Here is a 56,049-nt window from a genome sequence, read left to right on the forward strand (position 1 = left end):
CCCCAGCCCGGACGCCCGCGTGCTGCTGCTGCGCCGCGACACCCCGCACGGCCCCATGCTCGGCGTGTACAACTTCAGCCCCGACCGCATCCCCCTGAACCCCGCCACGCTGCGCGAGCACCTGGGCGACCGCGCCGAGGACCGCCTGAACGGCGGCACCCTGGGCTTCACCCGCCCCGTGAACCTCGACCCCTACGCCGCCCTGTGGCTCACCCAGCCCTGACCGGGTAGGCCAGGTGGCGGAGGACCACCGTTTTTCACGTACCCTCGGGCAAATGTGACCGCACGTCCCACTGCGCAACCCCGGAACAGACCGTTCCGGGGCGGTCACCTGGAGGTCCCATGAACCACAACCACATGACCTGCCCCCCATCCGCCCGCCTCCCGGTCACCGGTCCCTGCCCGGTGACCCGCCCCACGAGGTCACCCCTTGAACCACGAATTCACCGTCCGGCCCGCCACCCTCGCCACTCTCCCTGACGTGCACGCCCTGCTGCCCGACCCGCAGGACCGTGAACGCCGCACCGCCGACACCCGCCAGCGCATCGAGGACGGCAGGCTCAGCCCGGAGCAATTCCTGATCCTCCGCACCGACCGTGGGGTGGAGGGCGTGGCCCTGATCAGCCATGCGCCGTATTTCCCCGCCTTTCCCCAGGTTCGCCCGGACACGACGGATACGGCCCTCAGCGGCTTTCTCACTGAGCTGTACGCCCGCACCCCGCCCGGGAAAACGCTGGTCCTGCAGGACGACCGCTTTCCCCTCCGGGCCGAACTGGCGCAGGCCGCAGGCTGGCAGCCGGACGGCGCAGGGGCGCACGTCATGTACCAGACGGACCTGACCGCCCGCCCGTACAGCCAGGACCCGCACATCACGGAGTACCCGCACGGCACCGAATGGCCCCAGGCGGTCCGCGACCTGATGACCCGCCTGGGCCGGGCCGACTGGGAATCCTCGGAAGGCTGGACCCTGGTCAGCGTGCCGGATGACGCCGGCCACCCTGCGGGGCTGGCCGCGTCCGGCCCAGGCGGGCGTCCCGGGGAGATCAGCGTGAACATGCTCGGCGTCCGGCCCGACCAGCGCGGCCGGGGGCTGGGGCGGCGCCTGGAGGAACACCTGTTTGCCCGCGCCCTTCCCGCGTTCACGCGCCATGCGGGCGGCACGGACGCCAGCAACCATCCCATGCGCCGGATTCTGGAAGGCCTGGGTAGTCAGCTCGTCGCCACGCAGCTGTACTTCACGCGACCTTGACCCTGGCTCGTCGGGTCGCGTAAACTCTTTTCTTGGTCAAGTGGGACCGGGCAACCAACGGCCTTGAGCATGCAGGCGGCCCGATACCCCAGACAGAAGCCCCCAGACCGGGGTGCGACTGGACTACGAAGGAGGGCCTCATGCCCAAGATGAAGACGCACAAGATGGCCAAGCGCCGCGTGAAGATCACCGGCACCGGCAAGGTCATGGCGTTCAAGAGTGGCAAGCGCCACCAGAACACCGGCAAGAGCGGCGACGAGATTCGCGGCAAAGGCAAGGGCTTCGTGCTCGCCAAGAGCGAGTGGGCCCGCATGAAGCTCATGCTCCCGAGGGGGAAATAAACCATGCCGCGCGCCAAGACTGGGATCATCCGCCGCCGCCGCCACAACAAGGTGCTCAAGCGCGCCAAGGGCTTCCGCGGCAGCCGCAGCAAGCAGTACCGCAACGCCTTCCAGACGCTGCTGAACGCCGCGACGTACGAGTACCGCGATCGCCGCAACAAGAAGCGTGACTTCCGCCGCCTGTGGATCCAGCGCATCAACGCCGGCGCCCGCCTGCACGGCATGAGCTACAGCACGTTCATCGGCGGCCTGAAGAAGGCCGGCGTGGACCTGAACCGCAAGGTGCTGGCCGACATCGCCGCGCGTGAACCCGAGGCCTTCAAGGCCCTCGTGGACGCCGCCAAGAACGGCAAGTAACCCCCGGGCTCACGCCCACCGAACCGCCCCCACGTGGGGCGGTTTTTGTTGGACATGGAGATGGGGCCGGGGCAGCGGGTAGAGACCTGTTGCCGTGGGACACCAGGAAAAAGGACCGCCCGGGCAGCGGGGCGGTCCTTCTGCTGGCGGAAGCTCAGGGTTCGAAGGTGTCTTGGAAGGCGTAACGGTCGCCGCGCACCCAGTAGTTCACGTAACTGGCGCGGGTCTGACCGCTGTACGTGGTGCGGCGCAGCAGGAAGGCGGCGGTGCCGACCGGGACGCGCAGCAGGTCAGCTTCCTCCTGACGGAGGTTCACGGCTTCCAGGTTCTGCTCCACGCGGGCGAGCGGCACGCCGAGAGCGACCATCGTCTCGTGGATGCTTTCGGCGCTGAGGTTGTGGTCCAGTAGGCTGGGGACCAGCGCGGCGTTGATGTAGCGCTTCTCGATGACCAGGGCCTCGTCGCCGGCGGTGCGCAGGCGGTGCACGAAGATCACCGGGTCGCCCGGCTGGATCTGCAGGACCACAGCGATTTCGGGGGTGGCTTCGATCTGCATGGCGCGCAGCACGGTGGTGCGGTGGTCGGGGTGGCGGGCCCATTCCTTGAAGGGCCGCACGCGGAACATGCCCTGCCGGAAGCGTTTGCCAGTGGGGAAGGTGCCGGCGCCCTGCACGCGGTACACGTAGCCTTCGCGTTCGAGTTCGTCGATGGCGCGGCGGGCGGTCATGCGGGAGACCTCGAATTCGCGGGCCAGTTGCGGTTCACTGGGCAGCGGCAGACCTTCCGTGTAGTGGCCGCCCAGCAGGCGGTCTTTCAGGGTGGTCTTGATGAGCGGGTACTTCGCCATGTTCCCTCCAGGTCAGGCCATGAATCGCGCGGAACCGGGTGGCGCGCCTGGGCACGCCTTGATCTGCCGTTCATCTTAGGCGTGTGTGACGCCGGGCACAACCACTGGACGGGCTGTCACGGCAGCGGGAACGCGGGTGGCCTCAGCCGCCGATGTGCGACATCTCGACTTTCGGGCGGGCGCGGGTGGCCTCGCCGCGCTCCTCGCTGTAACGGTCCCGCCGGCCGCTCCACACGCGCGTGAGCAGTGTGCGCAGGTCCTCGTCGGTCGCGCCGGCGCGCAGGGGCGCACGCAGGTCGGTGCCGGCGCCGGAGAACAGACAGGTGTACAGCACGCCCACCGCCGACACCCGCGCGCGCGTGCAGTCCCCGCAGAAGGGGGCCGTGACCGAGGAGATCATCCCCACCTCATGCCCGGCGCCGTCCGTGTACCGCGCGGCGACCTCGCCCGGGTGGGCCGGGTCCAGCGGCCGGAATTCCGTGCCCTGGCCGTCCGCGCTCAGGCGCGCCAGCACCTCTCGGGAGGGGACCACGCTGTCCAGGTTCCAGCCGTTGTGGTTGCCCACGTCCATGAACTCGATGAAGCGCACCACGGCCCTGTCCCGAAGCGCCAGCCAGAACTCGCGCAGGCCGGTGTCGTTCACGCCGCGCTGCACGACCGTGTTCAGCTTCACCCGCATCCCCGCCTGAAGGGCAGCGTCGATGCCGTCCAGCACCTTCTCCGGCGACACCCCCAGACCGTTCATGCGGCCGAACACCTCCGGGTCCAGGCTGTCCAGGCTGACGGTGACGCGCCGCAGGCCGGCCGCCGCGAGGTCGCGGCTCAGGCGGGGCAGCAGCAGGCCGTTGGTGGTCAGGGCGACGTCCTCCACCCCCGGAATCGCCGTGAGACGGCCGATGAGTTCGGGCAGGTCGCGGCGCAGCGTGGGTTCCCCGCCGGTGATGCGCAGCTTGCGCACGCCCAGGCTCACGAACGCGCGGGAGAGGCGCTCGATCTCCTCGAAGCTCAGCACTTCGCTGCGCGGCAGGAAGGCGTAGTCGGAGCCGAACACCTCGGCGGGCATGCAGTACGTGCAGCGCAGGTTGCAGCGGTCCGTGACACTGATCCGCAGGTCGCGGAGTGGTCGGCCCAGCTGGTCCAGGAGCATTCGCACAGCATAGCCATCCTGCGGCGGCCCGCAGAGACAAGGGTCCCTATTTGGGTTTGCTGGTGCCTGAATCGGGCGGCCCTGTCTGAAGCGAGGTATCTAGACATTTGAATCCCCGCATCCTTTCTCCCCCTTTCTTGTCTAGACGGATGGTAGACCGGATTCTGTTACTGCCCGGCGGACCTCTTGCCAGCCCGCGCGGCCAGCCCCTACCCTGCACGTGACCACAAAGCACAAGGATTGCTGCAGGCCCGCGTGTTTCCCGCAGGACGACACCCGCCTCACTGGACGCGCCGTTCAGTGCCCTCCCGGCCCACCCGGCCGCTCCCCAGGAGGTCCACCATGACAGCCCACTCCCCCACCCGGAACGCGGCCTACGCACGCCTGATCGCCGCCCGGAACAGCTTCACCGTCACCATGACGGTCACGTTCCTGGCGCTGTACCTGCTGCTGCCGCTGCTCGCCGGGTACAACCGCCCCCTGATGGCCACCAAGGTCATGGGCAACATCACCTTCGGGTACGTGCTTGCGTTCCTGGAATTCATCATGGGCTGGGCCATGGCCTGGATCTACGTCGTGAAGGCCCGCGAATTCGACCGGCTGGCCGAGGAGGCCCGCGCGTGACCTTCCTGCTCGCTGCGATCATCGTTGCCATCACCCTGGGCGTCACCTTCTGGGCCAGCAAACGCAACACCAGCGCCAGCGACTTCTACGTCGCGGGCGGCAAGATCAGCGCCACGCAGAACGGCATCGCCATCGCCGGGGACTACATGAGCGCCGCGTCCTTCCTGGGCATCACCGGCCTGATCGCCCTGAACGGCTACGACGGCTTCATGTACTCGGTCGGGTGGTTCATCGCGTACCTCACGGTGCTGTTCATCGTGGCCGAACCCCTGCGCAACCTGGGCAAGTACACCCTGGCCGACATGCTCGTGTACCGCCTGAAAGACCCCCGCGTGCGCTTCTACGCGGCCTTTTCCACCATCACCATCAGCACCTTCTACATGATCGCGCAGGTGGTCGGCGCCGGCAGCCTGATCAGCCTGCTGTCCGGCAACGCCATCCGTCCCGAACTCGCCATTCCGCTGGTGGGCGTGCTGATGATCGTGTACGTCGTGATCGGCGGGATGCTCGCCACCACCTGGGTGCAGATCATCAAGGCCATGCTGCTGATGTTCGCCACCATCGTCATGACCGTCCTGATCCTCGCCCGGTTCGGGTTCTCGTTCAGCAACCTGCTCGGGCAGGTCGAGGCGAGAAACGGCGCGGAATTCCTCGGCAGCGGCGTGAAGTACACCAAACCCCTGGAACTGATCAGCCTGTGCCTGGCGCTGGTGCTCGGCACCGCCGGCCTGCCGCACATCCTGGTGCGCTTCTTCACCGTGCCCACCGCGCAGGACGCCCGCAAGAGCGTCGTGTGGGCCATGGTCCTGATCGGTGCGTTCTACGTCATGACGGCGTTCATGGGCAACGCCGCCAACGTCCTGCTCGGTAAGGAGGCCATCACCGAGGCGAACGCCGCCGGCAACATGGCCGCGCCCATGCTCGCCCAGGCCCTCGGGGGCGGCGCCGGCACCGTCGGCGGGGAGTTCGGGCTGGCGTTCGTGACGGCCGTGGCCTTCGCAACCATCCTGGCGGTCGTCGCGGGGCTCACCATCAGCGCCAGCACCAGCTTCACGCACGACATCTACAACGGCGTCCTGAAAGGCGGGCAGGCCAGCGAAACGCAGCAGTTCAAGGTGGCGCGCATGGCGACCGTCGCCGTGGGCATCGCCGCGATCCTGCTGGGCCTGCTCGCCAAGAACCAGAACGTGGCGTTCCTGGTCGCGCTGGCCTTCGCCATCGCCGCCAGCGCCAACCTGCCCGTGATCCTGTACACGCTGTTCTGGCGGCGCTTCAACGCCAACGGCGCCATCTGGGGCATCGTGGGCGGCCTGGCCGTCACGCTGGCCCTGATCGCCGTGAGCCCCAACATCATGGGCGTGGACCCCCCGGAGAAGACCACCGGCCGCCACCCCATCCAGGCCCCGGCGATCTTCCCGCTGGAGAACCCCGGCATCGTCAGCATTCCCGCAGGCTTCGCGCTGGCCGCCCTGGGCGCCCTGATCGGCCGCCGCCGCGAGGACGACGACCGCGCCTTCGAGGAGATGCAGTACCGCGCCTACACCGGCGCCGGCGTGGACGGCAGCGTCGCCGCGCACGACTGAACCCCGCCACCCACCCGCGGCCCCCGGTCACCGGGGGCCGCGGCCCTGTTCAGAACAGGCCGAACAGCCCGCTCCGGAAGCCGCTCAGGTGCGTCAGGTCCCGCACGGTGCGCACCCGGCCCCGCGCCTCCAGTTCGTGCGCCAGCACCAGGAACACCTGCGCCGTGATCAGCGCGTCCGCCAGGGCGTCGTGCTCGCCGTACACCGGCACGCCCAGCCGAGCGGCCAGGGCGCTCAGGGTGTACTCGTCGCGCCGGGCGGTCTGCGTGGTGCGGCCGTCCAGCGCCAGGGCCAGCATCAGCGTGTCCACCGTCGCGGCCGGCCGCACGCCCCAGCGTTTCAGGAACCCCAGTTCCAGCGCGGCGTAATGCGCGACCAGCACCCGGCCGGTCAGGGCGGCGGCCAGCGCGCCCCGCAGGTCCGCTGTCGCCGGCGCCGCCTGCAGCAGGTCATGGCTCAGGCCGTGAATGGCGACCGCCTCGTCCCGGAAGGGCCGGGTGGGCCGCACCCACTGCGCGAACGCGCCGTGCAGGTCCAGCGTGTCGCCGTGCAGCGGGACCAGCCCCACCTGCACCACCTCGTCCCGGGCGGGGTTCATGCCGGTCGCCTCGAAATCCAGGGCGGTGAACGGCGCGGCCCGCCAGGGCACGTTCAGGTTCACGCAGCCCGCCCGGACGCGGACGCCCTCACAGGGGCCCGCCGGTCTGGGCGGCCAGGGTGGCCTGCACCCGGCCGATCAGCTTGAACACCTCCCGCAGGTGCACCTCCTGCGGCCCGCCCAGGTCGGCGAGCGGCACGCGGTTGCCGGGCGTCTCCCCGCGCTCCAGCTGCGCGGTCTGGTGCGCGAGGCGCAGGTCCAGCAGGTACGCGTAGGCGCCCAGCAGGTCCGCGCGGGTGTCCGGGTGCAGGAATCCCGCGCCGCTGCCCGGGCCGAGGCGCACGAAGGTGCTCGCCCCGGCCTCCCCGGCGTGCAGCGCCTGAAGCCGCGCCAGGTCGATGATTCGTGCCAGGCCCTGCACCTTGAGGTCCAGCGCGTGGTCCTGCCCGGTGTGCAGGCGCCCCAGGAAGCCCAGCGGGGGCCGCTGGCTCACCGCGAGGCGCGTGAGGTGGTCCATGAATGCCGGCTCATGGCGCGCCGACAGGCGCACGCGCAGGCCCTCGCTGACGTCCAGGTCCCCGGCCACCACCCGCGGATCGAAGTAGATGGTCACGTTCAGCAGCGCCTGCGGGTCCGGCACCCGGAACCACGCCCGCAGCTGCGCGGCGTACTCCTCACGGGTCCACAGGTGGTTCGAGGCCAGCACCCCGCCGTCGCACGGGGGCAGGCCCGCGTGGGCGAGCAGCGCCTCCACGCCCCGCGCCAGGGCCTGGAAGTACGGGCGGTGCTCGGGGGACTGAATCAGCAGGTGGTGGTCCTGGTCCGGGTTCAGGCCGCTCTCGCGCCGCGCCAGGCTGCCCAGCAGCACCCACGCGAAGGGCCCGGGCGCCGCGCCCCACTCGCCGCGCAGCTCCGCCTGCGTGAGCTCCAGGGCGCGGCGGTACAGGGCGTCGTAGGCGTAGCTGACCTGCCGGGCGATCGCCTCGGCCTTCTGTCCGCTGCGATACAGGTGCGACGCCCGCGCTGGCAGGCTCCGCGCGAGCCGCACGAGCGTCCCGGCGTCCGGGGCGTCCAGCAGGTCCGGGACCACGAACCCCAGCCCGCGCGTCTGCAGCCGCAGCAGGTCGGCGGTGCCGAGCATGCCCACCAGTTCCGCGCCGCGCACCAGCGGCAGGTGCCGGACGTTGTGCCGGAACATCAGGTTCAGCGCCGACACCGCCGTGATGTCCTCCGGGGCGGTGCGGGCCGGCGCGCTCATCACCTCGCGCACCGGGGTGGTGGGCGGCAGGCCGCCGGCCAGCACGCGGTTGCGCAGGTCCTTGTCGGTGATGATCCCGTACTGCCCCGGCCCGTGCGTGTCCTGAAGGTCCACCATCAGGCTGCTGACGCGCCGGTCGCGCATGCGCGTGGCGGCCTCCTGCACGCTGGCGTCCGGCGGGACCAGGACGGGCGGCTGCATGATCTCGCTGACCGGCACGCGGCTCAGGTCCGCGCCGGTGTCGGCGCCCAGGTCCGGGGCGCTCAGGCGCTCCGAGAGCTGCGCGCTGAGGAACGCGTGCAGGGCAGGGTGGTTCAGCCACTCGCCGGCCCGCTCCGGGGGCAGCACGTACAGCCAGGCGTCGGTGGTGGCCTGCGCCGTGCCGACCCGCACGCCGCCGCCCAGGGTGTCGCCCTGCGCGTAATGCTCGCCGTTCAGGTCCACCGCGCCGCGCCGGATCACGAACAGCCCGCCGGTCACGTCAAAGGCGCTGCCGCGGGGGCGGTACACGACCTGCAGGGCGCGCACCAGGCGGTCCAGGGTGGGGGTGTCCAGGGTGCGGAAGGGCGGGTAGCGTTTCAGGAAGCGTTCGTGGTCGTGCAGGCCGACCTGGGCGGCAGGACCGAGCATCGCGGGAACCTCCGGGGCAGGGGAGAGGGTGGGTGCAGCCTAGCCTGCCGGCGCACCCATAAGCAGACGTCTAGCCCACCCGGCCCGGGCGAGTGCGGTCCACACGGGAAAAAACTTTGACCCGAGTTCAGTACCCCGCTGGTGACGACAGCCGTGGGCAGAGGCACAGGCGTAAACTTTCAGCCTACACCTGACGCCCTTCCGGCCCGCCTGCCCCGCGCAGGCCGGCCCGCCGTTCCCAGCTTTGCCCCGCCGCCCCGGCACCCGCCCCCACCGGAGGACCCCATGGCGCAGACGCCCCAGCAGCCCAAACCCACCACCGCCCAGGACCACATCGACGCGATGCTGCACGAGAACCGCGTCATTCCGCCCAGCGACGCGTTCCGGGCCCGCGCCAAGGTCAGCCGCGAGGACTACGAGCGGATGTACCGCCAGAGCCTGGACGACCCGGACGGCTTCTGGTCCGGCGTGGCCGGCGAACTGCACTGGATGAAGGACTGGGATCAGGTGCTGGACTGGCAACTCCCCCACGCGCAGTGGTTCGTGGGCGGCCAGACGAACGTGGCCTACAACGCCCTGGACCGCAACGTGCAGCGCGGCTACGGCGACAAACGCGCCATCGTGTGGGAAGGCGAGGACGGCGAGGTCCGCACGTACACATACGCCGAACTGCTGCGCGAGGTGTGCAAGGCCGCCAACGCCCTGGAGGAACTCGGCGTGGTGGCCGGCGACCGCGTCACCCTGTACCTCCCGCTGATTCCCGAGGCGGCCATCGCCATGCTCGCCTGCGCCCGCATCGGCGCGGCCCACAGCGTGGTGTTCGGGGGCTTTTCCGTGGCCGCGCTGGCCGACCGCATCAACAACGCGCAGAGCAAACTGCTCATCACCGCCGACGCCGGGTACCGCCGCGGCAAACCCGTGACCCTGAAGGTGAACGCCGACGAGGCCGCCAAACTCGCCCCCAGCCTGGAAAAGATCCTGGTCGTGAAACGCACCGGCACGCCCGTGGACTGGTGGACCGAGGGCCGCGACCTGTGGTGGCACGACGTCGTGGACCGCCAGAGTGACCAGCACGAGGCCGCCGCGCTGGACAGCGAGCAGCCGCTGTTCCTGCTGTACACCTCCGGCAGCACCGGCACGCCCAAAGGCGTGGTGCACACCACCGGCGGGTACATGGTGGGCACCTACCTCACCACCAAGACCGTGTTCGACCTGCAGGACGACGACGTGTACTGGTGCACCGCCGACGTCGGCTGGGTCACCGGGCACAGCTACAGCGTGTACGGCCCGCTGCTGAACGCCGCCACCGTCGTCATGTACGAGGGCGCGCCCAACCACCCGGACTGGGGCCGCTTCTGGGACATCATCCAGCGGCACAAGGTCACCATCCTGTACACCGCGCCCACCGCCATCCGCGCGTTCATGCAGCACGGCGAGGAGATCCCCGGCCGCTACGACCTGAGCAGCCTGCGCCTGCTGGGGTCGGTCGGCGAACCCATCAACCCGGAAGCGTGGATGTGGTACTGGCGCGTGATCGGCGGGGAACGCTGCCCGGTCGTGGACACCTGGTGGCAGACCGAGACCGGCTCGATCATGCTCACCACCCTGCCCGGCGCGCACCCCAGCAAACCCGGCAGCGCGGGCGTGCCCATGTTCGGCATCGAACCCACCCTGATGACCCACGAGGGCGACGAACTCGGGCCCGGCGACGGCGGCCTGCTGGTCATCAAGCGGCCCTGGCCCAGCATGCTGCGCACCGTGTACGGCGACGACGAACGCTACCGCAAGAGCTACTGGGGCGAGATCGGCGGCGTGTACTTCGCCGGCGACGGCGCCCGCCGCGACAGCGACGGCTACTACACCATCGTCGGCCGCGTGGACGACGTCCTGAACGTCAGCGGGCACCGCCTGGGCACCATGGAGATCGAGTCCGCCCTGGTCTCCCACCCGGACGTGTCCGAGGCCGCGGTGGTGGGCCGCCCCGACCCCGTGAAGGGCGAGGCGGTCGTGGCCTTCGTGCTGCTCCAGGACGGCCACAGCGCCGACCCCGCCGACCTGCGCCGCCACGTCTCCCGCGAGATCGGCGCGCTGGCCCGCCCGGACGCCATCATCATCGCCGAGGCGCTGCCCAAGACCCGCAGCGGCAAGATCATGCGCCGCTTCCTGCGCCAGATCGCCGCCGGGAACGAGATCACCGGCGACACCAGCACGCTGGAAGACCCGGCCGTGCTGGACAAACTGGCCTCCACCCCCGCCGTGTAACGCGCCGCCCGCTGCCCGGGAACGCTACGCTGTGCGGATGCGCCTGCGCCGCGCCCTGCCCTGGACCCTCGCCTGGCTGCTGCTGGCCGCGCTGGGCGCCGCCGCCCTGATCCTGGACCGGCGCCAGACCCTCCAGGCAGCCTTCGACCTGGACACCCGCATCCTGCACCGCGTGCTGTCGCAGCGCATGGAGCAGCAGGAGGCCGTGCTGAACGCCGTGACGGCCCTGGCCGCGCAGGGCGTGACCGATGCCACCCTCGCCGGGTACGTGCAGGCCCTCACCCGCCCGTACCCGCAGATCACCGGCGTGCAGCTCTGCCTGCCGGCCGGGACCTGCCGCACGCTGCTCGCCCCGCCTGCCGGGCTGCCGGACCTCCCGGACGCGCCCGGGGGCGGCCCGCGGCTGCTGTGGCCCCCGGCCGGCCCGCAATACGCCCTGACCCGTGAAGGTGTGCGCGTGTGGGTGGACGCCGGGCGGCTCCTCCCGGCGCGGGACCGGCCCGCCACGCCGATCCGCGTGACCCTGGACCGCCCCGCGGCGGCCGGGGGCGCCCGGCTGGTCACCTTCGGCGCGCCGCCCGGCCCGGCCGCCCTGGCCCTGCGGGCCGCGAAGACGCTCGGCACGGCCCTGCAGCCCTTCCCAATCCGCTTCGAACGGACCTACGGCGCGGGCGCGCTGCCGTGGGCGGCGCTGCTCGTGTGGTGGACGTTGACCGGGCTGCTGCTCGCGGCCCTGGCGCGGCTGTGGTCGGCCCGCCGCGAGGCCGCCCGCGCCCTGGACGACGAGCGCGCCCGCGCGCAGGGCATCGTGCAGGCCAGCACCGACGGCATCGTCCTGACCGACCCGGACGGGCGGGTGGTGCACGCCAACCCCGCCGCGCACGGCATCCTGGGTTCCCTGGCGCTCGGGGAGCACCTGCCGGGCCGGGCGGCCTTCCAGGCCACGCTGTCTCAGGCCCCACTGGATACGGGCGCCTTCTGGCAGGCCACCGAAGCCCGCGCCCTGCCCGCCGGCACCGCCCTGCACCGCGACGGGCACGCGGTGCTCGTGGAAGGCAGCCTCGCGCCGTTGCGCGGCCCGCACGGGCGGCTGCTGGGCCGGGTCCTCACCGTGCGCGAGGTGGGGCCCCTGCAGCAGCGCATGCTGGCCCAGCTCGACGAGGGCGAACGCCGCGTGCGGGAACACGAGACCATGCTCGCCCACGCCGGTCGCCTGTCCACCCTGGGCGAGATGAGCGCCGGGCTGGCCCACGAACTCAACCAGCCGCTCACCGCCCTGCTCAGCTACGGGCAGGCGGCCCGGCGCCTGCTGGACGACGAGGACCCGGATCTGCCCCGCGCGGGGCAGGCGCTGGACGGCATGCTGGCGCAGGCGCGGCGGGCGGCGGACATCATCGCCCGGCTGCGCACCCTGGTGCGGCGCGAACCCGTCCGGCGGCAGCGCGTGGACCTCCCGCAGGCCGTGCAGAACGTCCTGACGTTGTGCCGTGCCGACCTCACGGCCCTGGACGTGACCGTGCAGGCCACGCTCCCCCCGGGCGCCGCCGTGCACGCCGACCCGGTGCAGGTCGAACAGATTGTGCTGAACCTGATCCGCAACGCCCTGGACGCCATGCACGGCACGCCGCCCGGGGAGCGGCGCCTCACGCTGACCCTCCGGCCTGAAGGCCCGGACTGGCAGCTCACCGTGCAGGACACCGGCCCCGGCCTGGACGACGCGGCCCGCGCCGCCCTGTTCCAGCCGTTCCAGACCACCAAATCCGGCGGGCTGGGCCTGGGCCTCACCCTCTCCCAGACGCTCGCGCAGGGCCTGGGCGGGCACCTCAGCGGCGGCGCCCCCCCAGCCGGCGAGACGCGGGGCGCGGCCTTCACCCTCACCCTGCCCGCCTGGACCGCCCCGGACCCCGAAGGAGCCCCCACGCCATGACCCCCGACCGCCGCGAACCCACCGTGTACCTCGTGGACGACGACGCTGCCGTGCGCGACGCGCTGGCGTTCCTGCTCGGCACCGTCGGCCTGCACGTCCGCGCCTTCCCGGACGGCCCGGCGCTCCTGCACGGCCTGGACCCAGGTGACCTGGGCTGCCTGCTGCTGGACATCCGCATGCCGCACGTGAGCGGCCTGCAGCTTCAGGCGGAACTGCGCGCCCGGGGCGTGGACCTGCCGGTCGTGATCATGACCGGGCACGGCAACGTGGACCTGTGCCGCCGCGCCTTCCAGCAGGGCGCCGTGGACTTCCTGGAAAAACCCATCGACGAGACCGCCCTGCTGGAAACCGTGCAGCGCGCCATTCACGCCCACCTGCGCCAGCGCGAGCGGCTGGCTGCCAGCGCCGACGCCCGCGCGCACCTCGCGCGGCTCACCGAGCGGGAACGTGAGGTCCTGCAGGGGCTCATGAACGGCCAGACCGGCAAGCAGAGCGCCCGGCAGCTCGGCATTAGCGTCCGCACCGTGGAAACCCACCGCGCCAGCATCTTCGAGAAGCTGGAGGTGGCGTCCCTGGCAGAACTGATGCGCACCTACCTGAACGTCACCGAACCGCCTGAAGGCCCGCCCGGCTGAGGCCCCCTCCGTAAAACTACGGAGGCCCCCCCGCAAACGCCCGAATGGCGCCCCGGCCCCCCGGCGCGCACCATACAGGCATGAAAAACCTTGCGCTGACCGCCGCCCTGATCGCCTCCACCACCCTCGCCCAGAGCACCCCCGCTCCCGTGCAGCTGGCCGGGTCGCCCACCGTGCAGGTCGCCACGCTGAGCCTGAAGACCGCCAGCGCCCTGGCCCTGCGCACCGTCGAGAACTGCGCCGCCGCCGGGTACAACGTGACCGCCACGGTCGTGGACCGCAGCGGCGTGACCCTGGCCGTCGCCCGCGCCGAGAACGCCGGGCCGCACACCGTGGACGCCAGCCTCCGCAAGGCGTACACCAGCGCCAGCGCCCGCAACCTCACCAGCGAGATGGCCAAGAGCCTCGCCACCACCCCCGCCCTGGCCGACATCCCCGGGTACCTGCTGCTGGCCGGCGGCGTGCCCGTCCGGGTGGGGAACGCCGTGGTCGGCGCGATCGGTGTGGGCGGAGCGCCCAGCGGCATGATCGACGAGAAGTGCGCCACCGACGCCATCAAGACCGTCCTGGGGGGCTGAGCCCCGCGCCCATGCCCGGCCTCCCCGCCCTCTTGCTGCTCGGCGGCCTGCTCCTCGGCGGGGGCAGGCCCACCGCGAGCCCCACCCCTTCCCCCGCACCCCGGACGACCCCCATGACCTCCCCCCTGAATGCCCAGCTGCTGACGGCCGCGCAGCACGGCCAGACCGCCCGCGTGACCGACCTGCTGCGCGCCGGCGCCAGCCCCGACGCGCGTGACGTGACCGGCCGCACCGCCCTGACCTGGGCGGCAGTGGGCGACCACGTGGGCGTGGCCCGCGCCCTGATCGCCGCCGGCGCCGACCCCGACCCGCAGGACCGCAACCGCAACAACGCCCTCCTGGTCACCGGGGAAACCGGAAGCGTGGCCATGCTGCGCGAGGTCCTGAAGGCCAGGCCCGAGCTGACGCGCACCAACCGCTTCGGCGGCACCGCCCTGATCCCCGCGGCGCATCGCGGGCACCTCGCGTACGTGCGCGAGCTCCTCTCCACCACCCGCATCGACGTGAACCACGTGAATGACCTCGGCTGGACCGCGCTCCTGGAGGCCGTGATTCTCGGGGACGGCGGCCCCACCCACACCGAGATCGTGCGGGAACTGCTCGCGCACGGCGCGGACCGCCGCATCGCCGACCGGGACGGCGTCACGCCCCTGCAGCACGCCCGGCAGCGCGGGTACGCCGCGATGGTCCGGCTGCTCGCCCTCTAGGCCGGCCCGGGCTCCTGGGCCGGGTCCTCCAGCATGAAGTCGACGGTGAGGGTCACGCGCAGGGTCCGGGTGGCGCTGTACTCCACACCCACGTCCAGCGGCGGCCCGCCCGCGGCGCGCAGGGCATACATCCGCCCCTCCGGCTGGAATTCCATGGTCGCGCCCGGCAGCTCCCAGGTGTCGGACGCGCGGTGCACGCCTTTCACCCGCTGCCCGGCCGCCCCGGCGATCACGTCCGCCTTGCGGCGGGCTTTTCGCATGGCCTGCGCGGCCAGGGGCAGGCTGGCCTCGAACTCGTCGAACTGCCAGTCCAGCCGCGTGAGCCTCGTATTCCGGCCCGCCGCGACCGCGCCCAGCACCGCCGGCAACTGCTCCGGGGTGGCCTCCGCGCTCAGCTGAAATTCGGCCTTCTGGTTCTTCGCCAGCAGGCCGCTGCTGCTGGCGATCCGCACGCCCTGCACGTGAAGGCGGCCCGCCGGCACGCCCGCGGCCTGCAGGGCCTGCGCGAACTCCCGGACCTCCCGCGCCCGTTCCAGCGCGGCGTTGCCCATCACGAACGTCTCGCCCTCCACCGTCACGAACAGCGTCGCCGCGTGGGCCGTGACCTCCGCCTGATCCTCCACCGTGACACGCAAGAGCCCCATGCGGGGGAGTACGCGCCCCGGCCTAGCGGGGTTGCGCTTCCCGGCCCGCCACGGCCACCCCGGCCAGCCGGCGGGCTGCCTCGCGCAGCACCTCCGGCGGCTGCACCAGCGCGAAGCGCACGAAGCCCTCCCCGCGCTCCCCGAAGGCCCGCCCCGGGCTGACGGCCACGCCCGTCTCCTCGGCCGCCCGCACCGCGAACGCCACACTGTCCGTCAGCCCCGGCACCCGCGCCCAGGCGTACATGCTCGCCTGCGGCGTCTGCACCTCCCAGCCGAGCTCCCGCAGCGCCGGAACCAGCGCGTCCCGCCGCGCCTCGAACGCCGCGGCGCCCACCCGCCCCACCGCGTCCGGCAGGCCCAGCGCCAGCGCCGCCGCCCGCTGAATGCCCAGGTACGGATGGAAGTCCACCGCGCCCTTCACCCGCGCCAGCGCCGCGATCACCCCCGCGTCCCCGACCGCGAAGCCCACCCGGAACCCGCCCATGTGATGCGTCTTGCTCAGCGAGTGCAGCTCGATGACGCCGTCCAGCCCGGCCTCCAGCGCGGACGGCGCGCGGTACTCCCCGAAGGTCAGTTCCGCGTACGGGTGGTCGTGCACCAGCAGCACGCCCCGCGCCCGGCACCACGCCGCCGCCCGGTGGAAGAACGCCACGTCCGCCACCGCCGAGGTCGGGTTGTTCGGGTAGTTCAGCAGCAGCACCCGCGGCCGCATCCCCTCCGGCACCGCGTCCAGGTCCGGCAGGAAGCCGCGTTCCGGCAGCAGCGGCAGCGGCACAGCCTGCGCCCCCGCCACCGCCACCGCCCCCAGGTACGGGGGGTAACACGGGTCCGGGAGCAGCACCGCGTCCCCCGGGTCCGTCACGGCCAGCAGCAGGTGCGCCAGGCCCTCCTGCGCCCCGATCAGCGGCAGCACCTCCGACGCAGCGTCCACCGTCACCCCGAACCGGCGGCCCAGGTACGCCGCGGCCGCCTCCCGCAGCGGCGCCGTATGACTGAACAGCGGGTACCGGTACGTCCCCGGATCCCGCGTCGCGTCCCGCAAGGCCTCCAGCACCGCGTCCGGCGGGTTCAGGTCGCTGCTGCCGATGCTCAGGTCGATGACCTCCAGCCCCCGCGCCCGCGCGCGCGACTTCGCGGCGTCCATCAGGGAGAACACGCTGCCAGGAACCGCTGCCGCCCGCCGGGAAACCCACATGCCGTCCAGGGTAGAGCACCCGCCACCCCGAAAGACTGAGGTACGCTCAGGGGCATGAGCCGCGAGGCCACCCGATGACCACCCTGCGAGGCCAGCTGCTGACCGGCGACGCCCTCACGCCCGGCGAGGTCCGCTTCGGTCCCACCCTGACCCGCCTCACCCACGCCCCGGACGCCCCGGCCGACCTGCTGATCCTGCCCGGTTTCATCGACACGCACGTGCACGGCGGCGGCGGCGGGGACACCATGGACGGCCCTGAGGGCATCCGCACACTGGCGCGACTGCACGCCCGGCACGGCACCACCACGCTGCTGCCCACCACCATCACCAACCCCTGGGCGAACGTGATGGCCGCGCTGAGCGCCGTGAAGGACGTCATGGCGGGCGGCGTGCCCGGCGGCGCCGACATCGTCGGCGCGCACCTGGAAGGGCCCTTCATCAGCCCCGGCCGGCTGGGCGCGCAACCCCCGAACACCGCCCTGCCCACCCCGGACCTCGTGGCGCAGGTGCTCGCCCTGAACGTGGTCCGCGCCGTTACCATCGCCCCGGAGATCGAGGGCGCCCTGAACGCCGCCCTCACCCTCGGCCGCGCCGGCGTGCGCGTCGGCGTCGGCCACACCCGCGCGGACGCCCCCACCGTCACCGCATTCCTGAACGCCCTGCACGCCGAGGGCATCCGCACCGCCGCCACCCACCTGTTCAACGCCATGGGCGGCATCGAGGGCCGCGACCCCGGCGTGCCCGGCGCGCTGCTCGCCGACCCCCACACCTACCCGGAAGTCATTCTCGACACCATTCACGTGCACCCCACGGGCTTCCGGCTGGCCCGCGCCGCCACGCCCGGACGCGTCATGCTCATCACGGACGCCATGCGCGCCGCCGGCCTGGGCGACGGCGAGAGCGAACTGGGCGGGCAGCGCGTCATCGTCAAGAACGGTGAGGCCCGCCTGGAGGGCGGCGCCCTGGCCGGCAGCGTTCTCACCATGGACGCCGCCCTGCGGCACGCCGTGCAGGCCGGCGTGCCGCTGCCCGAGGCGAGCCGCATGCTGAGCGACACGCCTGCCCGCTCCCTGAACCTCACCGACCGCGGCCGCCTGGAAGTGGGCCTGCGGGCCGACCTCGTGGTCCTGGACCGCGACCTCACCGTGAAAGCCGTCTACGTGGGCGGCCAGGAGATTCCCCGTGACTGATTCCACCACTGCCGCCCCTGTTGCCAACCCTGAGCCGTTGATGCTGGTGGAGGCGCGGGAAGCGCCTGAGGTGGTCAGGCGGCAACTGACTGCGAACCGGGAGGCGGTGCAGGCGCTGGTGACCGCCCTGCGGTCCCGCCCCCCCGCGTACGCCGTGACGATCGCGCGGGGCAGCAGCGACCACGCCTGCACCGTCCTGAAGTACGCCCTCGAAACCCAACTCGCCCTGCCGGTCGCGTCGCTGGGGCCCAGCGTGCACACCCTGTACGGCACCCGCCTGGACCTGCACGGCGCCCTGGTGATCGCCGTGTCCCAGAGCGGCGCCAGCCCCGACGTCGTGGAGTCCGTCCGCATGGCCCGCACTCAGGGCGCCCTGACGGTCGCCCTGGTCAACGTCGAGGACAGTGACCTCGCCCGCACCGCCGAGTTCGTGCTGCCGCTGCACTGCGGGGAGGAAAAGGCCGTGGCGGCCACGAAGAGTTACCTCGCGAGCCTCACCGCTTTCCTGCCCGTGCTCGCCGAACTCACGGACGATCAGGCCTTACGGGACGCCCTGCAGGGCCTGCCGGAGCAGCTGACACAGACCCTGGCGCTGGAGGACCAGGCCCGGGGGCTGGCGGAGCGGTACCGGTTCGCGCAGGACCTGCTGGTCCTGGCCCGCGGGTTGCCGTACGGGGTGGCACAGGAAGCGGCGCTGAAACTCAAGGAGACGAGCGGGATTCACGCGGAGGCGTACAGTGCCGCGGAGTTCAGTCACGGGCCGAAACGGTTGCTGGCGGAGGGGGTGCCGGTGCTGGGGGTGACGAGTGTGGACGCGGCGCGGGGGGCGGTGAATGCGGCGTACGCGGAACTGCGGGCGGGAGGGGCGGATGTGCGGACGTTGGGGCCGGACGCGCTGAGCACGCTCATCACGCCGGGGACGGGGCATGGGGTGACGGACGTGGTGCCGACGGCGCTGGGGTTCTACCTGTTCGCGGCACACCTGGCGCTGCACCGGGGCCTGGACCCGGACCGCCCCCCGCTGCTGAGCAAGGTCACCAAAACCCGCTAGGCATGGCCGACCCGACCACCAGCGTCCTGAGTGCCATGATCACGCCCGCCGTGCTCATCACCGGCGCCGCGTCCCTGCTGCTCTCCACCAGCAGCCGCCTGGGCCGCGCCACCGACCGGGTCCGCGCCCTCACCCGCCGCTTCGAGGAACTCGTCAATGTCGAGAACCCCAGCGCCGTGCCCCTCGCCCGCGCCGAGAAACGCCTGATCGTTCACCAGCTCCCACAGCTCACGCGCCGCACCCGGTACCTGCACCGCGCCATGACCGCCCTGTACCTCAGCATCGGCCTGCTGGTCCTCACCAGCCTCCTGATCGGCGGACTGGACCTCCTGCGCATCGGCGGCCTCACGGTACTCCCGGTCGTGACCGCCCTGCTGGGCGCGCTGGCCCTCGCGTACGGCGCCACCCTCCTCAGCTACGAGGCCGGCATCAGCGCCAGCACCACCCGCGAGGAAATGACCTTCCTCAGCGACCTCAGCCGCCACTACGCCGACCTCTACGACGAGAAGTAGGCCCGGCGAGGAGTGGACATGGAGCAGGGCGCCCCTCGCAGTCGCGTGGTGTTCATGTGCGGCCCGGCCGGATCAGGGAAGTCCACCTATGCCAGGGGTCTGGAAGCCCAGGGCCTGACCCGCCTGTCCTTCGATGTGGAAATGTGGCGGCGGGGGATCACGGACGTGCCCCTGCCTCTGGCGCTTCGGGATGAGATCGAGGCCGGACTGCGGGCGCGACTGTTGGAATTGGTCGCTCAGAGAAGGGACGTGGTGCTGGATTTCTCGTTCTGGTCCCGGCAGATGAGGGACGACTACCGCCAGCTCCTCAAGCCGACAGGTGTCATTCCTGAGACGATCTACCTTGCTACAGGGCGGGCTGAAGTGCTGTCGCGCCTGCGAAACAGGAAAGGCCAGCACTCCGATGACTACGTCGTCCCGGACGACCTCGCCGCCCAGTACTACGACGGATTCCAGATTCCTACCGCGGAGGAAGGCCCACTGACCGTCATTGGCGACGCCGATCAAACGTAGGGCCGACGCTTCGCCCGCAGCCCTCAATGAACCCCCCCCACCCGTTTCCAGGTGGGGGGTTCTCGTTGAGGCGCTCAGCCTTTCGGCTCTTCGCTCAGTTGGTGTAGGTGACGTCGGTGGTGAAGCCGGGGCGGGTGTCGTCGTAGCTGCGGTCCCCGGTGACGGCGTCGGTGCTGGTGCTGCCTTCGCCGTATTTTTCCAGGGTGCGGTCGTCGGCGACCTGCATGTCCCGCACGGTCTGGAGGCCGGTGCCGGCGGGGATGAGTTTCCCGAGGATGACGTTTTCCTTCAGGCCGATCAGGTCGTCCACCTGGCCGCGCATGCTGGCTTCGGTGAGCACGTGGGTGGTGTGCTGGAAGCTCGCGGCGGACAGCCAGGACTTGGTAATCAGGCTGCTCTTGGTGATGCCCAGCAGGACGGGTTTCCAGCTGGCCGGGGTCTGGCCCTCACTGAGGGCGTTGTTGGCTTCGTCGAGGTCGAAGCGTTCCACGGTCTGGCCTTCGAGCAGGTCGGTGTCGCCGCCGTCCACGATTTCCACGTAGCGGAGCATCTGGCGGATGATGACTTCGATGTGCTTGTCGTGGACCTTCACGCCCTGGCTGCGGTACACGCGCTGCACTTCGTCCACCAGGTACTTCTGGGCGGATTCGTTGTCCTTGTGTTCCAGCAGGTCGATGGGGTAGATGGCGCCGCGGGTGAGCTGCTGCCCGGCTTCGACGCGGGCGCCGTCCTTGATTTCGGGGAGGAGGCGGATGGCGCGGCTGACCTTGTGGAGCTTGCCGCTGTAGGCGGCGTCGTCGGCCTCGACCTTGATGAGGTAGCGTTCCTCTTCCTCGGTGATGTGGATGGTGCCGGTCGCGTCGGCGATCAGGGCGGGGACCTTGGGTTTGCGCGCTTCGAACAGTTCGATCACGCGGGGCAGACCCATGGTGATGTCGCCGCCGCCGGCGATCCCGCCGGTGTGGAAGGTGCGCATGGTGAGCTGCGTGCCGGGCTCGCCGATGGATTCGGCGGCGACGACGCCGACCGCTTCGCCCATGCTGACGGGTTTGGCCTGGGAGAGGTCGTAGCCGTAGCACTTCTGGCACACGCCGCTCTTGACGCGGCAGTTCAGGGGGGTGCGGACCATGACGTCACCGAGGGCCTTGGCGTCCTTGGTGATGGCCTTGACGTCTTCCAGGGACAGCATGCTGCCTTCCTTGAGGACGCTGCCGTCGCTGAAGGTCACGTCGGCGACCAGGGTGCGGCCGTAGATGCTGGTCTCGATCTCGCTGCCCTTGCGGGTGCGCCATTCGCCGGTGCGGTCGTCCACGGCGCCCAGGGCGATGGTGGTGTAGTCGGTGGTGCCGCAGTCCACGTCGCGGACGACGACTTCGTGCGCCACGTCCACCAGTTTGCGGGTGAGGTAGCCGGAGTCGGCGGTGCGGAGCGCGGTGTCGGCCCCGCCCTTACGCGCGCCGTGGGTGCTGATGAAGTATTCCAGCACGGTCAGGCCTTCGCGGAAGTTCGCGCGGATCGGCACTTCGATCGTGGAACCGTCGGGGCGGGCCATCAGGCCGCGCATCCCGGCCAGCTGACGGACCTGCTGGGGGTTACCACGGGCGCCGGACTGGCTCATGATCCATAGGGGGTTGAAGGGGTAGTTCTGGCTGAAGTTCTCGAACACCGCGGCCTTGACCTCGTCGGTGGTGTCGTTCCACAGCTGCACGACCTGCTTGTAGCGTTCCTCGTCCGTCATGAAGCCGAACTCGTAGTTCTGCTCGATGGCGCGCTGCTTCTCGTCGGCGGCGGCGAGGATCTCGCCCTTGTTGGGCGGGATGACGATGTCGTCGATGCCGATGGTGATGCCGGAGGTGGTGGAGAGCTTGAAGCCGCTGGCTTTCAGGGCGTCAAGCAGCCCGGCGGTCGCCTCGATGCCGAGTTCCTTGAAGCACGCCATGACCATGTCTTTCAGGGCGTCTTTTTCGTAGGCGGTGTCGAGGTTGACGAGGGTGTCCACGAGGTGCGCCTGGTTGCCCAGGGCTTCCTGCACCAGGCGGCGGAACATGACGCGGCCGGCGCTGGTGTTGTGGGTGGTTCCGTTCACGCGGATGCGCACGGCGTCCTGGTAGTCGATCTCGCCGCGTTCCACGGCCATGATCGCCTCGTCGGGGTTGCTGAAGTTGTACTTCAGCAGGCCGGGGGTGAGGTCCTCGCCGTTCAGGGTGATGTGGCTGTTCAGCGCGACCGTGCCGTCACGCAGGGCGGCCAGGACGTCCTGTTCGGCGGTGAAGGCGGTGCCGGCGCCCAGGTTGTCCTTGCGCAGCTGAGTCAGGGTGAAGATACCCAGGATGATGTCGCGGCTGGGTTTGACGTTCGGTTCGCCGTTCGCGGGGGACAGCAGGTTGTGCGAGGCGAGCATCTGGATGCGCGCTTCAGCCTGCGCCTGGGCGCTCAGGGGGACGTGGATGGCCATCTGGTCGCCGTCGAAGTCGGCGTTGAAGGCTTCACAGACCAGCGGGTGCAGCTGGATGCTCTGGCCTTCGACGAGCACGGGCTCGAAGGCCTGGATGCCGAGGCGGTGCAGGGTGGGCGCGCGGTTGAGCAGCACGACCTTGTCCTCGATGACCTCTTCCAGGGCGTCCCAGACGCTGTCGCGGGTGTCGCGGTAGCGTTCGAGCATCTTGCGGGCCTGCTTGATGTTGGTGACCTCGCCCTTCTCTTCGAGCACCTTGAACAGGAACGGCTTGAACAGTTCCAGGGCCATGCGCTTGGGCACGCCGCACTGGTGCAGTTTGAGCTGCGGGCCGACCACGATCACGCTGCGGCCGGAGTAGTCCACGCGCTTCCCGAGCAGGTTCTGGCGGAAGCGGCCCTGCTTCCCGCCGAGCAGGTCGGTCAGGCTGCGCAGGCTGCGGTCACTGCCGGGGTTGGTGACGGGGCTGCCGCGGCGGCCGTTGTCGATCAGGGCGTCCACCGCTTCCTGAAGCATGCGCTTCTCGTTGCGGATGATCATGTCCGGCGCGCCCTGGTTCATCAGCTTCTTCAGGCGGTTGTTGCGGTTGATCAGGCGGCGGTACAGGTCGTTCAGGTCGCTGGTGGCGAAGCGTCCGCCGTCCACCTGCACCATGGGGCGCAGGTCCGGCGGCATGACCGGCACGGTGTTCATGATCATCCAGCTGGGGTTGTTGCCGCTGCGCTTGAAGCTGCGGGTCACTTCCAGCCGCTTGCGGGCCTTGGCGCGCTTGTGGCGGGAGGAGTCCTTCATCTGCTCGCCCAGTTCGGCTTCCAGCTGGTCCAGGTCCAGTTCGTCCAGCAGTTCCTTGACGGCTTCGGCGCCCATCTTGGCTTCGAAGTCGTAGGACTCGATCACGCGGACCTGCTTGCGCACCAGGTCGATCTCCACGCGGCCGCTGATCTCGCTGCGGACGTTGCCGCTGTCGGCGAGTTCGTCACCGGGCTCGACGCGGTCGCCGATCACGACGAGGGGCTCGTCCTGGTAGGGGTAGACCTTGGCCTTGCTCACGATGATGCTCGCGGGCATGTGCAGGGTCATGACGCCGTCGGCCTCGGCGATGATTTCCTCTTCCTTGTCGATGGCGCCGACGACCTTCTGGCCTTTCTTGACCTGGCTTTCGTCGCCGACCAGGACGTGCATGGTGGGGTTGATGGGGTAGTCCACGCGGCGGGTCCAGTGGGCGGTGAGTTTCACGTCGCCCTTCTTGGGAATCTGGACTTCGCTCAGGCGGCTGTCGCGGCTGACGCGCAGGCGGGTGCCGCTCTGGGCGTCGGCAAGCACGGCGCCGGCCTCGATGATCTCGCCGTTGGCGACCTGCACGTTCATGCCGTGCGGGACGTACACGCGGCTCAGGACTTCGCCCTGGGCGGCGTCGGCGTCGTCACCCTCCGCCTCGACCGTCTCGCGGATCTCGACCATGACGCTGTCCTCGCCCATTTCGAGCAGGAAGGCGGTGCCGTCCACGGGGGCGGTGATGCTGACGTCCTCTTCCAGTTCGGCGAGGATCTCACCGGCGCGGAAGGCGTCCTGATCCACCAGGGCGCTGGCGGGCAGCGGCAGGGCGGCCTCGACGGCTTCGGCGTAGGCGATCTCGGCGCGGCGGGGGAAGCGGTACTGTGCCAGGCCGTCCATCTTCGCCACGACGTTGCCGCCCAGCACCTGGCCGCGGGTCACGTACTCGCCGTCACGGATGTTGGCGTCGGTGCCGTTGGGAAGGGCGTAGGTTTCCTGCCGGCCGAAGCGTAGTTCGCGGTACTCGTCGTCGCTGAGCAGCTCGCCGCGCTTGAGGGGACGGCCGTCTTTCTGGGCGTTCATGGGCTTGGTGACCAGGAAGCTGCTGAAGTACAGCACCTTTTCCAGCTGCCCGGCGCTGAGGTCCAGCAGCGTGCCGATCTTGCTGGGGGTGTCCTTGACGTACCAGATGTGCGCGGCCGGGGTCGCCAGGTCGATGTGACCCATGCGGTAGCGGCGGACCTTGCTGCTGGTGACTTCCACGCCGCAGCGTTCGCAGACCTTGCCCTCGTAGCGCTGGCGCTTGTACTTGCCGCAGGCGCACTCGTAGTCCTTGATCGGCCCGAAGATGCGCTCGTCGAACAGGCCCTCGCGTTCGGGTTTCAGAGTGCGGTAGTTGATGGTTTCCGGTTTTTCGACCTCGCCGAACGACCATTCCCGGATCTTCTCGGGGCTGGCGATGGCGATGCGGACTTTGCTGAAATCTTTCATTCAAAGCTCCTGTGAGTGGAGGCTTGTGGGGTGCAGCGTGCAGATGCGGGGAGGGGAGAGGCCCGGGGGGCCCGCTCCCCGGTCTCCCGGATCAGCGCTTGGGCATCATGCCTTCGAAGATGTCCACGGCGCGGTCGCCGTTGTCGAGCACCTCGACGTCCAGGCCCAGCGAGTGGAGTTCCTTGACGAGCACCTTGAACGACTCGGGGATGGTGCTGCCGGAGACTTCCTCGCCCTTGACGATGCTCTGGTACGCGGCGTCGCGGCCGTCGATGTCGTCGGACTTGATGGTCAGCATCTCCTGCAGGGTGTGCGCGGCGCCGTACGCCTCGAGCGCCCACACTTCCATCTCCCCGAAGCGCTGCCCGCCGAACTGCGCCTTCCCGCCCAGCGGCTGCTGGGTGATCAGGCTGTACGGGCCGGTGGAGCGCGCGTGGAGCTTGTCTTCCACCATGTGGTAGAGCTTCATCACGTACATGATCCCGACCACGACCGGGCCGCTGATGGGTTCGCCGGTGCGGCCGTCGTACAGGATGCTCTTGCCCACGCGGGCGAGCTGCATCTGGGCCTTCTCGTAGTCGCCGGCGGGCTGGTCGATCACGCCGAGCTTCCCGGCGCGCTCGAGCACCTCGATCTCGCGCTTGTCGAGTTCGAAGCCCTCGTCCTTGCGCTTCTGGAGGCGTTCGGCGGCGGCCACTTCCAGCATTTCCTTGATGGCGGCTTCGGTGGCGCTGTCGAACACCGGGGTTTCGAACTTCTGGCCGGTGAGGCGGGCCACTTCACCCAGGTGCGTTTCCAGGATCTGCCCGAGGTTCATGCGGCTGGGCACGCCCAGGGGGTTGAACACGATGTCCACGGGGGTGCCGTCTTCAAGGTACGGCATGTCCTCGGGGCGCATGATCTTGGACACGACGCCCTTGTTCCCGTGGCGGTTGGCGACCTTGTCGCCCACCTGCAGCTGGCGTTTCTGGGCCACGTACACGCGGACCATCTCGCGCACGCCGGGCTTGAGGTCCACGCCCTCGTCGCCGCGGCGGAAGCGCACGGTCTTCACGACGATGCCGCCCTGACCGGACTGCACGCGCAGACTGGTGTCCTTCACCTCGCGGGCCTTCTCCCCGAAGATGCTTCGCAGGAGCCGCTCTTCCGGGGTGGGTTCAGATTCGCCCTTGAAGCTGGTCTTGCCGACCAGGATGTCGCCGGGCTTGACCTCGGCGCCGACGCGCACGATGCCGTCCTCGTCCAGGTCGCGCAGCGCGGCTTCGCTGAGGCCGGGGATGTCGCGGGTGATCTTTTCCGGCCCGAGCTTGGTGTCGCGGGCGTCGATCTCGTCTTTCTCGATGTGGACGCTGGTGTAGAAGTCCTGCTGAACCAGGCCCTCGTTGATGCAGATGGCGTCTTCGAAGTTGAAGCCGTCGAAGGGCATGATCGCGATGGTGATGTTCTGCCCGAGCGCGAGGCGGCCCATGTCGGACGCGGGGCCGTCGGCGAGGACCTGCCCGGCCACGACGTCGTCACCGACGTTCACGATGGGCTGCTGGTCCAGGTTGGTGCCCTGGTTGCTGCGGGTGAAGCGCACGAGTTCGAAGGTGCGGACGTTGCCCTTGACCATGCCGGCCTCGGCGCTGTCCTCGCTGAGCGTCACCTGGATGGCGCGGGCGTCCACGTAGGTCACGCGTCCGGTCACGTCGCTCACGACGCTGGTGCCCGAATCGGTCACCACGCGGCGCTCGACGCCGGTGCCCACGGCGGGGCTGTCGGCGCGCACGAGCGGCACGGCCTGAGACTGCATGTTGGAACCCATGAGGGCGCGGTTGGCGTCGTCGTGCTCCAGGAAGGGAATCAGAGAAGTGTTGATCGAGACGATCTGCTTGGGGCTCACGTCCATGAAGTCCACTTCGTCGGGCGTGTACCAGAGCGGATCGCCCTTGCGGCGGGCCAGCACGCGCTCGTCCGCGAAGGTGTTGTCGTCGTTCAGGGGGCTGTTCGCCTGCGCGATGGTGTAACGGTCCTCGACGTCGGCGGTCATGTAGATGACGTCGTCGGTGACCTTGCCGCCTTCCACGCGGCGGTACGGCGCCTCGATGAAGCCCAGGGCGTTGACCTTGCTGTAGCTCGACAGACTGCTGATCAGGCCGATGTTGGCGCCTTCGGGCGTCTCGATCGGGCAGATGCGGCCGTAGTGCGTGCGGTGCACGTCGCGCACGTCGAAGCCGGCGCGCTCGCGGGTCAGGCCGCCCGGCCCCAGGGCCGAGATGCGGCGCTTGTGACGCAGGTCGGACAGCGGGTTGGTCTGGTCCTTGAACTGCGACAGCTGGCTGCGGCCGAAGAACTCGCGCATGGCCGCCACGATCGGGCGGTTGTTCACCAGTTTGGTGGGGGTGGCGGCGTCCGGGTTGCCGAGCAGCATGCGTTCACGCACGCCGCGCGCCATGCGGCCCATCCCGACGCGCAGCTGGTCGGCGAGCAGTTCGCCCACGGTGCGCACGCGGCGGTTGCCGAGGTGGTCGATGTCGTCCTCGGTGACGGGCACCTCGGTGCCGTCGATGTTCACGGTTTCCAGGCCGTGCTGCAGCGCCATCAGGTAGCGGATGGTGTCCACCAGCCCGGCGTCGCTGAACCTGCCGTCCTCGAACTTCAGCAGGGTCCGCTCGGTGCGGCTCAGGCCCAGCTTGGTGTTCATCTTGAACCGGCCGGGTTCGCCCAGGTCGTAGCGGCGCGGGTCGGCCAGCAGGCCGTACAGGTACTGCGTGGCCTTGTCGCGCTTGGGCGGGTCGCCGGGGCGCAGGACCGTGAACAGGCGCAGCAGGGCCTCGTCGGCGCCCATGCCGGCGCTCTTGTCCTCGGGCAGTTCGGTGCCTTCGGGCTCGAACTCCGTGAACAGCGTGCGCAGGGAGGCGTCGTCGTAGCCGAGGACGCGCAGCAGCAGGCTCACGGGGAACTTGCGCTTGTTCACCTTCATTTCCAGCACGCCGCTGTTGAACTCCAGTTCGATCCAGGGGCCGCGCTTGGGCATGGGGATGATCGCGCCGGTGTACATCTTCTTGATGCCCTTGTAGCTGCTCGTGAAGTACACGCCGGGGCTGCGGTGGATCTGGGAGATCACCACGCGGTCGGCGCCGTTGATGACGAAGGAGCCGTCCTCGGTCATCAGCGGCAGGTCGCCCAGGAACACCTGGTCTTCCTTGATCAGCCCGGAGTCCTTGTGGATCAGCTGGAGCTTGGCGTACATGGGGGCCTGGTAGGTCAGGTCCTTCTCGCGGCACTCCTCGGGGCTGTAGGGGGGCTCACCCAGGCGGTATTCCAGGTAGTCCAGCACCAGGCCGGTCGAGCGGCCTTTTTCGGTCTCGTCGATGGGGAAGACTTCTTTGAAGGCGCTTTCCAGGCCGGCGTCGTCGCGCGCGTCCGGGGCCCTATCGGCCTGCAGGAACGCCCGGAAGGAGTTCACCTGCACTTCGGTCAGGTTGGGGAGCGGGATGACTTCCTTGATGTCACCGAACCGCTCGATGCGGGGCTCTTTACCGTTGAAACTCATGCACACCTCGCTGTATGTGGTCCTGCTCGCGTGGCACCCTTGCTTCTCTCGCTGAACTTGCGCGGCTCTTCCGGGGCAGAAAAAAGACGCGTTTGAAACGCGAGGCCTGCTGCCCGCGTTCCGATCCTGGTCACTCAGTTGTGAAGTCCAGCTTCCTGCAAGGAACTCCTGCCCAACCCATCATGGTCGGCCAAAGGCCAGTATACGCCCGGACGGGATGACCCGTCAAACCAGAGGCCGGCGGCAGGTCGGGAAAGCTGACTGTTGGCGCGGAGCATACGCCGCCGCCCCGCCTCCCGTCCAGTGCCGCCCGCCCCGGAGGCCCCTGAAATACGCCGGCCCCGGCCTGCCCAGATGGCGGCCGGGGCCGGGGAAGAAGCAGCCTAGAAGCTGCTGCCCCCGCCGATCCGCACGCCCTGGTAGTAGGCGTACGCGGCGCTGTAGCACGCGGGGCGGGCGTACCAGCTCTTCGCGGCGCAGATGCTCTTCATGTTCGTGTAGAAGGCCTCGTCGGTGGTCAGGCGGTTGGCGTCGGTGCGCTGGTACACCTTGAGATTGCGGTACCCGAAGTCGTGCACGTTGCACGCCGGCCGGAAGTCCTCCCGGTAGCCCAGGCCCACGCCGTCCGGAGCGCTGCACCCGTCGCGCGTCCAGTTCAGGCCGGTGTACGGCAGGGACGTGCCGCTGTACGCGCTGTACTGGCTGTTGTAGTTGCTGACCGTGCCCCAGCCGGTGCGCTTGATGTACGCCAGGCGGTCACTGGCGTAATCCAGGCCGCCCAGCTCCGGCGCCGCCGGCAGGGCCTGAGCCGGACGCTCGCCGTATGCTTCCTGCAGGGCGGCCAGCAGGCCGGGGTCGTCGCCGTAACGGGCCAGGATCGCCTGGCTGCCGGCGTCCTGCAGTTCCGGGCGGGTGGCGTACCCGGCCACCAGGGAGGGGGGCGTGGCCTGGGAGCAGGCGCCGAGCAGGGACGCGGTGGCGAGCAGGGCAGCAGACAGCAGAAGTGAACGCATGGGTCTCCTCGGGGGCCCGGGGGCGGGCGGAAGCAGGGACGGGGCCACGTGAACGCGGGAGGGGTCCGGGCGGACCGGCCAGTGAGGCGGCAGGGCCCGGAAGGCTGAATTGCGCTGTGAGGGCAGTCTAGCGCATCCGTCCGGCGCGGCGAGACTGCGCGCTCGGCCGGGGGCCGGACCGGGACATCCTGCCCGGCGCGTATCATGCCTGTGTGACCGTTTCAGCCTCGTACCCGTCCGCCCCTGACAGCACCCGCATCCGCATCCAGCAGGAGGCCGCGCGCCTGTTCGTGGCCAGCGGGTACCACGGGGTCAGCATGCGGGAGGTCGCCGAGGCCGTCGGCGTGACCAAGCCGGCCCTGTACCACCACTACGCCGACAAGGAAGCGCTGTTCCTGGCCATGCTGGACGGCGCCCTGGCCGGCCTGGACCGCCTCGTGCAGCACGCCGGCGCGCAGAGCGGCCTGCACGCGCAGCTGAACACCCTGGTGGGGGAACTGATCGCCAGCGCGCCCGAGCAGCGTGTGGGCCTGCAACTCGCGTCCGAACTGCGGCACGTGTCCCCGGACCGGCGCGCCGCTTTCGAGGCCGAGTACCGCCGCGTGTGGATGGGTGGCCTGACCGACCTGTTCAACGCCGCCGCCGCCCGCGGTGAGCTGCGCCGGGACCTGCCGCCCAGCGCGCTGGCCCGGGCGTTCCTGGCGATCATCTACCCGCTGGTGACCGGGCCCCGCCTGCCCGAGCCGGAGGAAACGGCGCGCGCGCTGCTGGCGGTGTACCTGGAGGGCGCCACGCCCCGCTGAGCCCGGGGGCCTCCCGGCCACCGCAATTCCTGAGTGAAAAATGAAGGTCCTTCATGCAACTCGCATGAACGGTGCACAACTTCTCCCGGAGCATGACCTGTAACGCGCCGAGCCCTTCCCCCGGAAGGCCGCCCGGCGCGGACCTTCACACCCCGCCCGGAAGGGCCGCCCCGGCCTCTTCCACTCATCCTTCCGCCCGCACGGCGCTGCGGGCGCCTGGAGTACCCATTCATGGAATCACTGTTCAGCTGGATCACCCAGCCCGAAGCGTGGCTGGCGTTCGCCACCCTGCTCCTCCTGGAAATCGTCCTGGGGATCGACAACGTCATCTTCATCTCGATCCTCGCCGGGAAACTCCCCCCCGAGCAGCAACAGCGCGCCCGCACCATCGGCCTGCTGGGCGCCATGCTGATGCGCCTGGCCCTGCTATTTTCCATCACCTGGATCTACCGCCTCAAGGACGACCTGTTCAGCCTGTTCGGCATGGGCTTCTCCGGCCGCGACCTGATCCTGATCTTCGGGGGCCTGTTCCTGCTGTACAAGGCCGTCAAGGAAATGCACGAACAGCTCGAAGGCCCCGGCCATGACGCGCCGAGCGTGGGGGGCCGCGTGGGCGCGAACTTCGCCGCGATCATCGGACAGATCATGCTGCTGGACATCGTGTTCAGCCTGGACAGCGTGATCACCGCCGTGGGCATGGCCGACGACATCGGCGTGATGGTCGCCGCCGTGGTCGTGACCGTGCTGATCATGCTGGTCGCCGCCAAACCCATCGGCGACTTCGTGCAGGCCCACCCCACCGTGAAGATGCTGGCCCTGGCCTTCCTGCTCCTGATCGGCGTGAACCTGATCTCCGACGGGTTCGGGTTCAAGATCCCCAAGGGCTACACGTACTTCGCCATGGCCTTCGCCATCGGCGTGGAACTGCTGAACCTGCGCGTCCGGCGCGGCAAACCTGTCGCGCTGCACGGCTCCGACCGCCACCCCGACGCCGAGTAACCGCTCCCCAGCACGCGCCCCCGGCCTGCAGGCCGGGGGCTGCTCGTTGGACCGAAAGAACGGCCCCTAGCCGCCCAGCGGCGCGGGCCGTTCCGGCCAGTTCGCCCACGCCGCCCCGCCCAGAATCACGCCCGCCGCCAGCCACACCGGCAGCGGCAGGTGCTCGTGCAGCAGCAGCGCACTCAGGATCAGCGCGATCACGGGCGCCAGGGTGTTCCACACGCTGGTGCGCGCCGCGCCCAGCACCTGCGCCCCCCGCGCCCACGCCAGGTACGCGACCACGTTCGCGCCCAGCCCGCTGGCCAGCACGCCCAGCCACGCCAGCGGCGGCGTGCCCCGCACGTGCAGGTGCGGCAGGGCCAGGAGCAGGTACGGCAGGCACCCCAGCCCCAGGCTGAACGCCACGAACGGCAGCGCCCCCACCCGCGCCGACAGGCTCCGGTTAAACAGCGTGTACAGCGCCCAGCAGGTCGCCGCCAGCAGCAGCCACCCCAGCCCGACCAGCGACACCGGCGTGCCCGGCTGCCGCGTCAGGAGCAGCAGGCCCAGCAACCCCAGGAACGCCACGCCCACCCCGCCCGCCTGCTTTACCGTCACCCGGTGCCCCAGCAGCAGGCCCAGCGGCAGCACCAGCACGGGCACCACACCGTTCACCAGGCCCGCCACGCCCGCCGGGGACAGGTTGATGCCGGTCAGGAACAGCGTCTGGAACAGGCTGTTGCCCAGCAGGCCCACGCCGGCCACCGCCAGCCACGTCCGCGCCGGCCAGCGGGGCCAGCCGTGCGCCCGGACGGCCAGCGCCACCAGGACCACGCCCGCCACCAGGAACCGCCCGGCGTTGATGCTCTGCGCGTCCAGGTAAGACAGCAGCGCCTTGAGCAGCACGATGTTCCCGCCCCACAGGGTCACGGTGAGAATCACGCCCAGCAGCGCCGAACGCTGGGCAGCCGCGGACGCGGCAGGCTGGACGGGAGAGGCGGCGCTCACCCCGGGAAGATACGGCCCCGCACACCCCACGCAGGCCGGCCTGCCTGAACGCATGCTCTAGGATGGGCACGCTGATGCCCGTGACCCGCCTGGAACTCTGTACCGACCACCTGACCATCGAGCAGCGGGAAACCCTGCTGGACACCGTCTGGGACGCCCTGCGCATCAGCCCCGGAATGGTGAGCGCCGACGGCAACGTCGAGCTGTGCCTCTCGCAGTGCGGGGCGCAGGTCAGTGCCGAGGACGCCCCCCTGGTCCGCGTGGACGGCCAGGAGTACCGCAACGTCACGCCCGAGCGCCTGCAGACCCTGCTGCGCCGCTGGAGCCGCTGAACGCAGCAGGCGGGCGCCCCGGGGTCATGCTCCGGGGCGCCCTGCCGGTGGGTCTCAGATCTTCGCCTGGGCCTTCACGTTCGACAGCTTGACCGTCTCGCCGTCCATCGGGCTGCCGGCCACGACCTCCATACCGAAGTACCCGCTCCCGGCGTGCGCGGCCGCGTCCAGGGCCGCCCCGCTGAGCTCGAAGGGAATCGCCACGCCCGCTTGCAGGTTCAGTGTGCCGATCCGCTGCGCCGCCTCGGCGGCCGCGTCGCAGACGAACAGGCGCGGCGTGACGGGCGTGGCCGGCACGACCGTGCAGCCGGTCAGGTCCGTCAGTGACGTCCGCACGTACATGTTCATGGTGGTCAGCGTGCCGCCCAGGCGGTGGTACGTCGCGTCGCCGCGCAGCGTGAGGTTCTTCAGGGCGGCCGGCACGGTCTGCGGCAGGCCGTTGCGTTCGGCATACACCACCTTGCCGGGGGACGCGGCCATCGAGGCGGCCAGCGGAATGGTGGAGTCGGGGACGCTCACCTCCGGGGTGGGAATCGCCCCGCAGGCGGACAGGCCCAGCACCAGGGCCGCCAGGGAGAGCACTTGTTTCATGGGTACGCCACCTCCTGCACGGTGGGGTGCAGCAGGATCTCGTCGATCCGCACCCGCGCCGGGACCGACAGAGCGTACAGAATCGCGTCGGCCACGTCCTCCGGTTTCAGCCAATCCGCCTTATGACTTTCTCCCGGCTGCGAGCCGGCGAAGTACGTGTCCACCATCCCGGAGCGGACCTCGGTGACGCGCAGGCCGTAGCCCTGCCCCTCGTGCGCCAGAGCGTGCGTCACGGCCCGCTGCCCGTATTTGCTGGCGGTGTACAGCGCCCCGTTCGCGAACGTGCGGGCGGAGACGTCACTCGTCACGTTCACCACCTGCGAGCCCTGCCCCGCCGCGTGCCGCGCCTGGAAGTGCGGAATCAGGGCGCGCGTGACCAGCAGCGTGCCCTTCACATTCGTGTCCATCACCCGGTGGTACTCGTCCGGGGTGATGTCCTGCACCGGCATGAACGCCCCCACGCCCGCGTTGTTCACCAGGGCGTCCACGCCCGCCGCGGCCGCCCGCTCCGCGAAGGCCTGCACGCTCGCCTCGTCCGTCACGTCCAGCGGCAGGAACGTGGCGCCCTGCACCTGCACGCCGTCCACGCTGCGCGCCCCGGCGATCACCTGCGCGCCCGCCGCCGTCAGGGCCCGCACCAGCGCCAGCCCGATGCCCTTGCTCGCGCCCGTCACGGCCACGACCCGCCCCTGCAGTTCCGCGTTCATGCGCGCCACTGTACGCCCGCCCTGCCCCTCCGGACCGTGCGCTACCCTTCACGGGTGAAGAAGGCCGCCACCGTGACCATTCAGCCGCAGGCCGTGCGCCGCATCGCGGGCCGCTACCCCTTCGGGCACAGCGGCGACATCCTGGACGCCGACCCCGGCATCCAGCCCGGCGAGGTCGTGGACGTCAAGGCCCAGGGCGGCGCGTTCCTGGGGCGCGGGTACTTCAACCCGCAGGGCGCCACCCCGCTGCGCATGCTGACCTGGCAGAAAGAGGACGTGGACCTGGCGTTCTACCGCGCGCGCCTGAAGGCCGCGCGCGCCCGCAGAGAGGGCCGCATCACCGGCACGAACGCCGTGCGCGTCCTGCACGCCGAGGCGGACGGGATGCCCGGCGTGGTCGCCGACCAGTTCGGCGAGGTGCTCAGCGTGCAGCTGCGCAACGCCGGCGTGGAACGCCACCGCGACCTGATTCTCAGGGCCCTGCGCGAGGACACCGGGGCCACCAGCGCCTTCGAGCGCAGCGACACCGGCGAGCGCCGCAAGGAGGGCCTGGACCTGATCAGCGGCGCCCTGTGGGGCGACCTGCCGGCGCGGGTGGAGTTCCACGAGGACGACCTGACATTGCACTTCAGCCCGCTGGACGCGCAGAAGACCGGGTTCTTCCTGGACCAGCGCGACAACCGCCGCCTGATGCGCACCCTGGTGCAGCCCGGGCAGGGCTTCCTGGACGTGTATTCCTACACCGGGGGCTTCAGCCTGCACGCCGCGCGCGCCGGCGCGAAGGCCGTCGCCGTGGACAAGGACCAGGTGGCCCTGGCGGCCCTGGAGCAGGCCGCGCGCGGCAACGGCCTGCAGGTGGGCGTGCGCTGGGGCGACGCGCTGGACCAGCTGAAAAACCTGGAAAAGGAGAAACGCAGCTTCCACGCCGTCGTGCTGGACCCGCCCACCCTCGCCAAACGCCGCGACGACATCCCCAAGGCCAAGCGCATCTTCACCGAGGGCGCCGCGCACGCTCTGCGCATGCTTGCCCCCGGCGGGCACCTCCTGATCAGCACCTGCGCCCACTACATCCGCGTGGACGACCTGCTGGACGCCGCCCGCGTGGCCGCCGCCGAGGCGGGCACCGACGCGGAGGTCACGGCCGTGACCTACCAGCCGGCCGACCACCCGCACCTGCTGAGCGTGCCGGAAAGCCTGTACCTGAAGAGCATCCTGCTGCGCAAAGCCTGACCGCTGCCTAAAGAAACGATGGTGGGCGCGCGTACGCTGGCGGGCGCGCCCGGCAGGCAGCATCAGGCATGTCCGCCCGACGAGTGCTGATGCCGCCCCTCGCCCTGACGGCGGCCCTGACCGGCGCGGCCGTCGCCCACTACGCCGCGCCGCTGCCCCTGAGCGCCGTGGCCCCGCCCGCCGCGCAGTTCGGCCTGCCGTTCGCGGGCGCGCCCGGCCCGGACACCTGGATGCTGGGCCAGGGGTACGGCAACACCACCGGCGCGTACCGGCAGCGCCGCAGCACGTACGGGAACCTGCAGGGCATCCACGCGGGCCTGGACTTCAGCGCGCCGTGCGGCACGCCCGTGCGCGCCGTCGGGGACGGCGTGATCGCCGAGGTGGACGGCCCGCACGGCAGCCCGCCGCACAACGTGGTCGTGAACCACGCCGGGAACCTCGCGAGCCTGTACGGGCACCTACGCGTGCGCTCGCCCCTCCGCGTGGGGCAGCGCGTGACGCGCGGGCAGGTGATCGGCGAGAGCGGTGACTCGCAGGGCACCTGCGTGAGCGCCCCGCACCTGCACCTGGAACTCCGGGACCGCTCGCACCAGCGGTTCTTCAACCCGCTGCCTTACATCCGCGCGGACTGGAACTCCCTGGCCCTGGCCGGCAGTTTCGGGCGCGGGTACGAGTACGACCTGACCCGCCCGCGCCGCTGGCAGACGCCGGACGACCAGCCGGCCGCGCTGCGGGGCGGGCCGCTGCTCAACGAATACCGCCAGCCGTGGCCGCCCGCCGCCGGAGGCGCCAGGTGAAGCGCCCACCCGTGTCCATCCTCCAGCGGAGCCTGGGTGCCCTGGCGCTGGCCGCCGCCCTGACCCTCCCGGCGATGGCGGCCACTCTGCCCTCCCGCGCGGTCCTCAGCGGCGGCTGTTGCCCCGGCGCGGTGTGGACGCCGGATTCCCGCGCGCTGCTGTTCCTGGACGGCCCGCCGGCCCGCGCCACCACCGGCATCTATCAGGTGCCCGCGGCGGGCGGGACGGTCACGCGGCGCTTCTCGTCGGTGGCGTACTTCTCGCCGGCGCTGCGCTGGGCGGTGCGGCCCGGCCCCGGCGAGGCGACCACCCTGGAACGCCTCGCGGACGGCCGGCGCTTCACGCTGCCCACCTACGGCGCGGACGTCGCCTGGACGCGCGCCGAGACGCGGCTGGCGTACGTGCGCAGCGCCACGACCGGCAACTTCGACCGGCGGGCCACGCGGGTGTTCGTGGCGGACGTGTTCGGCGCGCCGCGCCAGGTGGCCTCGCTGACGGGCGGCAGCCTGCACGGCTGGCTGAACGACACCACCCTGCTGCTGAGCGGCAAGCCCTCCGCGCAGGCGCGCGACCGGGAGCTGTTCACGCTGGACGTCCGCAGCGGCGCCCGGCGGGTGCTGCGGCAGGCCCTGAACTTCCGGTCGGTGACCGCCAGCCCGGACGGCCGCTTCGTGGCGTACACCGTGGCGTTCGACAGTGCCGCCCGCAACGGCCTGTGGGTGCAGGAATCGGCGGGCGGCGCGCCACGGGAACTGTCCACGTTCGGGTCGTACCGCTGGCGGGACGTCCGGCGCCTGCTGCTGATTCCGCTGAACGCGGCGGGCGGCCCGCACGAACTGCGGCAGTACGACGCGGTGGCCCGCACCTGGGCGACGCTGGGGGACCTGGGGGATCAGGTGCGGTCGTCGGATTGGTCCGTGAGCCCTGACGGCCGGCAGCTGCACTACCTGAGCGCCCGGGACGGCAACGTGCGCGTGCTCGCCCTGCCCTGAGGGCGGTAGGCCGTTCGGCGGGTGCGGGCCGGCGGAGGGCCCGGCCAGAATCAGGGATACATGCCTGCCGAACTTCAGATGCTTGCCGCCTCGGCCTTTCCCCTGAGTGCCCTGGCGACCCAGATGGCCCAGGGCTTCGAGGGCTACTTCGTGACGATTCCCGATGACCCGGCTGCCTTCGCCGCGCGGGCCCGGGCCGAGCAGATCGACCTGAGCGCCTCGCTGGTCGCCAAGCTGGACGGCGAGCCCGTGGGGCAGGCGCTGATCGCCCGGCGCGGCAGCGTGAGCCGGCTGGCGGCCATGAGCGTGCGCCCCGCGTGGCGCGGGCAGGGCGTGGGGGCCGCGCTGCTGGACCGCGCGCTGGCCGACGCCCGCGCCCGCGGCGACCGGGAAATGCGGCTGGAGGTGATCGAGGCGAACGAGGGCGCGGCCCGCCTGTACGAGCGCCGCGGCTTCCGGAAAGGGGTGCGGCTGGCCGGGTACGAGGCGGCCGGCCTGAGCGGCGCCGCCCTGGACGTGCGGGAGGTGGCCCTGTCGGACGCCGAGGAGAGCCTGTGGCGGCACTCCGCCCTGCACCTGCCCTGGCAGATGCAGCCCGCCACCCTTTGTGCCCTGACCGCGCCCACCCGCGCCTTCCGGCTGGAGGAGGCGACCGCCTGGGTGGTGGCGACGCCGGGCGCGCTGGTCCTGCGGGCCATGGTCGTGCCGGAAGCGGCGCGCCGTCAGGGGCAGGGCCGGGCGCTGCTCTCGGCGCTGGCGTACGCCTTCCCGGACGTGAAGCTGGTGGTGCCGGCCATCGTGCCGGAGCCGCTGGTGGACGGCTTCCTGCGCGCCTGCGGCTTTACCCAGACGCCGCTGGCGCAGTGGGAGATGACCTGCCCGCTTCCCTGAGGGCCGGCTCCAGACTTCCGGGCTGGTGCGGTCCCGTTCCGATCCTGTAGACTGTCTCGTTTCAGATCGGGTGCGGCCTCTTCTGCATCCGGCGTAATCGAGCGGGCGGCCGGCAACCCTCCGGCGGCCGCGTGGAAAGGAGTGGAGAGTGCAGAACCAGAACCTGATCGTGCGCGGCGCACGCGAACACAACCTCAAGGACATCACCGTCGAACTGCCGCGCGACCAGTTCATCGTGATCACCGGCGTGTCCGGCAGCGGCAAGAGCACCCTGGCCTTCGACACCATCTACGCCGAAGGCCAGCGCCGCTACGTCGAGAGCCTCAGCGCGTACGCCCGGCAGTTCCTGGGCCTGATGGAAAAACCCGACGTGGACAGCATCACCGGCCTGTCCCCGGCCATCTCCATCGACCAGAAGACCACCAGCCACAACCCCCGCAGCACCGTGGGCACCGTCACCGAGATCCACGACTACCTGCGGCTGCTGTACGCCCGCGTGGGCACCCCCTACTGCCCGGTCTGCGGCCGGAAGATCGAGAAGCAGAGCCCCAGCGAGATCACCGACCGCCTCCTGGGCGGCTTCACGGACAAGCGCGCCATCCTGCTCGCGCCGGTGGTGCGGGGCCGCAAGGGCGAGTACCGCAAGCTGTTCGCGGACCTGCGCCGCGAGGGCTTCGCGCGCGTGCGGGTGGACGGCACCCTGTACGAACTCGACGAGGCCGAGAAGCTCAAGCTGGAGAAGTTCGAGAAGCACGACGTGGACGTGGTCATCGACCGCGTCACCCTGCGTGAGGGGGACCGCAGCCGCATCGCGGAAAGCGTGGAACTCGGCCTGCGCCGCGGCGAGGGCCTGCTGCGCGTCCTGATGCCCGACGGCGGCGAGGACGGCGGCGCGCACGAGGAGCTGTACTCCGAGAAGTTCGCCTGCCCGGAACACGGCAGCGTGCTGGAGGAACTCGAACCCCGCAGTTTCTCCTTCAACAACCCGTACGGTGCCTGCCCGGACTGCGCGGGCCTGGGCAGCAAGCAGGAATTCACGCCCGAACGCATCATCGACGAGAAGCTGTCCATCGCCGAGGGGGCCATCCTGCCCTGGACGAAAAAGGGCACCGACGCCGGCATCTACTACTGGGACAAACTCAAGGCGCTGTCCGAACACCTGGACTTCGACCTCAAGACCCCCTGGCGCGACCTGCCCGCAGCCGCGCAGAAGGCCGTGCTGCACGGACCGGGCGAGGCGTTCCCGGTCGTGTACCGCCGGGGCGGGAAGGAAACCATGCGCTTCATGACCGAGTTCGAGGGCGTGATCCACAACCTCGAACGCCGCTACGCGGACACCGAGTCGGACTTCATGAAAGAGCGCCTGGAAGAACTGATGGACCTGCGCCCCTGCCCCACCTGCGGGGGCACGCGCTACAAACCCGAGATTCTCGCGGTGCGCGTGGGCGGCCTGAACATCTCCCAGGCGAGCGGCATGAGCGTGCTGGACGCCGACGCGTTCTTCGGCTGGCTGCAGGACGGCGAGCTGAACCACGACCGCATCAAGCCGTACCTGGGCCAGGGCCTGGGCGGCAGCGTGAAAGCGCACGGCCCGCGCCACTACGAGTACGCCCTGAACGACTTCGGCGCCGCGGTGGCCGCGCCGATCCTGCGCGCCATCCGCACCCGCCTGAGCTTCCTGGTGGACGTGGGCCTGGACTACCTCAGCCTGGACCGCACCGCGAACACCCTGTCCGGCGGAGAAGCGCAGCGCATCCGCCTCGCCACGCAGGTCGGGTCGGGCCTGACCGGCGTGCTGTACGTGCTGGACGAACCCAGCATCGGCCTGCACCCCAAGGACAACCACCGGTTGATCGGCACGCTGAAAAATCTCCGGGATCTCGGCAACACCCTGCTTGTCGTCGAACACGACGAGGACACCATGGTCGAGGCCGACTACCTGGTGGACATGGGCCCCGGAGCCGGCGTGCACGGCGGCGAGGTCGTGGCGTACGGCACGCCGGAGCAGGTCAAGCAGGACCGCAACAGCCTGACCGGGAAGTACCTGCGCGGCGAACTGAAGATCGACGTGCCCACCGAGCGCCGGCGCGGCAACGGCAAGAAACTCAGGGTCTTCGGCGCGAAGGAACACAACCTTCAGAACGTGGACATCGAGATTCCCCTGGGCACCATGACGGTCGTGACCGGGCCCAGCGGCAGCGGCAAGAGCACCCTGATCCACGACATCCTGCACGCCACCCTGGCCCGCGAACTGAACGGCGCGAAAACCACCCCCGGCCGCTTCGACCGGATCGAGGGCATGGAGCACCTGGACAAGGTCATCGAGATCGACCAGAGCCCCATCGGACGAACGCCGCGCAGCAACCCCGCCACGTACACCGGCGTGTTCACCGAGGTCCGCGACCTGTTCACCCGCACGCCCGAAGCGCGCCGGCGCGGCTACCAGGCGGGCCGCTTCTCCTTCAACGTGAAAGGCGGCCGCTGCGAGCACTGCAAAGGCGACGGCGTCATGAAGATCGAGATGAACTTCCTGCCGGACATCTACGTCCCGTGCGAGGTCTGCAAGGGCGCCCGCTACAACCGCGAGACGCTGGAAGTGAAATACAACCACAAGACCATCGCCGACGTGCTCGACATGACCGTCGAGGACGCCCACAGCTTCTTCGAGGCGATCCCCACCATCCAGCGCAAGATGGCCCTGCTGCTCGACGTCGGGCTGGGGTACATGCGCATCGGACAGCCCAGCACCACCCTGTCCGGCGGAGAAGCGCAGCGCATCAAGCTCGCCACCGAACTGAGCAAGCGCGCCACCGGCAAGACCATCTACATCCTGGACGAGCCCACCACCGGCCTGCACTTCGAGGACGTGCGCAAACTCATGGAAGTCCTGCAGCGCCTCGCCGAGGGCGGCAACACCCTGGTGATCATCGAACATAATCTGGATGTCATGAAGTGCGCCGATTACCTGATCGACCTCGGCCCGGAAGGCGGAGTGCGCGGCGGTACGGTCGTCGCCACCGGCACGCCCGAACAGCTCGCCGCCCACGAGGGCAGCCACACCGGCGCGTGGCTGCGCCGGGTGCCCGGGATCGTTCCCGCCGGCGCCACTGCTGTTCCCGCTGAGGCGCCCGCTGCGCCCGCGAAGAAGCCCCGCAAGGCCGCGAAGACCACGCAGACCGAACCCAGGAAGGCCGCCCCACGGGCCAGCCGGGCCAAGAAGGCGGCGGGCGCGTGACCACGCCCGCCCTGCCCCTCACCCGGGCGCAGCGCCGCCGCGCCGGCCTGAAAGCCGCCCTGCGCAACCTCACGGGCCTGCTGCTGCTCGGCGCCCTGGCGTACCTGCTGTGGACGCCCGGGCAGTGGAACATGCAGCTGCTCGCCTGGGTGCTGGTCGTGCTGCTCGCCGACGAACTCGGCGGCTGGTTCGGGTACCTGGGCCTCGCGCTGGGCTTGATCGGCCTGTTCGGGCCGGCCGGGAACCTCACGCAGTGGCTGGTGATCTTCCCGCTGGTGGGCGGCGCCCTGATGGCCCTGCTGCTCGTGAAGCACTCCGGCGGGCCGTTCGTGCTGCCGTTCGGCGCGGCCCTGTTCGCCGCCACCCTGATCGGCGTGGGCCGCTACGGCACGCAGGTGGACCCGGAACTCAAACTTCCCGCCAGCGACAGCTTCCAGCAGTCGGCCCTGCTCGCCATGCTGATCGGGGTGGGCGTGAGCTTCATCCGGCAGGTCGTCGAGATGATCCTGCGCGCCCGCGCCCGCCACCACGCCCGGCAGGAGACCGTCCCGCTGCTGCTCGCCACGCCCGAGGCCGCCCGCGGCACTGGCCCGGTCGGCACCGACCCGGAGTCCGGCGCCCACCCCTGACCGGGGGCCCGCCCGTCCCGCCGCGTCCGCAGTCCTTCTCAGGGTGCGGACGCTACACTTGAACCCGACATGACCAGACTCAAAGGGAGCAACTCGAACAACACCACGCTGGTGATCGGCACGCTGATCGCCGTCGTCCTGATCGCCCTGGCCCTCTTCGCCGTGCGCGGCAAACCCCGCACCGGCGGCGACGGCACCACCGCCACCTTCAACCTCGCGGACATGCCCTACGTCGGGCAGGACGACGCCAAGGTGAACGTGGTCGTCGTGGAGGACTTCAAGTGCCCCGCCTGCAAGAACTTCAACGACAACATCGAACCCGAACTGAAAACCAAGTACGTGGACGGCGGCCAGGTGAAGTGGTACACCCTGGTCTGGCCCTTCATCTCCACCCAGGTCGCCCGCAACCCCGAGGACGACAGCAAGTACGCCGCCCAGGCCGCCCGCTGCGTGCGTGAACAGCAGGGCAACGAAGGCTACGAGGTCTTCAAGGGCATCCTGTTCCGCTCGCAGGGCCCCGAAAGCGAAGTGTGGGCCAGCAAGGCCAACCTGAAGACCCTGGCCGGCAACGTCGAGGGCCTGGACGCCGCGAAGTTCGCCAGCTGCCTCGACAACGACGAAACCCTCGCCGCCGTGGAAGCCGACAAGCGCCAGGCCGAGGCCGCCGGCGTGAACAGCACCCCCACCGTGTTCGTGAACGGCAAGAAGGTCGAGGGCACCGCCAGCGCCATCAGCCAGGCCATCGACGAGGCCGTCTCCGCCGCCAACTGAGCCACCCCCACCCCTGCCCCCGCCGCCCGGAGCCCGCTCCAGGCGGCGGTTTTTCATCCATTCCGGACGGGCGGAGCGGGGGAGGGGCCGCGTGCCCCGCCCGGCATGCTTTACCCTCTGGGCATGAGCCGTGACACGCGCCTTTACCTCGCCTGGGTGGTCGCCCTGATCGCCACGCTGGGCAGCCTGTACTTCAGCAACGTCAAAGGCTACGTGCCCTGCGTCCTGTGCTGGTACCAGCGGATCGCCATGTACCCCCTGGCGCTGTGGCTGGGCATCGCGGCCCTGCGCGGCGAACTGAGCATCCGCGTGTACGCCCTGCCGCTCGCCGTGATCGGCTGGTGCATCGCGCTGTTCCAGAACCTGGAAACCTGGGGGATCATCCCCACGCCCCTGGTGTGCTCCCCGACGACCGGCGCGGTGTCCTGCACCACGCCCTGGCCCGTGTGGGGCAACGGCGCGCTGCGCGACCTGAACACCATCCTGACCATCCCCACCCTGAGCCTGATCGCGTTCACGCTGATCATCGCCCTGCTCGCCTGGGGCCGCACCGCCCGCGACACCGCCGAACTCTGAGCCCCGCGCACCCCGGCCGGCCCCCGTGACTGCGGGGGCCGGCGCCTTGGTTCCCGCCCCGGTGCCCTTCAGGCCGCGGGCGGACAGGCCCGGGTAAGGCCCCGGCCACCCTTTCGATCTCGTAATAGCTCCGTAATTGCCGGGGGGGAGAGTGACCGCACCGTCGCCTGGGGAGGCCCCTGCCTTCCCGACAGGAGGTCACTATGAGATCGTCGTGGTTGCGTCAGGCGTTCATCCTTGCCGGCTTGCCCGCAGCGGCCCTGGCCGGTTTGGTGGCCGCCGGCCACATGCAGACCGCCGCCCAGCCTCTCTCCTCGTCCGGCCCGGCCCAGGCCACCCAGGCCCAGGTGCAGGCCCTGAACAGCGGGACCCTGCTGGCCGGCACCATGGTGCTCGCGCAGGCCGGCACCGCCAGCGCGAACGTCAGGGGCGTGTCCTCGGCCACGTGCATGAACTGCCACGGCAGCACCCCCAAATACCCGGTGCTGGGCGCCAAACTCACGTACGAGCACTCGGCGCATAAACTGAACGGCAACGCCACCTACGCCAACGGCGGCGGCTGCCAGCAGTGCCACACCAACGAGGGCTTCATTGAGTGGACGCAGAAGGGCAAGATCGACCCGGCCACCTTCGTCGCCAACCCCTCGCAGCCCGGTTGCATGACCTGCCACGCGCCTCACGAGACCGGCACCATGGCCCTGCGCACCACCAAGGCCGTCACGCTGGTGAACAAGGAAGAATTCGACGGCGGCAAGGGCAACCTGTGCGCCAGCTGCCACCAGTCCCGCAGCGACGCCAAGGCGGCCGTGAAGGACCTGCCCGCCAAGGACGTCACCGCCCGCCTGGGCGCTCACCACGGCCCGCAGGCCGACATGATGGTCGGCACGAACGCCTACCAGTTCCCCGGTAAGACCTACGGCAGCAGCGACCACTACAGCAGCGTGGACAACACCTGCGTGTCCTGCCACATGAACCTCCCGAAAGGCCGCTACAGCCTGAGCCCAGAGATCGGCGGGCATAGCATGAACCTGGCCGGCGAGGTGCACGAGGTCGAGACGCTGAACACCAGCGCCTGCGTGAGCTGCCACAAGGACATGAAGCAGGCCCCCGGCACCGCCAGCTGGAGCAAGTTCAGTGACGCCGGCGTGCAGTGGGTCGGGCCGACCGCCGTGTTCGCCGTGACCGCCAGCGACGACTACGACCGCGACGGCAAGAAGGAATACGTGCAGGACGAAGTGCAGGGTCTGATGGACCTGCTGGTCAACCCGCAGGGCACCGGCGCCATGCAGACCAAGCTCGCGATGTACGACGCCAAGGGCACCTACATCGGCGCGAAGGCTGCGGCGCCCTACACGGCCGCGCAGGTCGGCGCGCTGTTCAACTACCGCTACGTGCTCGAAGACCGCAGCCGCGGCATCCACAACCTCACATACACCGTGCAGCTCCTGACTGACAGCATCGCCGCGCTGGACCCCGCCTTCGACACCAGCGCCCGCCCCAAGTAAGCCCCTGAATGGGAGAGGCGGCGTGACGAGCGCCGTCCCTCCCGTTCGGAGCACCCCGACAAACCGAGGCGCCGGCAGGTCAATGCCGGCGCCGCCTGGATTTTTCGGTCAGGCGCCCGGGGCCTTCAGGTCCGCCCAGTCCAGGATGACCTTCCCGCTCTGCCCGCTGAGCATCGCGTCGAAACCCTGCTGGAAGTCGCGGATGCCGTAGTGGTGCGTGATCACGGGGCTCAGGTCCAGGCCGGACTGGATCAGGGCGGCCATCTTGTACCACGTCTCGAACATCTCCCGGCCGTAGATGCCGCGGATGGTGAGCATCTTGAAGATCACGGCGTTCCAGTCGATCTGCACGTCCCCGCTGGGAATGCCCAGCAGCGCGATCTTCCCGCCGTTGTTCATGGCCTGCACCATCTGCGCGAAGGCGGGGCCCGACCCGCTCATTTCCAGGCCCACGTCGAAGCCCTCGTGCATGTCGAGTTCGGTCGTGGCGACGTGCCACAGGTCCTCCTGCGCCACGTTCACGGCGCGGGTCACGCCCATCTTCCGCGCGAGGTCCAGGCGGTACTCGTTCACGTCCGTGATCACCACGTTGCGCGCGCCCACGTGTTTCGCCACGGCCGCCGCCATCACCCCGATCGGCCCGGCGCCCGTGATCAGCACGTCCTCGCCCACCAGATCGAACTGCAGGGCCGTGTGCACCGCATTCCCGAACGGATCGAAGATCGCGGCGATGTCGTCCGGGATGTCCTGCGGCAGCTTGAAAGCGTTGAAGGCCGGCAGCACCAGGTACTCCGCGAACGACCCGGGGCGGTTCACGCCCACGCCCAGCGTGTTGCGGCACAGGTGCCGGCGGCCCGCGCGGCAGTTGCGGCAGTGCCCGCAGGTGACGTGGCCCTCGCCGCTCACCCGGTCCCCGATCTGGAAGCCCTGCACCTCGCTGCCCATCCCGACCACCTCACCCACGTACTCGTGCCCGACCACCATGGGCACCGGAATGGTCTTCTGCGCCCAGCTGTCCCACTTGTAGATGTGCACGTCCGTGCCGCAGATGCTGCTCTTGCGCACCCGGATCAGCAGGTCGTTCGGGCCGGGGGTGGGCACGTCGGTGTCGATCATCCAGATGCCCTCGCGGGCCTCCTGTTTGCTCAGGGCGGTCATGGTGCCCGCGATGCCGGGGGCCAGGGTGGGGGCGCTGCTCATGACCGCGTTCTAGCGCGGCGCGCCCCCGGACGCAACGGTGAAGCTCACCGGCCGGGACGCTGGCCTGGACACCCTGCCCGCCCGGCCCTCAACCATTTCATAAGCGGCGCGGCACCCGCGCTTCACGTGTGGGGGCTACGCTGCGGGCATGATCCGCTACCGCAAACAGAACGCCCTGCAGCCCGAGAAGGACGCTGAGGTCAGCGTGAACCTCACGCCGCTGATGTTCTTCCTGGTGGGGTTCCTGGCCATGAAGGCCCTGCTGCGCACCGCGCTGAGCCAGGGCGAGTAATCCCCCGGCCCGTCGCCGCCCGCCCCGGCCGGCCGGGGCGGTAGGCTGCAGGCATGACCAACCCACCCCCGGCGCCCGCGCAGCAGTTCAAGAGCGCGGCCAGCAACCGCTTCGTGATGCCCGGCTGGATGAACCTGCTGCCCGGCACGCCCGACAGCATCGAGGTGCAGTTCGACCTCGCGCCCGAGGACCACAGCCGCGCGCAGGGCCTGCTGCTGCTGGACTACTGGGAAACGCCGGAGAAACTGACCCTGCAGGGCATCCTGCCGGTGCGCGCCTTTACCGCCAACCCCGACGGGTGGTGCGTGATGCTGCCGGCCCGCGGTGACCTGATCATCCGCGCCATCGACCCGCAGCCCAACCCGCCGGTGCTCGCGCCGCACTGGATTCACCTGAACCCGGAGACGAAACCCGGCACGACCGTGCACGTGGCCGTGAAATTCCCTGGCGGGGAAGGCACGCCGCCGGCCGTGCAGAACCTGCTGCGCAGCTGAATCGCCCCGCGCGGCACCTGAACTTCGTCTGAAGGCGGGTTGCACGGGCGGGCGGGCGGCCCGCCCTACGCTGGGGCATGCCGCAGAAACCGGACCTTCCGAACCCCAAGCCCGAGTCCCGGCGCGTCGGGTACGCCATCGTCGGCATCGGCAAACTCACCGCCGACGAGCTGATTCCCGCCGCCCGCACCAGCGAGAACAGCTACGTGGCGGCGCTGGTCACCAGCGAGGAGGACAAGGGCGAGGCCTTCGCCCGGGCCTTCGACCTGTCCGACCGGGACGTGTACACCTACGACCAGTTCGAGGAGCTCGCGGACCGGGAGGACGTGCAGGCGGTGTACATCGTGCTGCCCAACAGCATGCACCGCGAGTACGTGGAACGCGCCGCGAAGATGGGCAAGCACGTCCTGTGCGAGAAACCGCTCGGCATGAACGCCGACGACGCCCGCCAGATCGTGGCCGCCTGCAAGAAGGCCCGCGTGAAACTCATGACCGCGTACCGCTGCCAGTACACCCCGGAACACTGGGCGGCGCGCGACGCCGTACAGGGCGGCCGCCTGGGGAAGGTCAAGCTGCTGGACAGCATTCACACGCAGGTCGAGACCGACGCCACCGCCTGGCGCATGAAGCAGGACCTCGCGGGCGGCGGGCCGCTGCCGGACGTCGGCATCTACAGCGTGAACATCATGCGCTTCGTGCTCGGCACCGAGCCCGAATGGGTCTTCGCCGCGCTGCACCAGCCGAAAAGTGACCCGCGATTCCGCGAGGTGGAGGAGAGCGTGGCCTTCACGCTCGGGTTCCCCGGCGGGATCATGGCGACCGGCTTGACGAGTTACGGCGCCGCCAAGACCACCACCCTGCGCGTGCTCGGCGAGGACGGCAGCCTCCTGATGGACCCCGCCTTCCCGTACGACGGCCTGAAACTCCAGCTCACGGACGAGGCAGGCACCCACCAGCCCAGTTTCCCCGAGTACGACCAGTTCACGCAGGAGTTCAACCACTTCAGCCGGTGCATCCTGGAGGGCGGCACCCCCTGGACGCCCGGCGAGGAAGGCGTGGCCGACCACGTCGTCATGGACGCCCTGTACGAGAGCGCCCGCACCGGGAAGGTCGTGACCCTGAAATCCAGCCGGAAGAAGGACGCCAGCCGAGGCCCGGACAAGCCCCAGCTTCCCGGCAAGTAATCCCGGCGGGTCAGCGGAAGGTGAAGGCGCCGTCTTTCAGGCCCACCGTGACCCGCCCGCCTTCCTTGAGCCGCCCGAACAGCAGCTGATCGGCCAGCGGGCGCTTGACCTGCGCCTCGATCACCCGCGTGAGCGGCCGGGCACCCATCACCGGGTCGTACCCGAGTGCCGCGAGGCGGGCGCGGGCGGCGGGCGTGACGTTCAGCTTCACCTTCCGTTCCGCGAGCTGCCCCTCCAGCTCCCGCAGGAACTTGTCCACCACGCTGCCCATCACCTCACGCGACAGCGGCCGGAAGTGAATCACGGCGTCCAATCGGTTGCGGAATTCCGGCGTGAAGGTCCGCTTCACGGCCTCGGCCTCCTCACCGGCGCGGCCCTCCCGGGAGAAGCCCAGCGCCGGTCGGCTCGCGTCGGCCGCGCCGGCATTCGTGGTAAAGATCAGCACCAGGCCGCGGCCGTCCACCTTCTTCCCGGCGTGATCGGTCAGGGTGCCGTGGTCCATGAGCTGCAGGAAGATGTTGTACACGTCCGGGTGCGCCTTCTCGATCTCGTCCAGCAGCAGCACCGAATGCGGGTGCTTCGCCACGGCGTCCGTGAGCAGCCCCCCCTGATCGAACCCCACGTACCCGGGGGGCGCCCCGATCAGCCGGGCGACGGTATGCGCCTCCTGGTACTCGCTCATGTCGAAGCGGGACAGCGGCACCCCCAGCCGGTCCGCGAGCGCGCGGGCCAGTTCCGTCTTGCCCACCCCGGTCGGGCCGGCGAACAGGAACGCGCCCTGCGGCTTCTGCGGGTCGCGCAGGCCCGCGCGGGCCAGCTTCACCGCCGAGGCCACCGCCTCCACCGCCCGGTCCTGCCCGTACACGCGGCCCTTCAGGTCCGCTTCCAGGGTCGCCAGGGACTGCACCTCCTCAGCCTTCACGGCGCCCACCGGCACGCGCGCCATCCGCGCAACCGTCGCCTCGATGTCCGGCGCACCGACCACCCCGCCCTGCCCGGCACTGCTGCGCGCCGCACCCGCCTCGTCCAGCACGTCGATGGCCTTGTCCGGCAGGAAGCGGTCCCGCAGGTGCCGCACGCTCAGGTGCACCGCGGCGTCCAGCGCCTCCGGCGTGAACGTCACGCCGTGATGCGCCGCGTACTTCGGCGCGAGCCCCCGCACGATCTCCCGCGCGTCCTCCGGCGAGGGCTCCATCACCTCCACCGTCTGGAAGCGCCGCCACAACGCCCGGTCCTTCTCCAGGTGCCGCAGTTCCGCCGGGGTGGTCGCGCCCAGCACCCGCAGCCGACCCCGCGCCAGCGCCGGCTTGAGCAGGTTCGCGGCGTCCACGCTGCCGCCCTCGGTGGCGCCCGCGCCCACCAGCGTGTGCAGCTCGTCGATGAACAGCACCGCGTTCACGCCGTCCAGCGCGGCCAGCACGCCCTTGAGCCGCTCCTCGAAATCCCCGCGGTACCGCGTGCCGGCCAGCAGCGCCCCCAGGTCCAGCGCGTACACCGCCGCGCCCTTCAGGAACCCGGGTGCCGCTCCGTCCGCGACCCGCTGCGCCAGCCCCTCGGCCAGCGCCGTCTTCCCGACGCCGGGCTCACCCACCAGCACCGGGTTGTTCTTCGTGCGCCGCGCCAGCACGTGCACCACCCGCGTCAGCTCCGCGTCCCGGCCGATCACCGGGTCAAACTCGCCCGCGCGCGCCTGCGCGGTCAGGTCCGTCGTGAACGCCGAGAGCGGGTCCTGTTCCGGCGCGTCCCCGCCCTCCGGCAGGGGGCCGTCCACGCCCGCCACGCGCCGCTCCCGGCTGCGGCCCTCCACGCGCGCCACCCCGTGCGACACGAAATTCAGCACGTCCAGCCGCGTCACGCCCCGCGCCTCCAGCACCGAGCGCGCCAGGCTGTCCTCCTCCTCCAGCAGTTCCACCAGCACCCGCGCGCCGTCCGCTTCCTGCGCACCCTTGCCGCTGGCGTGCAACTGCAGCACGGCGCCCTGCACCACCCGGTGCACGCCCAGCGTGAACTCCGGGTCCACGCCCTCCAGCCGCTCCAGCGCCGACAGGTGCTCCTCCAGGTCGTCCCGCAGGGCCTCCACGTTCACGCCCAGCGCCAGCAGCGCCTCCAGCGCCTCCGGGTCCCGCGTCAGGGCCAGCAGCAGGTGCTCCTGCGTCACGTACTCGTGCCCGGCCGACCGGGCGTGGTCCGCGGCCCGCGCGATCGCCAGCTGAAGATGTTCCCCGATCATTCGCCCACCTCCGGCTCCGCCACCACGCACAGCGGATGCCCGTCCCGGCGGGCGTGGGCGGTGACCTGCGCGACCTTCGTCTCGGCAATGTCGCGGGTGTACACCCCGGCCACGCCCTGCCCCTTGTGATGCACGGCCAGCATGATCAGCTCGGCATCCTGCTCGGTCTTGCGGAAGTAGCGTTCCAGGATCATCACCACGAAATCCATGGGGGTGTAGTCATCGTTCAGGAGCAGCACGCGGTACAGGCGGGGGCGCTGCGTCTGCGTGCGCTCCAGGGTCTGGGTCCGGCCCTGGCCGGCTTGGTCGGCGTCCCTGCGCGTCATGGGGCGAGTGTACCCGGCTCATCGGTGGCCGACCGTGAGCAACGGAAACCCTTCCCCGCGCAGGTGGGGAAGGGCACGGAAAGAAGCGAATCGGCGATCAGGCCTTCTGCCCGCCGTCCTTCTTCTGGTCGTCCGCGGCTTTCTTCGCGCTGTCCGCTGCATTCTGGGCCGCGTCCTTCGCGCCGTCCGCCGCCTTCTGCGCGGCGCTCTTCACGTCATCGGCCGCCTTGCCAGCCGTGTCCTTGGCGTCCTTCGCCCCCCACTTGATGTCCTGCAGCGTCTGGGCGCCCTGGTTCCCGGCCTTGTCCGCAGCGTCCTTCGCGTCGGCCTTCAGGTCCTGCGCGGCGTCCCGGGCCTTGCCCCCGACATCCTGGGCCTTGTCCTTCACGGTGTCCGCGGCCTTGGAGGCGGCGTCGCGGGCCGTTTCGGCCGCGCCGGTCACGGCCTGCTTCACGTCACCGGCCACTTCCTTGGCCTTGTCCACGGCGGCCTGCGTGCCGCCCGCCGCGGCGTCCTTCACCTCGGCGGCCTTGTCCGCGATGACCGTGCCGGCGGTGTGCGCCGCTTCCCGGGTCTTCTCCCAGCCCTGCGCGACGCTGTGGCTCACGTCGCCCGCCGCGTCCTTCAGGCCCAGTTCGGCCAGTTTGGCGTCCAGGGCCTTGCGGTTCTGCTCGCGGCTCAGGTAGTACGCGCCCGCGCCGATCAGCGCGCCCAGCAGCAGCAGCCGCTTGGTGGGAAAGTGCGAGTCGTCGTGGTCGTGGTGGTTAAACATGCGCTCAGCGTAGGACCGCGCCCCCCTCCCAGGATGAACTTCCGCCCCGCCCGCCCGGATCAATCCTTAAAGTCCAGCCGGCCCCTCAGCGCGCCGGGACCGGCAGGCCCAGGCGCCGCGCGAGCCGCTCGGTCACGATCCACTCCTCCGGCTCCTCGGCGTCCCCCGGGTCGTTCAGGCCCTCCACGCGCAGCAGCACGCAGCCCCGCTCCAGGTAAAAGGCGCGGATCTTCGCCCAGGCCTCCTGCTCGTCCGCGGCCGTCTCGTCCAGGTCCTCCAGGGTGCCCCACACGTCGCCGTCCACCTCCGCGCTCAGCAGGGCCTCGGCATGCCCGCTGAACACGTACGCGTCCACCGTTTCGCTCCGCGCGTACGCCTCGCCGGGCGCGCGCACGTCCAGGCGGTCGTCGCGCTCGTACAGGCCCGCCAGGAACGCCGCCCAGGCGTCGGCACTCAGGGTGATCACCGGCTCATTGCTCACGGCGCCACTCTACCCCTTCACCCCAGGGCTCCCTCACCCCGGCGCGCACGGGGGCGGCTGGGTGAAGGTTTCTGAACGGTTCCCGCCGACCCCCGCAAGGGCCGGGCCCGTAGACTGCGCACATGCAGCGCGTTCGCCACACCCCCCACCGGAAGGGCGCCCCCCTGCGGGCCGCCCTGGTCGCCCTGTCCCTCACGCTCGGCGGGCTGTCCCTGACCAGCCCCGCCCTCGCCCAGTCCGGCGGGGGCTTCGGCGGAAGCAGCAGCGGCGGGCGGTCCGGCGGCGGGTCCGTGGGCGGCGGCTCCTACGGCGGAGGTGGCGGGTCGTACGGCGGCGGGTACAGCGGCCCCATCATCATCAACGGCGGCGGGTACGGCGGCGGCTACTACGGCCCCGGCGTGTCCATGGGCGGCGGCTTCGGACTGCTGCCCCTCCTGATCTTCGGCGGCGTGATCTTCATGGTCGTCGGCGGCATGCGCCGCAGCCTCGCCGGCAGCAGCGCCCGCGGCCTGGGCGGCCTGAACAGCCTCAGCGGCACCGCGCAGGCCGTCAAGGTCCAATTGCTCCTCGCCGAAGGCGACGAGGTCAAACGCAGCCTGCAACGCGTCGCGCAGACCGGCGACCCCGACACCAACGCCGGCCTGGCCCGCATGCTGCAGGAAGCCGCCCTGGTCGCCCTGCGCCACCCCGAACGCTGGGTGTACGGCGACGTGGAACGCGCCCAGGGCGCCCCGAACGCCGCCGACAGCCAGGTCGGCGCCTGGGCCACGCAGGCCCGCGCGGCCTTCACCGACCAGACCACCAGCAACTACCAGAACCGCGACCCCCAGAGCGGCTTCTCGCAGCGCGGCGACTACACGTTCAAGAAAGACGGCACCGACCTGTACTTGGCCGTGACCATCGCCGTCGCCGCCCACACCCTCGGCAACCTGCCGCCTGCCGGCACCACCACCGCCGCCGAAGCCCGCGCGGTGCTCGCCGCCATCAGCAGCGTCAGCGCCGACGACCTGATCCGCGCCGAGGTCGTCTGGAGCCCCGATGTGGAAGGCGAATTCCTCTCGGAGGACGAAGCCATCCTCAAATACCCGCAACTCACCAGGCTGTAAGCCGCGCACCTGCGCCGCCCGGACGCGCCCGCACCCGTTATGGTGCAGGCCGTGTCCCGGCGGTACTTTCCTCCCCTTCTTCTTGTCCTGCTGCTGTCCCTCATCCCCCTGGCCCTCGCGCAGAGCGGCGGCAGCTTCGGCGGCTCCACGAGTTCCGGTTCATCGGGGTCGTCCGGTTCCTCTTCCAGTTCCAGCTCCTCAGGATCGAGCAGCTCCTCAAGTTCATCCAGCAGCTCTTCGGGCCGCTCCTGGTCCGACGACGATGACGATCTGGGGTCAACGTTGTCGGAGACCGATGACACGGCGGCCGGTGATCCGGCGAGTCAGGCGCCGAGTACCTTTCTGCACGACGTGACGGTCGTCGTTCTGTGGGGCATGGCCATCCTCCTGGCCCTCGTGGTGCTGGACCGGGTGATCGCGTTTTTTGTCCAGCGCAAACCAGCTCAGCTCGTCTTCACGCAACTGCTTCTCGTGAATGCGCCCGGCGTGCAGAGGGCCATTCACGACATTGCCGTGAGTGGCGACGTCGACCAGCCGGGGCAGCTGGCCAGGATGTTCCTTCAGGCGGTGCAGGTCACCCTGGACGCGCAGGCCAGCTGGGTGTACGGGCGGGCAGACGTGATGACCGGGACGCGGGGCGCTCTGGAAGCCCAGCTGAAGGAAAGGGCCGTGCTGGCCCGCGCCGCGTTCACCTCGGAAACCACGAAGAACCAGCAGGACGGTGAACTCAGGGGCGCCACCATCGCCGGCAGCACCGCCACCCCGGAGCCGGGCGCCCCGCTCTATCTGGCCGTGACACTCGGCGCAGTCACCGCCCGTTCTTCCCTGAGCGTGCCCACGTCGCCGTGCACGGACGAAACCGTGAGCACCGTCCTCCGCCACCTGATGAGCCTGAACAGCGGCCAGATCCACGAGGTGCAGGTGGTGTGGAGTCCGGACGTGGCGGGCGAATTTCTGACAGAGGAGCAGGCAATCAGAAAATACCCGGACCTGGGCAAACTGTAAGCCGGCCCGGCCTGAACTGCGCGGGCCGTGCGAGCATGCGCGAATGCCGCGCCGCCGTCCCGAGTCCTCCTGGCCGCCCCGGCCGGCCGCGCCCGAGCGGTGCGGGCTGTGTGATCGGGCGGTGCCGCGCCTGACCGAGCATCACCTCGTGCCGCGGTCGCAGGGGCGGCGCCGGGGCGTGCCGGTCCATGAGCTGCCGACGGTGCAGCTGTGCCCGCCGTGCCACAAGTTCCTGCACCGGACCTTCTCGAACGCGGAACTGGCCACCCAGTACGCGGACCTGGACACGTTGCGGGCGCATCCGGACGTGGCGGCCTTCCTGAAGTGGGTGCGGACGCAGCCGGCCACGAAGGGCATCCGCGTCCGCTGAGCCTGACGTCAGCGGACGGGGGCGGCGGCCGTGAAGGGCACGTTGCGGCCGGTTTCCTGGGGCAGCCAGCGGCGCAGCAGGGCCGGCACGCCGTGCGTGGCGAGCAGCACCAGCCCGCCGTAACGCAGGGCGCGCACCAGCGGCAGGTCCTTGAGCGCGTCGGGCAGGGCGGCCAGCAGGAAGTACGCGGCGAACACCACGGTCAGGCCCAGGACGGCCACGATGAGCCGCCCGGTCCAGTCGGTGGGGGGCGTGAAGGTGGGCCGGGACGCCCAGAAGCCCGCCAGCATGCCCAGGCCCACGCCCAGTTCCCGTGGGGTACCCGCCGGGAAGAGCAGGCTGACGAGCAGCACGACGACCGGCACGCCCCAGCGGCCCAGGTCCTCCAGCGGGAAGTCGCCCCGCGCGGCCCACAGTGCGAAGAGCGTGCCGAGCAGCAGGCCCACGATCACGTCGCTGGGGTAATGCACGTGCAGCACCAGCCGGGACGCGGCGATCACGGCGACCAGCGCGAGGGCGGCGGCCGTGAAGGCCGGGCGGCGCAGCTGCGCGGCAATGCCGCCCCACAGCGTGGCGCTCATCTGCGCGTGTCCGCTCGGCAGGCCCGGCCCGCCGCCGGTGGCCCGCGCCGCCTCGGACGCGAGCGCGGGGTCGCTGGTGAAGGGGCGGGGCAGGTCCAGGCCGTATTTCAGGGCGGTGTTCACCAGGTAACTCAGCGCGAAGGCCACGCCCAGGTCCCGCCCGCCGCGCGGCCGGACCAGCCACGTGTACAGCGCGAGAACCACGATGAACACCTCGTCACGTCCGAGCGCCGTGACCGCCAGCCAGAAGGATTCCATGTGCCTTCAGTGTGCCACGGCGCCCCGCCCGGCGGGGCATCCGGGCCCGGGGGTCAGGGCGTAAACTGTCAGGCATGACTGCTCCCGTTCCCGCTGCTTCGGCGGACCTGCACCACACGCACAACTCCCCCGTGGCCCTGTCGCTGCGCGGCATCACGAAACGCTTCCCGCTGGTCCTGGCGAACGACAACATCAGCATGGACGTGAAGTGGGGCAGCGTGCACGCGCTGTGCGGCGAGAACGGCGCCGGCAAGAGCACCCTGATGAAGATCGTGTACGGCGCCCAGCCGCCCACCAGCGGCGAGATCGCCGTGGACGGCCAGACCGTGCAGTTCCACGATCCCAGTGACGCCATCCGCCTTGGGATCGGCATGGTCTTCCAGCACTTCATGCTGGTGGACACCCTGAGCGTCACGGAGAACGTGATCCTGGGCGCCGAACCGGGCAGCGCCACCGCCATCAACTACGCCGCCGCCCGCCAGCGCGTGGCGGAACTGATCAAGCAGTTCAACTTCGACCTGAACCCCGACGCGCTGGTCGGGAGCCTCCCGGTGGGCCTGCAGCAGAAGGTCGAGATTCTCAAGACCCTGTACCGCGGCGCTCGCATCCTGATCCTCGACGAGCCGACCGCCGTGCTCACGCCCAGCGAGACGGACGAACTGTTCGACTTCCTGAAGAACAACTACGCCGCCAGCGGCAACGCCGTGATCTTCATCAGCCACAAGCTGCACGAGGTGCTGCACATCAGCGACACCATCAGCGTGATCCGCGACGGCAAGATGATCGGCTCCATTCCCGCTGCGGGCGCCACCACCGAAACCCTCGCGCAGATGATGGTGGGACGCGAGGTCACCCTGAAGGTCAACAAGCAGCCCGCCCGGCCCGGCGAGGTCGCCCTGGACGTCCAGAACGTCACCGTGAAAGGCGAGCACGGCAACGCCGTGAAGGGCGTGAGCTTCCAGGTGCGTGCCGGCGAGATCGTCGGCATTGCCGGCGTGGAAGGCAACGGCCAGAACCAGCTTGTCGAGGCGATCACCGGCCTGCGCGCCCCGGAAAGCGGCACCATCACCTACCTGGGCCGCGCCGCGCACGGCGTGCGGGGCGTGGAGGCCGCCGGCGTGTCCTACATTCCCGAGGACCGCAACGAACGCGGCCTGGTGCTGGACATGACCACCGCCGAGAACTACATGCTGGGCGAGCACGACCGCGCGCCCTTCGCCGGGAAGTTCGGGTTCCTGAACCTGGACGCCATCGAGCAGAACGCCAGGACCCTCTCTGAGCAGTTCGACGTGCGGCCCCGCAGCGCGTCCCTGCCCGCCAAGAGCTACAGCGGCGGGAACGCGCAGAAGATCATCGTGGCCCGCGAGATGCGCAAGGGCCCTAAGATCCTGGTCGCCAGCCAGCCCACCCGCGGCGTGGACATCGGCGCGATCGAGTTCATTCACGCCCGCATCGTCGAGGCGCGCGACCAGGGCCTCGCGGTGCTGCTCATCAGCGCCGACCTGGGCGAGGTCATGAACCTCAGCGACCGCATCCTGGTGATGTACGAGGGCCAGATCGTCGGGGAGGTGGAGGCCAGCGGCGCCACC

The 56,049-nt window shown here is 70.4% G+C and carries 52 protein-coding genes (2 of these 52 cut by a window edge); 34 read left to right on the forward strand and 18 right to left on the reverse strand.

The features are described 5' to 3' along the window. The 4 genes from DFI_RS03480 to rplT all read left to right on the forward strand — a co-directional run. Positions 1-223, forward strand: partial view of an alpha-amylase family protein gene (locus DFI_RS03480; RefSeq protein ID WP_051307452.1) — the 3' end only. It extends 1,331 nt beyond the left edge of the window; the window shows 223 of its 1,554 coding nt (coding positions 1,332-1,554); the start codon falls outside the window, past its left edge; it ends in the stop codon at positions 221-223. A 207-nt stretch (positions 224-430) separates the two neighbouring features. After that, positions 431-1,249, forward strand: coding sequence for a GNAT family N-acetyltransferase (locus DFI_RS20550; RefSeq protein ID WP_027461956.1), 819 nt, complete (start codon positions 431-433; stop codon positions 1,247-1,249). Between the two features lie 140 nt (positions 1,250-1,389). Then, a complete protein-coding gene (rpmI, locus tag DFI_RS03490) occupies positions 1,390-1,590 on the forward strand; it encodes a 50S ribosomal protein L35 (RefSeq protein WP_022800068.1) in 201 nt (66 codons plus the stop codon). Between the two features lie 3 nt (positions 1,591-1,593). Further along, the gene (gene rplT, locus DFI_RS03495) at positions 1,594-1,947 is read left to right on the forward strand and encodes a 50S ribosomal protein L20 (protein WP_022800067.1); all 354 of its coding nucleotides are present in this window, start codon (positions 1,594-1,596) and stop codon (positions 1,945-1,947) included. Between the two features lie 154 nt (positions 1,948-2,101). Here rplT and DFI_RS03500 read toward each other — a convergent pair whose 3' ends face one another. Continuing rightward, on the reverse strand, positions 2,102-2,794 hold the full coding sequence (locus DFI_RS03500) for a GntR family transcriptional regulator (RefSeq protein WP_022800066.1): 693 nt from the start codon (positions 2,792-2,794) through the stop codon (positions 2,102-2,104). A gap of 142 nt (positions 2,795-2,936) precedes the next feature. Then, a complete protein-coding gene (gene moaA, locus DFI_RS03505; protein WP_027461957.1) occupies positions 2,937-3,941 on the reverse strand; it encodes a GTP 3',8-cyclase MoaA in 1,005 nt (334 codons plus the stop codon). 342 nt (positions 3,942-4,283) lie between these two features. On the opposite strand from moaA, the gene DFI_RS03510 reads away from it, so the two are divergent. Both DFI_RS03510 and DFI_RS03515 read left to right on the forward strand, forming a co-directional pair. Next, on the forward strand, positions 4,284-4,565 hold the full coding sequence (locus tag DFI_RS03510; RefSeq protein WP_027461958.1) for a DUF485 domain-containing protein: 282 nt from the start codon (positions 4,284-4,286) through the stop codon (positions 4,563-4,565). Next, positions 4,562-6,148: a solute symporter family protein gene (locus DFI_RS03515; protein WP_022800063.1), complete on the forward strand. Its 1,587-nt coding sequence runs from the start codon at positions 4,562-4,564 to the stop codon at positions 6,146-6,148. Before DFI_RS03510 ends, DFI_RS03515 begins: the two co-directional genes overlap by 4 nt. Positions 6,149-6,197: 49 nt before the next feature. Here DFI_RS03515 and DFI_RS03520 read toward each other — a convergent pair whose 3' ends face one another. Then, positions 6,198-6,809 (reverse strand): 3'-5' exonuclease, encoded by a 612-nt coding sequence (locus DFI_RS03520; RefSeq protein ID WP_051307453.1) that lies wholly within the window; start codon positions 6,807-6,809, stop codon positions 6,198-6,200. Positions 6,810-6,834: 25 nt separating this feature from the next. Next, on the reverse strand, positions 6,835-8,634 hold the full coding sequence (locus tag DFI_RS03525) for a putative nucleotidyltransferase substrate binding domain-containing protein (RefSeq protein WP_027461960.1): 1,800 nt from the start codon (positions 8,632-8,634) through the stop codon (positions 6,835-6,837). Between the two features lie 285 nt (positions 8,635-8,919). Here DFI_RS03525 and acs point away from each other — a divergent pair, with 285 nt between their 5' ends. The 5 genes from acs (at position 8,920) to DFI_RS03550 (ending at position 14,743) form a co-directional block, all read left to right on the forward strand. Continuing rightward, positions 8,920-10,896 carry an acetate--CoA ligase gene (gene acs / locus DFI_RS03530; protein ID WP_051307454.1) on the forward strand — a complete coding sequence of 659 codons (1,977 nt, stop codon included), beginning with the start codon at positions 8,920-8,922 and terminating at the stop codon, positions 10,894-10,896. A gap of 37 nt (positions 10,897-10,933) precedes the next feature. Next, positions 10,934-12,823, forward strand: a complete 1,890-nt coding sequence (locus DFI_RS03535) for a PAS domain-containing sensor histidine kinase (protein WP_051307455.1) — start codon at positions 10,934-10,936, stop codon at positions 12,821-12,823. Continuing rightward, positions 12,820-13,458: a response regulator transcription factor gene (locus DFI_RS03540; protein WP_027461962.1), complete on the forward strand. Its 639-nt coding sequence runs from the start codon at positions 12,820-12,822 to the stop codon at positions 13,456-13,458. Before DFI_RS03535 ends, DFI_RS03540 begins: the two co-directional genes overlap by 4 nt. 80 nt (positions 13,459-13,538) lie before the next feature. Further along, positions 13,539-14,036 carry a GlcG/HbpS family heme-binding protein gene (locus tag DFI_RS03545; RefSeq protein ID WP_027461963.1) on the forward strand — a complete coding sequence of 166 codons (498 nt, stop codon included), beginning with the start codon at positions 13,539-13,541 and terminating at the stop codon, positions 14,034-14,036. A 113-nt stretch (positions 14,037-14,149) separates the two neighbouring features. Further along, on the forward strand, positions 14,150-14,743 hold the full coding sequence (locus DFI_RS03550; RefSeq protein ID WP_027461964.1) for an ankyrin repeat domain-containing protein: 594 nt from the start codon (positions 14,150-14,152) through the stop codon (positions 14,741-14,743). Here the strand turns inward: DFI_RS03550 and DFI_RS03555 are convergent. Together DFI_RS03555 and DFI_RS03560 are read right to left on the reverse strand one after the other, a co-directional pair. Continuing rightward, positions 14,740-15,387 (reverse strand): SIMPL domain-containing protein, encoded by a 648-nt coding sequence (locus tag DFI_RS03555; RefSeq protein WP_027461965.1) that lies wholly within the window; start codon positions 15,385-15,387, stop codon positions 14,740-14,742. The genes DFI_RS03550 and DFI_RS03555 overlap by 4 nt on opposite strands. Positions 15,388-15,409: 22 nt before the next feature. Continuing rightward, positions 15,410-16,582, reverse strand: coding sequence for an aminotransferase class I/II-fold pyridoxal phosphate-dependent enzyme (locus tag DFI_RS03560; RefSeq protein ID WP_027461966.1), 1,173 nt, complete (start codon positions 16,580-16,582; stop codon positions 15,410-15,412). Between the two features lie 74 nt (positions 16,583-16,656). Here DFI_RS03560 and nagA point away from each other — a divergent pair, with 74 nt between their 5' ends. The 4 genes from nagA to DFI_RS03580 are packed head-to-tail and all read left to right on the forward strand — an operon-like array spanning position 16,657 to position 19,848. Beyond that, on the forward strand, positions 16,657-17,772 hold the full coding sequence (gene nagA, locus DFI_RS03565; RefSeq protein ID WP_027461967.1) for an N-acetylglucosamine-6-phosphate deacetylase: 1,116 nt from the start codon (positions 16,657-16,659) through the stop codon (positions 17,770-17,772). A gap of 40 nt (positions 17,773-17,812) precedes the next feature. Further along, positions 17,813-18,823 carry an SIS domain-containing protein gene (locus tag DFI_RS03570; protein ID WP_043776928.1) on the forward strand — a complete coding sequence of 337 codons (1,011 nt, stop codon included), beginning with the start codon at positions 17,813-17,815 and terminating at the stop codon, positions 18,821-18,823. Between the two features lie 2 nt (positions 18,824-18,825). After that, positions 18,826-19,335, forward strand: coding sequence for a DUF2721 domain-containing protein (locus tag DFI_RS03575; RefSeq protein WP_027461969.1), 510 nt, complete (start codon positions 18,826-18,828; stop codon positions 19,333-19,335). An 18-nt stretch (positions 19,336-19,353) separates the two neighbouring features. Next, positions 19,354-19,848 carry a P-loop nucleotide/nucleoside kinase family protein gene (locus DFI_RS03580; protein ID WP_229829551.1) on the forward strand — a complete coding sequence of 165 codons (495 nt, stop codon included), beginning with the start codon at positions 19,354-19,356 and terminating at the stop codon, positions 19,846-19,848. Positions 19,849-19,942: 94 nt separating this feature from the next. On the opposite strand, the gene rpoC is transcribed toward DFI_RS03580, so the two are convergent. From rpoC to DFI_RS03595, 3 genes are all read right to left on the reverse strand, one after another. Further along, positions 19,943-24,568 (reverse strand): DNA-directed RNA polymerase subunit beta', encoded by a 4,626-nt coding sequence (gene rpoC / locus DFI_RS03585; RefSeq protein ID WP_027461971.1) that lies wholly within the window; start codon positions 24,566-24,568, stop codon positions 19,943-19,945. A gap of 91 nt (positions 24,569-24,659) precedes the next feature. Beyond that, the gene (rpoB, locus tag DFI_RS03590; RefSeq protein WP_027461972.1) at positions 24,660-28,103 is read right to left on the reverse strand and encodes a DNA-directed RNA polymerase subunit beta; all 3,444 of its coding nucleotides are present in this window, start codon (positions 28,101-28,103) and stop codon (positions 24,660-24,662) included. A gap of 383 nt (positions 28,104-28,486) precedes the next feature. Then, complete coding sequence (locus DFI_RS03595; protein ID WP_027461973.1) at positions 28,487-29,116, reverse strand: phospholipase A2; 630 nt, start codon at positions 29,114-29,116, stop codon at positions 28,487-28,489. 212 nt (positions 29,117-29,328) lie between these two features. Here DFI_RS03595 and DFI_RS03600 point away from each other — a divergent pair, with 212 nt between their 5' ends. After that, on the forward strand, positions 29,329-29,919 hold the full coding sequence (locus DFI_RS03600) for a TetR/AcrR family transcriptional regulator (protein WP_027461974.1): 591 nt from the start codon (positions 29,329-29,331) through the stop codon (positions 29,917-29,919). Between the two features lie 231 nt (positions 29,920-30,150). Then, positions 30,151-30,918, forward strand: coding sequence for a TerC family protein (locus tag DFI_RS03605; protein WP_022800045.1), 768 nt, complete (start codon positions 30,151-30,153; stop codon positions 30,916-30,918). Between the two features lie 66 nt (positions 30,919-30,984). Here DFI_RS03605 and DFI_RS03610 read toward each other — a convergent pair whose 3' ends face one another. Then, entirely contained in the window at positions 30,985-31,905 is a 921-nt protein-coding gene (locus DFI_RS03610) for a DMT family transporter (protein WP_027461976.1), read from the reverse strand. Between the two features lie 74 nt (positions 31,906-31,979). Here DFI_RS03610 and DFI_RS03615 point away from each other — a divergent pair, with 74 nt between their 5' ends. Then, positions 31,980-32,237 carry an NAD(P)H-dependent oxidoreductase subunit E gene (locus tag DFI_RS03615; protein WP_027461977.1) on the forward strand — a complete coding sequence of 86 codons (258 nt, stop codon included), beginning with the start codon at positions 31,980-31,982 and terminating at the stop codon, positions 32,235-32,237. Between the two features lie 54 nt (positions 32,238-32,291). On the opposite strand, the gene DFI_RS03620 is transcribed toward DFI_RS03615, so the two are convergent. Both DFI_RS03620 and DFI_RS03625 read right to left on the reverse strand, forming a co-directional pair. Beyond that, positions 32,292-32,828, reverse strand: coding sequence for a putative periplasmic lipoprotein (locus DFI_RS03620; protein WP_027461978.1), 537 nt, complete (start codon positions 32,826-32,828; stop codon positions 32,292-32,294). Beyond that, positions 32,825-33,535, reverse strand: coding sequence for an SDR family oxidoreductase (locus tag DFI_RS03625; protein ID WP_027461979.1), 711 nt, complete (start codon positions 33,533-33,535; stop codon positions 32,825-32,827). Before DFI_RS03625 ends, DFI_RS03620 begins: the two co-directional genes overlap by 4 nt. Before the next feature lie 54 nt (positions 33,536-33,589). Here DFI_RS03625 and DFI_RS03630 point away from each other — a divergent pair, with 54 nt between their 5' ends. The 9 genes from DFI_RS03630 to DFI_RS03670 all read left to right on the forward strand — a co-directional run bounded on the left by DFI_RS03630 (position 33,590) and on the right by DFI_RS03670 (position 44,161). Next, positions 33,590-34,765 carry a class I SAM-dependent rRNA methyltransferase gene (locus DFI_RS03630; protein WP_051307456.1) on the forward strand — a complete coding sequence of 392 codons (1,176 nt, stop codon included), beginning with the start codon at positions 33,590-33,592 and terminating at the stop codon, positions 34,763-34,765. Positions 34,766-34,833: 68 nt separating this feature from the next. After that, a complete protein-coding gene (locus tag DFI_RS03635) occupies positions 34,834-35,562 on the forward strand; it encodes a M23 family metallopeptidase (protein ID WP_051307457.1) in 729 nt (242 codons plus the stop codon). After that, entirely contained in the window at positions 35,559-36,554 is a 996-nt protein-coding gene (locus DFI_RS03640) for a TolB-like translocation protein (RefSeq protein ID WP_244940307.1), read from the forward strand. The genes DFI_RS03635 and DFI_RS03640 overlap by 4 nt, the downstream gene beginning before the upstream one ends. A 60-nt stretch (positions 36,555-36,614) precedes the next feature. After that, positions 36,615-37,445, forward strand: coding sequence for a GNAT family N-acetyltransferase (locus tag DFI_RS20925; protein WP_027461983.1), 831 nt, complete (start codon positions 36,615-36,617; stop codon positions 37,443-37,445). Between the two features lie 148 nt (positions 37,446-37,593). Continuing rightward, complete coding sequence (gene uvrA / locus DFI_RS03650; protein ID WP_027461984.1) at positions 37,594-40,680, forward strand: excinuclease ABC subunit UvrA; 3,087 nt, start codon at positions 37,594-37,596, stop codon at positions 40,678-40,680. Next, positions 40,677-41,309, forward strand: a complete 633-nt coding sequence (locus tag DFI_RS03655; protein WP_051307458.1) for a hypothetical protein — start codon at positions 40,677-40,679, stop codon at positions 41,307-41,309. The genes uvrA and DFI_RS03655 overlap by 4 nt, the downstream gene beginning before the upstream one ends. Positions 41,310-41,378: 69 nt before the next feature. Beyond that, positions 41,379-42,080, forward strand: a complete 702-nt coding sequence (locus DFI_RS03660; protein ID WP_022800034.1) for a DsbA family protein — start codon at positions 41,379-41,381, stop codon at positions 42,078-42,080. Between the two features lie 123 nt (positions 42,081-42,203). Continuing rightward, a complete protein-coding gene (locus DFI_RS03665) occupies positions 42,204-42,656 on the forward strand; it encodes a disulfide bond formation protein B (protein WP_022800033.1) in 453 nt (150 codons plus the stop codon). Positions 42,657-42,901: 245 nt separating this feature from the next. Next, a complete protein-coding gene (locus DFI_RS03670; protein ID WP_155864498.1) occupies positions 42,902-44,161 on the forward strand; it encodes a hypothetical protein in 1,260 nt (419 codons plus the stop codon). Positions 44,162-44,269: 108 nt separating this feature from the next. On the opposite strand, the gene tdh is transcribed toward DFI_RS03670, so the two are convergent. Next, the gene (gene tdh, locus DFI_RS03675) at positions 44,270-45,319 is read right to left on the reverse strand and encodes an L-threonine 3-dehydrogenase (RefSeq protein ID WP_027461986.1); all 1,050 of its coding nucleotides are present in this window, start codon (positions 45,317-45,319) and stop codon (positions 44,270-44,272) included. Between the two features lie 190 nt (positions 45,320-45,509). Here tdh and DFI_RS20070 point away from each other — a divergent pair, with 190 nt between their 5' ends. The 3 genes from DFI_RS20070 (at position 45,510) to DFI_RS03685 (ending at position 47,331) form a co-directional block, all read left to right on the forward strand. Continuing rightward, positions 45,510-45,653, forward strand: coding sequence for a hypothetical protein (locus DFI_RS20070; protein WP_162899070.1), 144 nt, complete (start codon positions 45,510-45,512; stop codon positions 45,651-45,653). Positions 45,654-45,706: 53 nt separating this feature from the next. Further along, positions 45,707-46,147: a hypothetical protein gene (locus DFI_RS03680; RefSeq protein WP_027461987.1), complete on the forward strand. Its 441-nt coding sequence runs from the start codon at positions 45,707-45,709 to the stop codon at positions 46,145-46,147. Positions 46,148-46,224: 77 nt separating this feature from the next. Continuing rightward, positions 46,225-47,331, forward strand: a complete 1,107-nt coding sequence (locus DFI_RS03685; protein ID WP_027461988.1) for a Gfo/Idh/MocA family protein — start codon at positions 46,225-46,227, stop codon at positions 47,329-47,331. 10 nt (positions 47,332-47,341) lie between these two features. Here the strand turns inward: DFI_RS03685 and DFI_RS03690 are convergent, their stop codons facing one another. The 4 genes from DFI_RS03690 to DFI_RS03705 form a co-directional block, all read right to left on the reverse strand. Beyond that, on the reverse strand, positions 47,342-49,561 hold the full coding sequence (locus tag DFI_RS03690) for an AAA family ATPase (RefSeq protein WP_027461989.1): 2,220 nt from the start codon (positions 49,559-49,561) through the stop codon (positions 47,342-47,344). Then, on the reverse strand, positions 49,558-49,887 hold the full coding sequence (gene clpS / locus DFI_RS03695; RefSeq protein WP_022800026.1) for an ATP-dependent Clp protease adapter ClpS: 330 nt from the start codon (positions 49,885-49,887) through the stop codon (positions 49,558-49,560). Before clpS ends, DFI_RS03690 begins: the two co-directional genes overlap by 4 nt. A 97-nt stretch (positions 49,888-49,984) precedes the next feature. Continuing rightward, on the reverse strand, positions 49,985-50,659 hold the full coding sequence (locus tag DFI_RS03700; protein WP_043776931.1) for a hypothetical protein: 675 nt from the start codon (positions 50,657-50,659) through the stop codon (positions 49,985-49,987). Positions 50,660-50,744: 85 nt separating this feature from the next. Beyond that, entirely contained in the window at positions 50,745-51,140 is a 396-nt protein-coding gene (locus DFI_RS03705; protein WP_027461990.1) for a hypothetical protein, read from the reverse strand. A gap of 122 nt (positions 51,141-51,262) precedes the next feature. Here DFI_RS03705 and DFI_RS03710 point away from each other — a divergent pair, with 122 nt between their 5' ends. The 3 genes from DFI_RS03710 (at position 51,263) to DFI_RS03720 (ending at position 53,621) form a co-directional block, all read left to right on the forward strand. Beyond that, positions 51,263-52,246 (forward strand): DUF1517 domain-containing protein, encoded by a 984-nt coding sequence (locus DFI_RS03710; RefSeq protein ID WP_027461991.1) that lies wholly within the window; start codon positions 51,263-51,265, stop codon positions 52,244-52,246. A gap of 351 nt (positions 52,247-52,597) precedes the next feature. After that, on the forward strand, positions 52,598-53,251 hold the full coding sequence (locus tag DFI_RS03715; protein ID WP_027461992.1) for a DUF1517 domain-containing protein: 654 nt from the start codon (positions 52,598-52,600) through the stop codon (positions 53,249-53,251). Positions 53,252-53,294: 43 nt separating this feature from the next. Next, positions 53,295-53,621 carry a hypothetical protein gene (locus DFI_RS03720; protein ID WP_027461993.1) on the forward strand — a complete coding sequence of 109 codons (327 nt, stop codon included), beginning with the start codon at positions 53,295-53,297 and terminating at the stop codon, positions 53,619-53,621. An 8-nt stretch (positions 53,622-53,629) separates the two neighbouring features. On the opposite strand, the gene DFI_RS03725 is transcribed toward DFI_RS03720, so the two are convergent. Next, positions 53,630-54,460: a phosphatase PAP2 family protein gene (locus tag DFI_RS03725; RefSeq protein ID WP_027461994.1), complete on the reverse strand. Its 831-nt coding sequence runs from the start codon at positions 54,458-54,460 to the stop codon at positions 53,630-53,632. Between the two features lie 74 nt (positions 54,461-54,534). Between DFI_RS03725 and DFI_RS03730 the strand changes: the two genes are divergently transcribed. Next, positions 54,535-56,049, forward strand: the 5' portion of a protein-coding gene (locus tag DFI_RS03730; protein ID WP_022800020.1) for an ABC transporter ATP-binding protein. Its footprint extends 45 nt past the window's final position; the window shows 1,515 of its 1,560 coding nt (coding positions 1-1,515); the start codon lies at positions 54,535-54,537; its stop codon lies off the right edge, out of view.

Source organism: Deinococcus ficus (assembly GCF_003444775.1).
Classification (GTDB): domain Bacteria; phylum Deinococcota; class Deinococci; order Deinococcales; family Deinococcaceae; genus Deinococcus; species Deinococcus ficus.

What these genes read in the sequence shown, in the direction of transcription:
- DFI_RS03545 (WP_027461963.1), top strand. Translation starts at nt 13,539, where the DNA reads ATGAAAAACCTTGCGCTGACCGCCGCCCTGATCGCCTCCACCACCCTC.
- DFI_RS03685 (WP_027461988.1), top strand. Translation starts at nt 46,225, where the DNA reads ATGCCGCAGAAACCGGACCTTCCGAACCCCAAGCCCGAGTCCCGGCGC.
- acs (WP_051307454.1), top strand. Translation starts at nt 8,920, where the DNA reads ATGGCGCAGACGCCCCAGCAGCCCAAACCCACCACCGCCCAGGACCAC.
- rpmI (WP_022800068.1), top strand. Translation starts at nt 1,390, where the DNA reads ATGCCCAAGATGAAGACGCACAAGATGGCCAAGCGCCGCGTGAAGATC.
- DFI_RS03580 (WP_229829551.1), top strand. Translation starts at nt 19,354, where the DNA reads ATGGAGCAGGGCGCCCCTCGCAGTCGCGTGGTGTTCATGTGCGGCCCG.
- DFI_RS03680 (WP_027461987.1), top strand. Translation starts at nt 45,707, where the DNA reads ATGACCAACCCACCCCCGGCGCCCGCGCAGCAGTTCAAGAGCGCGGCC.
- DFI_RS03660 (WP_022800034.1), top strand. Translation starts at nt 41,379, where the DNA reads ATGACCAGACTCAAAGGGAGCAACTCGAACAACACCACGCTGGTGATC.
- rpoC (WP_027461971.1), bottom strand. Translation starts at nt 24,568, where the DNA reads ATGAAAGATTTCAGCAAAGTCCGCATCGCCATCGCCAGCCCCGAGAAG.
- DFI_RS03720 (WP_027461993.1), top strand. Translation starts at nt 53,295, where the DNA reads ATGCCGCGCCGCCGTCCCGAGTCCTCCTGGCCGCCCCGGCCGGCCGCG.
- clpS (WP_022800026.1), bottom strand. Translation starts at nt 49,887, where the DNA reads ATGACGCGCAGGGACGCCGACCAAGCCGGCCAGGGCCGGACCCAGACC.
- DFI_RS03615 (WP_027461977.1), top strand. Translation starts at nt 31,980, where the DNA reads ATGCCCGTGACCCGCCTGGAACTCTGTACCGACCACCTGACCATCGAG.
- DFI_RS03560 (WP_027461966.1), bottom strand. Translation starts at nt 16,582, where the DNA reads ATGTGGGTTTCCCGGCGGGCGGCAGCGGTTCCTGGCAGCGTGTTCTCC.
- moaA (WP_027461957.1), bottom strand. Translation starts at nt 3,941, where the DNA reads ATGCTCCTGGACCAGCTGGGCCGACCACTCCGCGACCTGCGGATCAGT.
- DFI_RS20070 (WP_162899070.1), top strand. Translation starts at nt 45,510, where the DNA reads ATGATCCGCTACCGCAAACAGAACGCCCTGCAGCCCGAGAAGGACGCT.
- DFI_RS03595 (WP_027461973.1), bottom strand. Translation starts at nt 29,116, where the DNA reads ATGCGTTCACTTCTGCTGTCTGCTGCCCTGCTCGCCACCGCGTCCCTG.
- DFI_RS03570 (WP_043776928.1), top strand. Translation starts at nt 17,813, where the DNA reads ATGCTGGTGGAGGCGCGGGAAGCGCCTGAGGTGGTCAGGCGGCAACTG.
- DFI_RS03700 (WP_043776931.1), bottom strand. Translation starts at nt 50,659, where the DNA reads ATGTTTAACCACCACGACCACGACGACTCGCACTTTCCCACCAAGCGG.
- DFI_RS03510 (WP_027461958.1), top strand. Translation starts at nt 4,284, where the DNA reads ATGACAGCCCACTCCCCCACCCGGAACGCGGCCTACGCACGCCTGATC.
- DFI_RS03620 (WP_027461978.1), bottom strand. Translation starts at nt 32,828, where the DNA reads ATGAAACAAGTGCTCTCCCTGGCGGCCCTGGTGCTGGGCCTGTCCGCC.
- DFI_RS03665 (WP_022800033.1), top strand. Translation starts at nt 42,204, where the DNA reads ATGAGCCGTGACACGCGCCTTTACCTCGCCTGGGTGGTCGCCCTGATC.
- DFI_RS03690 (WP_027461989.1), bottom strand. Translation starts at nt 49,561, where the DNA reads ATGATCGGGGAACATCTTCAGCTGGCGATCGCGCGGGCCGCGGACCAC.
- DFI_RS03725 (WP_027461994.1), bottom strand. Translation starts at nt 54,460, where the DNA reads ATGGAATCCTTCTGGCTGGCGGTCACGGCGCTCGGACGTGACGAGGTG.
- DFI_RS03575 (WP_027461969.1), top strand. Translation starts at nt 18,826, where the DNA reads ATGGCCGACCCGACCACCAGCGTCCTGAGTGCCATGATCACGCCCGCC.
- DFI_RS03635 (WP_051307457.1), top strand. Translation starts at nt 34,834, where the DNA reads ATGTCCGCCCGACGAGTGCTGATGCCGCCCCTCGCCCTGACGGCGGCC.
- rplT (WP_022800067.1), top strand. Translation starts at nt 1,594, where the DNA reads ATGCCGCGCGCCAAGACTGGGATCATCCGCCGCCGCCGCCACAACAAG.
- DFI_RS03605 (WP_022800045.1), top strand. Translation starts at nt 30,151, where the DNA reads ATGGAATCACTGTTCAGCTGGATCACCCAGCCCGAAGCGTGGCTGGCG.
- DFI_RS03710 (WP_027461991.1), top strand. Translation starts at nt 51,263, where the DNA reads ATGCAGCGCGTTCGCCACACCCCCCACCGGAAGGGCGCCCCCCTGCGG.
- DFI_RS03500 (WP_022800066.1), bottom strand. Translation starts at nt 2,794, where the DNA reads ATGGCGAAGTACCCGCTCATCAAGACCACCCTGAAAGACCGCCTGCTG.
- DFI_RS03535 (WP_051307455.1), top strand. Translation starts at nt 10,934, where the DNA reads ATGCGCCTGCGCCGCGCCCTGCCCTGGACCCTCGCCTGGCTGCTGCTG.
- DFI_RS03540 (WP_027461962.1), top strand. Translation starts at nt 12,820, where the DNA reads ATGACCCCCGACCGCCGCGAACCCACCGTGTACCTCGTGGACGACGAC.
- tdh (WP_027461986.1), bottom strand. Translation starts at nt 45,319, where the DNA reads ATGACCGCCCTGAGCAAACAGGAGGCCCGCGAGGGCATCTGGATGATC.
- DFI_RS03625 (WP_027461979.1), bottom strand. Translation starts at nt 33,535, where the DNA reads ATGAACGCGGAACTGCAGGGGCGGGTCGTGGCCGTGACGGGCGCGAGC.
- DFI_RS03525 (WP_027461960.1), bottom strand. Translation starts at nt 8,634, where the DNA reads ATGCTCGGTCCTGCCGCCCAGGTCGGCCTGCACGACCACGAACGCTTC.
- DFI_RS03555 (WP_027461965.1), bottom strand. Translation starts at nt 15,387, where the DNA reads ATGGGGCTCTTGCGTGTCACGGTGGAGGATCAGGCGGAGGTCACGGCC.
- rpoB (WP_027461972.1), bottom strand. Translation starts at nt 28,103, where the DNA reads ATGAGTTTCAACGGTAAAGAGCCCCGCATCGAGCGGTTCGGTGACATC.
- DFI_RS20925 (WP_027461983.1), top strand. Translation starts at nt 36,615, where the DNA reads ATGCCTGCCGAACTTCAGATGCTTGCCGCCTCGGCCTTTCCCCTGAGT.
- nagA (WP_027461967.1), top strand. Translation starts at nt 16,657, where the DNA reads ATGACCACCCTGCGAGGCCAGCTGCTGACCGGCGACGCCCTCACGCCC.
- DFI_RS03550 (WP_027461964.1), top strand. Translation starts at nt 14,150, where the DNA reads ATGACCTCCCCCCTGAATGCCCAGCTGCTGACGGCCGCGCAGCACGGC.